Annotated in this window: 35 protein-coding genes, 15 tRNA genes, 1 rRNA gene and 1 riboswitch; of the genes, 12 read left to right on the top strand and 39 right to left on the bottom strand. The window is 43.5% G+C overall.

Translation table 11 applies throughout. The features are described from left to right. Positions 1–405: 405 nt before the first annotated feature. From J7I80_RS04400 to J7I80_RS04375, 6 genes are all read right to left on the bottom strand, one after another. Positions 406–951 carry a 2-oxoacid:ferredoxin oxidoreductase subunit gamma family protein gene (locus J7I80_RS04400; protein ID WP_251027589.1) on the bottom strand — a complete coding sequence of 182 codons (546 nt, stop codon included), beginning with the start codon at positions 949–951 and terminating at the stop codon, positions 406–408. After that, complete coding sequence (locus J7I80_RS04395) at positions 951–1,703, bottom strand: thiamine pyrophosphate-dependent enzyme (protein ID WP_214736176.1); 753 nt, start codon at positions 1,701–1,703, stop codon at positions 951–953. The genes J7I80_RS04400 and J7I80_RS04395 overlap by 1 nt, the downstream gene beginning before the upstream one ends. A gap of 2 nt (positions 1,704–1,705) precedes the next feature. Further along, positions 1,706–2,770, bottom strand: a complete 1,065-nt coding sequence (locus J7I80_RS04390; protein WP_214736175.1) for a 3-methyl-2-oxobutanoate dehydrogenase subunit VorB — start codon at positions 2,768–2,770, stop codon at positions 1,706–1,708. Between the two features lie 16 nt (positions 2,771–2,786). Further along, positions 2,787–3,017 carry a 4Fe-4S binding protein gene (locus J7I80_RS04385; RefSeq protein WP_031307999.1) on the bottom strand — a complete coding sequence of 77 codons (231 nt, stop codon included), beginning with the start codon at positions 3,015–3,017 and terminating at the stop codon, positions 2,787–2,789. 14 nt (positions 3,018–3,031) lie between these two features. Next, positions 3,032–3,709 (bottom strand): nucleotide-binding protein, encoded by a 678-nt coding sequence (locus J7I80_RS04380; RefSeq protein ID WP_214736173.1) that lies wholly within the window; start codon positions 3,707–3,709, stop codon positions 3,032–3,034. Between the two features lie 157 nt (positions 3,710–3,866). Then, positions 3,867–4,187, bottom strand: a complete 321-nt coding sequence (locus J7I80_RS04375) for a hypothetical protein (RefSeq protein ID WP_192473513.1) — start codon at positions 4,185–4,187, stop codon at positions 3,867–3,869. A 421-nt stretch (positions 4,188–4,608) separates the two neighbouring features. Continuing rightward, a riboswitch (purine riboswitch) is annotated at positions 4,609–4,710 on the top strand. A gap of 97 nt (positions 4,711–4,807) precedes the next feature. Here J7I80_RS04375 and J7I80_RS04370 point away from each other — a divergent pair. The 7 genes from J7I80_RS04370 to J7I80_RS04340 all read left to right on the top strand — a co-directional run bounded on the left by J7I80_RS04370 (position 4,808) and on the right by J7I80_RS04340 (position 13,598). After that, positions 4,808–6,100 (top strand): NCS2 family permease, encoded by a 1,293-nt coding sequence (locus tag J7I80_RS04370; protein WP_214736172.1) that lies wholly within the window; start codon positions 4,808–4,810, stop codon positions 6,098–6,100. Positions 6,101–6,448: 348 nt separating this feature from the next. Further along, complete coding sequence (locus tag J7I80_RS04365; protein WP_214736171.1) at positions 6,449–7,501, top strand: rhodanese-like domain-containing protein; 1,053 nt, start codon at positions 6,449–6,451, stop codon at positions 7,499–7,501. A 29-nt stretch (positions 7,502–7,530) separates the two neighbouring features. Beyond that, complete coding sequence (srrA, locus tag J7I80_RS04360) at positions 7,531–9,741, top strand: respiratory selenite reductase catalytic subunit SrrA (protein ID WP_214736170.1); 2,211 nt, start codon at positions 7,531–7,533, stop codon at positions 9,739–9,741. Position 9,742: 1 nt separating this feature from the next. Further along, positions 9,743–10,282, top strand: coding sequence for a respiratory selenite reductase subunit SrrB (gene srrB, locus J7I80_RS04355; protein ID WP_214736169.1), 540 nt, complete (start codon positions 9,743–9,745; stop codon positions 10,280–10,282). 15 nt (positions 10,283–10,297) lie between these two features. Continuing rightward, a complete protein-coding gene (gene nrfD, locus J7I80_RS04350; RefSeq protein ID WP_214736168.1) occupies positions 10,298–11,446 on the top strand; it encodes an NrfD/PsrC family molybdoenzyme membrane anchor subunit in 1,149 nt (382 codons plus the stop codon). A gap of 264 nt (positions 11,447–11,710) precedes the next feature. Continuing rightward, positions 11,711–12,334, top strand: coding sequence for a molecular chaperone TorD family protein (locus tag J7I80_RS04345; protein WP_251027590.1), 624 nt, complete (start codon positions 11,711–11,713; stop codon positions 12,332–12,334). Further along, positions 12,315–13,598, top strand: coding sequence for a rhodanese-like domain-containing protein (locus J7I80_RS04340; protein ID WP_353050081.1), 1,284 nt, complete (start codon positions 12,315–12,317; stop codon positions 13,596–13,598). The genes J7I80_RS04345 and J7I80_RS04340 overlap by 20 nt, the downstream gene beginning before the upstream one ends. A 166-nt stretch (positions 13,599–13,764) precedes the next feature. On the opposite strand, the gene J7I80_RS04335 is transcribed toward J7I80_RS04340, so the two are convergent. Then, complete coding sequence (locus tag J7I80_RS04335; RefSeq protein ID WP_214736165.1) at positions 13,765–14,673, bottom strand: Gfo/Idh/MocA family protein; 909 nt, start codon at positions 14,671–14,673, stop codon at positions 13,765–13,767. A 287-nt stretch (positions 14,674–14,960) separates the two neighbouring features. Continuing rightward, positions 14,961–15,806 (bottom strand): DegV family protein, encoded by an 846-nt coding sequence (locus tag J7I80_RS04330; protein WP_214736164.1) that lies wholly within the window; start codon positions 15,804–15,806, stop codon positions 14,961–14,963. A 204-nt stretch (positions 15,807–16,010) separates the two neighbouring features. On the opposite strand from J7I80_RS04330, the gene J7I80_RS04325 reads away from it, so the two are divergent. Next, entirely contained in the window at positions 16,011–16,679 is a 669-nt protein-coding gene (locus J7I80_RS04325; protein WP_214736163.1) for a hypothetical protein, read from the top strand. 12 nt (positions 16,680–16,691) lie between these two features. Here the strand turns inward: J7I80_RS04325 and J7I80_RS04320 are convergent, their stop codons facing one another. Beyond that, positions 16,692–16,919: a thioredoxin family protein gene (locus J7I80_RS04320; RefSeq protein WP_214736162.1), complete on the bottom strand. Its 228-nt coding sequence runs from the start codon at positions 16,917–16,919 to the stop codon at positions 16,692–16,694. Between the two features lie 757 nt (positions 16,920–17,676). Between J7I80_RS04320 and J7I80_RS04315 the strand changes: the two genes are divergently transcribed. Together J7I80_RS04315 and J7I80_RS04310 are read left to right on the top strand one after the other, a co-directional pair. Continuing rightward, entirely contained in the window at positions 17,677–18,507 is an 831-nt protein-coding gene (locus tag J7I80_RS04315; RefSeq protein WP_214736161.1) for an aldo/keto reductase, read from the top strand. Positions 18,508–18,673: 166 nt separating this feature from the next. Further along, complete coding sequence (locus tag J7I80_RS04310) at positions 18,674–19,639, top strand: NAD(P)H-dependent flavin oxidoreductase (protein WP_251027588.1); 966 nt, start codon at positions 18,674–18,676, stop codon at positions 19,637–19,639. Between the two features lie 41 nt (positions 19,640–19,680). Here the strand turns inward: J7I80_RS04310 and J7I80_RS04305 are convergent, their stop codons facing one another. The 7 genes from J7I80_RS04305 to J7I80_RS04275 form a co-directional block, all read right to left on the bottom strand. Continuing rightward, the gene (locus tag J7I80_RS04305; RefSeq protein ID WP_214736160.1) at positions 19,681–20,436 is read right to left on the bottom strand and encodes an NRDE family protein; all 756 of its coding nucleotides are present in this window, start codon (positions 20,434–20,436) and stop codon (positions 19,681–19,683) included. Between the two features lie 86 nt (positions 20,437–20,522). Further along, positions 20,523–21,737: a NupC/NupG family nucleoside CNT transporter gene (locus J7I80_RS04300; RefSeq protein ID WP_214736159.1), complete on the bottom strand. Its 1,215-nt coding sequence runs from the start codon at positions 21,735–21,737 to the stop codon at positions 20,523–20,525. Positions 21,738–22,015: 278 nt separating this feature from the next. After that, positions 22,016–22,954 (bottom strand): DNA-binding transcriptional repressor DeoR, encoded by a 939-nt coding sequence (locus J7I80_RS04295; protein ID WP_214736158.1) that lies wholly within the window; start codon positions 22,952–22,954, stop codon positions 22,016–22,018. Between the two features lie 201 nt (positions 22,955–23,155). After that, entirely contained in the window at positions 23,156–23,695 is a 540-nt protein-coding gene (locus tag J7I80_RS04290; protein WP_251027587.1) for a TetR/AcrR family transcriptional regulator, read from the bottom strand. Between the two features lie 34 nt (positions 23,696–23,729). After that, positions 23,730–25,127 (bottom strand): efflux RND transporter permease subunit, encoded by a 1,398-nt coding sequence (locus J7I80_RS04285; protein WP_251027586.1) that lies wholly within the window; start codon positions 25,125–25,127, stop codon positions 23,730–23,732. Then, positions 25,120–26,619, bottom strand: coding sequence for an MMPL family transporter (locus tag J7I80_RS04280; RefSeq protein ID WP_214736155.1), 1,500 nt, complete (start codon positions 26,617–26,619; stop codon positions 25,120–25,122). The genes J7I80_RS04285 and J7I80_RS04280 overlap by 8 nt, the downstream gene beginning before the upstream one ends. Before the next feature lie 130 nt (positions 26,620–26,749). Then, complete coding sequence (locus tag J7I80_RS04275; protein ID WP_214736154.1) at positions 26,750–28,264, bottom strand: glycine betaine uptake BCCT transporter; 1,515 nt, start codon at positions 28,262–28,264, stop codon at positions 26,750–26,752. 349 nt (positions 28,265–28,613) lie between these two features. Here J7I80_RS04275 and J7I80_RS04270 point away from each other — a divergent pair, with 349 nt between their 5' ends. Further along, the gene (locus J7I80_RS04270; protein ID WP_214736153.1) at positions 28,614–29,414 is read left to right on the top strand and encodes a C39 family peptidase; all 801 of its coding nucleotides are present in this window, start codon (positions 28,614–28,616) and stop codon (positions 29,412–29,414) included. Between the two features lie 91 nt (positions 29,415–29,505). Here the strand turns inward: J7I80_RS04270 and yhbH are convergent, their stop codons facing one another. The 7 genes from yhbH to queG form a co-directional block, all read right to left on the bottom strand. Next, positions 29,506–30,675 (bottom strand): sporulation protein YhbH, encoded by a 1,170-nt coding sequence (gene yhbH, locus J7I80_RS04265; protein ID WP_192473535.1) that lies wholly within the window; start codon positions 30,673–30,675, stop codon positions 29,506–29,508. Between the two features lie 357 nt (positions 30,676–31,032). Then, positions 31,033–31,215 carry a hypothetical protein gene (locus J7I80_RS04260; protein ID WP_214736152.1) on the bottom strand — a complete coding sequence of 61 codons (183 nt, stop codon included), beginning with the start codon at positions 31,213–31,215 and terminating at the stop codon, positions 31,033–31,035. Positions 31,216–31,297: 82 nt separating this feature from the next. Next, positions 31,298–33,193 carry a PrkA family serine protein kinase gene (locus J7I80_RS04255; RefSeq protein ID WP_214736151.1) on the bottom strand — a complete coding sequence of 632 codons (1,896 nt, stop codon included), beginning with the start codon at positions 33,191–33,193 and terminating at the stop codon, positions 31,298–31,300. A gap of 337 nt (positions 33,194–33,530) precedes the next feature. Beyond that, positions 33,531–34,280, bottom strand: coding sequence for an oxygen-insensitive NADPH nitroreductase (nfsA, locus tag J7I80_RS04250; RefSeq protein WP_214736150.1), 750 nt, complete (start codon positions 34,278–34,280; stop codon positions 33,531–33,533). A 131-nt stretch (positions 34,281–34,411) separates the two neighbouring features. Further along, a complete protein-coding gene (trmL, locus tag J7I80_RS04245) occupies positions 34,412–34,891 on the bottom strand; it encodes a tRNA (uridine(34)/cytosine(34)/5-carboxymethylaminomethyluridine(34)-2'-O)-methyltransferase TrmL (protein WP_214736149.1) in 480 nt (159 codons plus the stop codon). A 90-nt stretch (positions 34,892–34,981) separates the two neighbouring features. Continuing rightward, positions 34,982–35,875, bottom strand: a complete 894-nt coding sequence (locus J7I80_RS04240; protein WP_214736148.1) for an amidase domain-containing protein — start codon at positions 35,873–35,875, stop codon at positions 34,982–34,984. An 87-nt stretch (positions 35,876–35,962) separates the two neighbouring features. Beyond that, positions 35,963–37,120: a tRNA epoxyqueuosine(34) reductase QueG gene (gene queG / locus J7I80_RS04235; RefSeq protein ID WP_214736147.1), complete on the bottom strand. Its 1,158-nt coding sequence runs from the start codon at positions 37,118–37,120 to the stop codon at positions 35,963–35,965. 103 nt (positions 37,121–37,223) lie between these two features. Between queG and J7I80_RS04230 the strand changes: the two genes are divergently transcribed. Beyond that, entirely contained in the window at positions 37,224–37,892 is a 669-nt protein-coding gene (locus tag J7I80_RS04230; protein ID WP_214736146.1) for a B3/B4 domain-containing protein, read from the top strand. Positions 37,893–38,175: 283 nt separating this feature from the next. On the opposite strand, the gene J7I80_RS04225 is transcribed toward J7I80_RS04230, so the two are convergent. The 16 genes from J7I80_RS04225 to rrf form a co-directional block, all read right to left on the bottom strand. Continuing rightward, positions 38,176–38,249 (bottom strand) — tRNA-Gly (locus J7I80_RS04225). A gap of 52 nt (positions 38,250–38,301) precedes the next feature. After that, positions 38,302–38,386 (bottom strand) — tRNA-Leu (locus J7I80_RS04220). A 42-nt stretch (positions 38,387–38,428) separates the two neighbouring features. Beyond that, positions 38,429–38,503 (bottom strand) — tRNA-Cys (locus J7I80_RS04215). Positions 38,504–38,512: 9 nt separating this feature from the next. Then, a tRNA-Gly gene (locus tag J7I80_RS04210) sits at positions 38,513–38,587 on the bottom strand. Positions 38,588–38,593: 6 nt separating this feature from the next. After that, positions 38,594–38,668 (bottom strand) — tRNA-Gln (locus tag J7I80_RS04205). Positions 38,669–38,708: 40 nt separating this feature from the next. Beyond that, positions 38,709–38,784: transfer RNA gene (locus tag J7I80_RS04200), tRNA-His, on the bottom strand. Positions 38,785–38,795: 11 nt separating this feature from the next. Further along, a tRNA-Trp gene (locus J7I80_RS04195) sits at positions 38,796–38,869 on the bottom strand. An 8-nt stretch (positions 38,870–38,877) separates the two neighbouring features. Then, positions 38,878–38,962: transfer RNA gene (locus J7I80_RS04190), tRNA-Tyr, on the bottom strand. A gap of 71 nt (positions 38,963–39,033) precedes the next feature. Further along, positions 39,034–39,109 (bottom strand) — tRNA-Phe (locus J7I80_RS04185). A 145-nt stretch (positions 39,110–39,254) separates the two neighbouring features. After that, a tRNA-Asp gene (locus tag J7I80_RS04180) sits at positions 39,255–39,330 on the bottom strand. 3 nt (positions 39,331–39,333) lie between these two features. Beyond that, a tRNA-Met gene (locus J7I80_RS04175) sits at positions 39,334–39,407 on the bottom strand. Between the two features lie 181 nt (positions 39,408–39,588). Further along, positions 39,589–39,664, bottom strand: a tRNA-Val gene (locus tag J7I80_RS04170). 3 nt (positions 39,665–39,667) lie between these two features. After that, positions 39,668–39,742, bottom strand: a tRNA-Glu gene (locus J7I80_RS04165). Positions 39,743–39,758: 16 nt separating this feature from the next. After that, a tRNA-Ser gene (locus J7I80_RS04160) sits at positions 39,759–39,850 on the bottom strand. A 4-nt stretch (positions 39,851–39,854) separates the two neighbouring features. Then, positions 39,855–39,929 (bottom strand) — tRNA-Asn (locus tag J7I80_RS04155). Positions 39,930–39,996: 67 nt separating this feature from the next. Further along, positions 39,997–40,112 (bottom strand): 5S ribosomal RNA (gene rrf / locus J7I80_RS04150). Positions 40,113–40,401: the final 289 nt, after the last annotated feature.

The raw sequence follows: 40,401 nt of genomic DNA, 5'->3' as shown, positions 1-40,401 counted from the left end.
TGCGTTGATTTTAGAGCTTTTGAAATAAGGAATTTTATCCTTTAATAAGAAGAAAAAAACGCTGCCAGAAGAACTGGCAGCGCTTTTCGATTCAGGCTTGACGCTTTTTTCGGAATTAGTTACTTTTCGTGTCTCCATCACCGCTATGGATGACGCTTTTTTCGGGTTTGGCTCCTTTTCGTGTCTCCATCACCGATATGGATGACGCTTTTTTTTTATGATCGCCCCCTTTTCATGTCTCCATCATTGGAAAAGCAAAACAAAAAAACCAGCCAGCAATTCAATGCTGACTGGGTTCCAACACACATTTATTCAACCGTAACAGATTTAGCCAGGTTACGTTTACTTCGCTATACGGGCTTCTGCATACTATTAAATAATGATCCCCATATGCCCGATTCTGCCTTAGGGCGCGGTTGCCTTAGTCAACGATCGTCCAAGCTCAAGTGCCCGGCGATTAATATCCAATAGAGAATGTTTTTCCGGAGAAAGGACCTTTTTCAATGCTTCCAATATAGAGTCATCAGACAGTGTGCCCGTTTCCTCAAGGAAAGCTCCAAGCAGGATCATGTTTGCTACCTTTGGATTGCCGAGCTCATTGGCCTTGTCGGTTGCATCGATATTTAAAACTCTTATATCGGTCCTGGCTGATACTTTTGAAATCAAAGATGAGTTTACAACTAATAACCCCCCGGCCCTGACCATCGGTTCAAATTTTTCATATGAAGGGTTATTCAGCACAATCGCTGTTGTCGGTCTTGAAACTAGTGGTGAACCTACCTGTTCCCCGCTGACCACCACTGCACAGTTGGCAGTTCCGCCCCGCTGCTCAGGCCCGTAGGAAGGCAGCCATGATACAAACTTCCCTTCCTTCATACCGGCATAAGCAATCAACTGGCCCATCGACATGACTCCCTGGCCGCCAAAGCCGGCAATCAAAATTTCCTCCATCAGCGAACATCCCCCTTCTGTGAATCCTTATACACGCCAAGAGGATAGGCAGGCACCATATTGTCCTTGATCCAATCCAGCGATTCATTTGGATCAAGGCCCCAGTTCGTCGGACAGCTGGAGAGGACCTCGACCATGGAGAAACCCGTTCCCTGCTTCTGTGTTTCAAATGCTTTGCGAATCGCTTTTTTCGCTTTGATGATGTTCGGTACATCATGCGTTGATACCCGTTCAATATAGGCTGTTCCATCCAGTGTTGACAGCATTTCGCTCACTCGGATCGGCAATCCCTGGATGCTTCCATCCCGTCCGAATGGGGTCGTCGCCGTTTTCTGGCCAACCAATGTAGTAGGTGCCATTTGCCCACCTGTCATGCCATAAATCGCATTATTCACAAAAATGACGGTAATGTTTTCACCTCTTGCAGCGGCATGGACAGCCTCAGCAATCCCAATCGAAGCAAGGTCGCCATCTCCCTGGTAGGTAAAAACGAAGCGGTCAGGAAGTACTCGCTTGATTCCTGTTGCAACAGCAGGGGCCCGCCCATGGGCTGCCTGGGTCATATCACAATTGAAATATTCATAAGACAGCACAGAGCATCCGACCGAAGCGACTCCAACTGTCTCTTCAAGGATGCCCATTTCTTCGAGCACTTCGCCTACCATCCTGTGGATGATTCCGTGCGTACAGCCGGGACAATAATGGGTCTGGTTATCAGTCAATCCAGTCGTTTTCTCGAATACGGTTTTCATTGTCATACCTCCACACCCCCAGCCAGTTTGACAATTTGATCGTAAATTTCTTCCTGTGTAGGGACCACCCCGCCAGTACGGCCAAAAAATGAAACCAGTGCCCGGCCCTCTACGGCAAGTCTAACGTCCTCAACCATCTGCCCTGCGCTCATCTCGACAGAAAGGTAACCCTTCACCCCATCACGTGTTTCAATAAACGGCTGCTCAGGGAATGGCCAGAGCGTGATCGGCCGGATCATCCCGATTTTCAGCCCTTCTTTCCGCGCTTTATTAATTGCATTCATGGCAATCCTTGCTGCTGTTCCGTAAGCAGTTACAATATAATCGGCATCTTCAATCTCAAACGTTTCATATCTGACTTCATTTTGTTTAATCAAGGCAAACTTTTTCTGTAAAAGTTCATTCCGCTTTTCAAGCGCATCGGCATTCAATTCCAGCGAGGAAATAATTCTCGGTTTGCCGTCACCGCGGGTACCTGTCGTTGCCCATTCCTTCTGTTCCGGCTCCCTTTCATTCAACTCCTTGAACTCAACCGGTTCCATCATCTGTCCGAGCATGCCGTCCCCAAGCAGGATGACTGGCGTCCGATAGCGGTCAGCAATATCAAATGCCGCTTCTGTAAGGTCAATGATTTCCTGCAGCGTTGACGGAGCCAGCACAGGCGTATGATAATCACCATGGCCTCCCCCTTTTGTCACCTGGAAATAGTCCGACTGCGCCGGCTGGATATTTCCGAGCCCTGGCCCTCCGCGGACGACATTCACAATCAGGGCTGGCAGTTCTGCGCCAACCAGGTATGAGATTCCTTCCTGCTTCAAACTGAATCCGGGACTTGATGATGATGTCATTACACGCACACCGGTTCCGGCCGCTCCATACACCATATTGATTGCTGCTACTTCACTTTCCGCCTGTAAAAATAACCCGCCAACCTCGGGCAGCCTTCTGGCCATATAGGCAACGAGCTCACTCTGCGGCGTGATCGGATAGCCGAAAAAATACTTGCAGCCCGCATGGACAGCAGCTTCTGCGATAACCTCGTTACCCTTCATTAGTACTTTCCCCATTGTCAAATCTCCTTTGCTATACAGATTTCCTTACCTTTTCTGGCCTATAGACAGTGATTACCGAATCCGGACACATTTGCGCACACTTGCCACAGCTGATGCAATTTTCCTGGTCTGTCACAACCGCAGGCCGGTAGCCTTTTTCATTCAAGTAATCAGCAAGATAAATCACATTTGTCGGACAAGCATTCACGCACAGCTTGCATGATTTGCAAGTCTCCTCGTTAAAAACAACTCTCTGCTCCACCGCTTTTGCCTCCTCTACATTTCCCATGGCAATTTTAAATACCTCGAAATCACTTTTACTTGGGACTCCCTCTCAATTCCAGCACTTTCAGCTGATAAATGCTGCGGTACCACCGTGTACAACAAAGGAATCCCCAGCGAATCGGATAGCTTCTTACTTAATGTCAATCCTCTTTCCACATCCTGAAGTGTCGTCTCAGATCCTACATTTGAGTTATTGATGATTCCTGTGATCTTCAGCCGGGAGGCACCTTCGATTTTCTGCAATGTCTCAACTGCCCCCTCGAGAGTACTGACATATGGACGGTTTGCATTTAAAATAAACAGCACCTCGGGCTTCATCTCATTCCAATCGTTGTAAAATTGCCCTAATGCCGTCGCTCCATCTTTGTCTCCCCCAGCATCGACAATCAGCTTATATGCAGCGTCGTATATCACCCTGCCCATATCGCCAGGAACAATCGGTAAATCAGCGGCTGCAAGCCTTTCAGCTGGTGCGATAAGTTCTATTCCATGTTGGTCAAAAATATCCCGGGCGTCCCTCGCGCGGTAGTATGGATTAACAATGTCCAGATCTGCAACTGCCGTCCTGGCATTTGTTTTCCTTGCCTCTAAAGCCAGGTTAATGGATATCTCTGTTTTACCGCTGCCAAAATGGCCGGTAATGATGGTGATGTCCGCACCTTTCTTCACCGGTCCCCACCCCCCTCGTTGAAAGCGTTTTCATTTTATGACATCTTCATTATATAAATTTCCCCTATGCTTCTCTTTGATAAAAGTCACGTTTTTCGCAAAAAATACTGTTCATCTACTCAAAAAGGAGTTCCCCGAAAGAACTCCTTTTTAATTATTATATAGCGAAGCTAAGAATCACTTTTTGCGGCATGTCCTGTTCTTCATAAACATCTTTTCTTAATCTCTCACAAGAAGGCATCTCATATGAAAAATCTTCCACTGCTTCAGGGATCAGTCCATCTGCCTTCAGTGCATTAAAAACTTTTTGCATTGCGTCATCTGTATCCAGGCAATCTTCAGAACCTTCATATTTAAAACAATCAACGCATGTTTCCACGATATTTGCATCAATCTGTTCCTGTATAAATACTAATTTTGCGCCAGCCATCTTTTCAACTTCACGATTTTCCAATTCAATAATCGTTGTTACATTCATTATTGGCACCTCCATTTGGATTACACTATCATTATAGTAAGTTAATATCCAAACAGGGGTGTTTTATCATTTAGTTCATTTATTATTCACATATTCTCGTCAAAAAGTTGTCAAAAACTCCTTAACAAAGGGATTTTTGATACCCATACAGGGATTTTAACATTTCAGGACTATAACGCGGTGATTTCACCTAAATCCCAATACTGCTCCAAGCTTCCTGTGTATTCTAGCATGGTGATTTCCGCGAAAAATAGGGTCGATTCCGTGAAACTTGAGCTTAATTCCGCGACTTGGAAAATCGTAAACATTTATACCATCTAACTTCCAGTAACATCCCAATAATCAGAAAAAAACAAATAGATAAACTTTATGAATTGCAATTGACCTTGCCATGAATCACGTGATACTATCTCTAGTATTATTTAAATCTATAATCTTTCCTTGTATATGTTCGAGAATATGGCTCGGACGTTTCTACCATGCTACCGTAAAAGGCGTGACTACAAGGGACTTTGATATTTGCTATCTCTTTTGGCATCTATTTGTCCCTTGTGGTACTCCGGCAGCATAAAACTGCCGGAGTTTTTTTATTATAACTACCAACCAGGAGGACAGCACATATGAAAAACTTTTTCCAATTCGCAGAACGAAATACAAATTATAGGCAAGAAACCCTGGCCGGCATTACGACGTTCTTGTCGATGGCCTACATTCTTGTGGTCAATCCTTTAATCCTTAGCCAGGCAGGCATGGATAAAGGAGCTGTTTTTACAGCTACAGCACTCTCGGCGATTATCGGCTCGCTGCTGATTGGCCTGCTGGCTAATTTCCCGATTGGAATCGCTCCAAGCATGGGCTTGAATTCATTTTTCACATTTACCGTCAGCATCGGGATGGGAGTCAAATGGGAAGTCGCCCTTACAGGTGTGTTCATTGCGGGTGTCCTGTTCGTCATCCTCAGTCTTTTAAAGATCCGCGAAAAAATCATTAATGTAATCCCACAGGATCTCAAGCATGCAATCGCTGCGGGCATCGGCTTCTTCGTCGCCTTCATCGGGTTGAAAAATGCGGGAATCATCGTTGGTAGCGAAGCGACCTTTGTCTCAATCGGCAACCTGACATCGGGCCCTGTCCTGCTTGCGCTTTTCGGCTTCATCGTCAGTGTCATCATGATGGTCCGAGGGATCAGTGGCGGCATCTTTTATGGAATGGTGATTGCAACAATCGTTGGCATATTCACTGGCTTGATTGAAAAACCAACAGCAATCGTCGGTTCGATCCCAGACATCTCACCAACTTTTGGTGTCGTCTTCAATCATCTGGGAGATATATTTTCCCCAGATGTCCTTGCCGTCATTTTCACCTTCTTGTTTGTTGCTTTCTTTGATACTGCTGGAGCACTGATTGCGGTCGCCAGCCAGGCTGGTCTAATAAAGGATAATAAGATTCCCAACGCAGGACGTGCACTTCTTGCGGACGCAGGGTCGGCTGTTGCTGGAGCTGTACTTGGCACATCCACAACTGCGTCATTTGTTGAATCATCTGCAGGCATCGCGGTCGGCGGGCGCACCGGTTTCACTTCCGTGATCATTGCTGCTTGCTTCGGCGTGGCGATGCTCTTCTCTCCGATCCTTTCAGTCATCACACCGGAAGTTACCGCTCCGGCACTTATCATTGTCGGTGCGTTGATGGCAACAGAAATCAGTAAAATCAATTGGAACAATCTTGCAGTGATTATCCCTTCATTCGTAACAATCATCATGATGCCACTCACTTTCAGTGTCGCAACAGGAATCGCCCTTGGGTTCATTCTATATCCATTGATGATGCTTGGCATGGGCAAGTTTAGGGAAGTCCATCCAATTATGTATGTTTTGGGTTTCTTGTTTGTTGGTTATTTTATATATGTTTAATAAGTCTCAAGTCCGCACTTTCAGTTGCGGACTTTTTTCTTTCATCGAGAATTCTCCACGCAAAATTCATGATTGTGTTTTAAGTGTAAAATGTGCGAAAAATTCAAAATATTAATAGGTGAATCCCCTCACTTCTTCTTTCATACTCGAAAATAGTAACTGAATTTCCACAGCAATAGACTTACCCCAGATGGTAAAAATAACTTAAGCGCTTAATTTTTTTTTGCAACACATAAAACCCATAGGAGTATAGGCATCAACGTAGATGGAGGTGTACATTCTTTCAGTTTTTTTCTATTCCAAATCAATATTTTGGCGGCAGATCCCGCCAGCAGAGAGGTGAGAGCTTTGAAGCTGTTTGGAAAAAAAACATTAATTTTATTGGCCGGCACAATGCTGGCTTTCACTGGTGGCTGTGGTACTCAGGAAAGTTCAACTGCACCCCAGCCAAAAGTAAATGGACAAAGTGAGCAGCTCAATGTTTTTTCAGTCGTACAGCAAGCTGCTGATGCTTATCTGAAAAAACCAGCAGAGTCTTTTGCTGCTGAAGAAATTTTTGAAAAAATGATCTTGAATTACGACCCGTCATACTTCATTGTCGATGTCCGCGATACTGCTGCATTTGCTGCCGGACATATCGAAGGTTCTGTCAATATTCCTTATAATATGACAGCTAACCCAAACCAGATTGCTAATCTGCCAAAGGACAAAAAGATCCTTGTCATTTGCTACAGCGGCCATACTGCAAGTCAGACAGCAGCGCTGTGGAATATGCTTGGCTATGACGCAGTTCCAATGGTAAATGGAATGGGAGGCTGGACTAGCGATGCGAATTTGGGGACACCGCTTCCTCAGAAACCATTTGATTTCCCAGTAGAAACAACAGAAACAATATCCGGGAAATATGATCTCCCAGCTCCTGCAAGCAAGCAATACACTGATGAAACAGCTGCTATCTTAGGAAGTGCCGATGATTATCTGAAATCAGGTATTCCACCGATCATGAAACCCGTGGATATTCAGGATTCCATCAAGAATAAGTCGAATGGACTCTTGCTGGTTGACCTAAGGCCAGCCAAAGAATATGCTGCAGGCCATTTACCCGGGTCGATCAATATCGCCTTTGAATCACTTGCAGAACTTGAACAGTTAAAGAAATTGTCTCCGGAAAAAAAGATTGTTCTCATCGACCATGATGGCACTATATCCAGTAAAGCAGCAAGGATTCTCAATATGCTTGGATATGAAGCCTATGCCATGAAAGATGGCATGAGAGTATGGACATCTAATGAAGTTATCAATGGTATCCAACCGATTTCCAACATTAAGGTTAAGAATTATCCAGTGAAACAGCTGAACACAAAACTCGAGACAGAAACTGGAGCCGCCAGCTGCGGTTAACAGCTTATGAGAGAAAGGAGTATGAAGTGATGACAAATTTATCGCGCCGTACGTTTTTAAAAGCTTCAGCAACGGTTGTCGCAGCAGGTTCGGTTCCAGCCTATTTCAGCTTCAACGACTATAAGAAAGCTGCAACCGAAGAAAGCGTGAAGAAGATCCCGACCTTCTGCCATGGCTGCACAAGTTACTGTGGAATCATCGCCCATGTGAAAAACGACCGGGTCTGGAAGGTCGAAGGTCACCCCATCCACTTGAAATCAAGCGGCAGGATCTGCGCCCGCGGACATGGAATGGCAGCTTATCTTTACTCTAAAGACAGGGTGACAGGCCCGATGAAGCGGGTTGGTGAAGGGAAATTCGAACCAATCAGCTGGAACCAGGCATTCAAGGAAATCGGCGAAAAGCTTGATAGCATCGTTAAGCAGTATACCGGTAATTCTGTGTTATGGCTGGAACACGGCACACATCGGAAATCATATGTCGACCGCTTGTTTGACACCATCGGCTCGCCTAACTTCACGACACAGTATTCCACTTGCTTCAACGCTAAAACAAATGCATGGCTGCAAATGACCGGCACCTCCCTTAACGGTGACCATAAAAATGCTAAATACATGATTTTTGAAGGAAGGAATTTCGCCGGCGGAATCATCCCGAATGGCATGAACCACATCACCCATGCAAAGGAAAAGGGTGCCAAATTGATCGTCATCGATCCACGGTATTCAGAGATTGCGAAGATTGCAGATGAATGGATTCCCATCAGGCCGGGAACGGACCTTGCTTTCAGGCTTGCGATGGCAAATGTATTAATCTCAGAAAATCTCTACAATAAGACATTTGTCCAAAAATTCGTGGATGGCTTCAGCGAATTCAAACGCATGAACAAGGAATACTCCCCTGAATGGGCAGAACCAATTACGGGAATAAAAGCCGATAAAATCAGGGAAATTGCCAGAGACTTTGCTAAACATGCACCGCAGGCCTTTATTGAGCCAGGCTGGCATGGACTGCATTCCCATTATGTTAACAGTACGCAAACGGCCCAAATGGGAATCATCCTAAATGCACTTGTCGGCAACTTCTATGAAAAGGGCGGCTTGATGCCTTCTGCCAGCCTCCAGCTGGGACATCTCGACTTGCCAGCTATCGAAAATATGCCTGAAAAAGGCGCTCGCATTGACGGGGCTGGAGTAACTGGAAAGTACCGGACAGTCGAACCTTCAAGGGGAATCGCCCATATTACGCCACAACTTGTACAACAAGGACTTGCTAAAGCTGTATTCATTTGTAACTATAACCCTCTCAGGACTGCACCGGATCCTAAAGAACAAAAAAAGATCAAGGATGCAGAGCTGGTAGTTTCCATTAACATCGACTGGAATGAAACAAGCTACTATGCGGCTGATTATATACTGCCTGAGCATTATTATCTGGAAAGATTGGAGCATCCTCAGGCTGTATCCGGACATATTTCGCATGATAGCCCCCAGCTTGCCCTTCGCCAGCCTGTCGTCAACCCGATGTATGACACAAGGAACACGCTTGACATGCTGAAGGGAATTGCCGATGCAATGGGCCATAAGGATTTGTACCCTTTTACAATTGAAGAAGAAGTAGAAGCAGCAATTGCTCCGCTCGGCATTACATTCGGCCAGCTGAAAAAAGCAGGGACATTAGAATTCCCGGCAACCGTCAAACCAGGATTCCCAATGAAAAAAGGCAAACCGGCACTGCCTACGCTAACCGGTAAAATCCAATTTTCTGCTGACCTGTTCAAGATTGACGGAAAACTTGGAATTCCTGTCTGGGTTCCTCCGCTTGTTGAGCCGGATCCAAATAAAGACCATGAATTCCGCTTGATTCATGGAAAGCAGCCATGGCATTCTCATGCCATGACAACAAATATCGAACAACTGATGAAGCTATCAGAGAAGTATCAGGGAACCTATATGTGGCTCAATGCTTCAAGAGCCAGGAAGCTTGGCATCAAGACCGGAGATACAGTGATAGTCCAATCCAAGATCGCCAAGAAAAAGGTGCAGGTAAAAGTAACCGAGTTTCTTCATCCGGAAGCTGTATGGCTCCCTTCCACATATGGCGGATTTTCACCTAAGAACAGGACGGCGAACGGAGTCGGCGTGAACTTTAATGATTTTATCCCAATCATGGTAGACCCTCTATCAGGCTCGACAATGGCCCAAGAGGTTGTCGTGACCGTGGCAAAGGAGGGCAACTAGGATGGCAAAATACGGCCTTTTGGTATTTCCGGAACGCTGTACGGGCTGTAACGCGTGCAACATTGCCTGTGCATCGCACAATCAGCTTAGTAAGGATGTTTCCTATAACCGACTTGAATTTTTGGAGACTGGAACTTATCCGAATGTAAAAATGGAGATTTTACCAGTACAGTGCCAGCATTGCGACAATGCTCCATGTGTTTCTGTCTGCCCAACCCAGGCAACTTACAAACGCGAGGATGGAATCGTCGAAATTGACGCTGACAAATGTATCGGCTGCAAATATTGCATGGCTGCCTGCCCTTATGAAGCAAGACAGCTGAATGAAAAACGCCTGCCGGAAAAATGCAGGTGGTGTCCTGAAATGCTTGAAAAAGGCGAACAGCCTGCCTGCTCGGCGACCTGCATGAACGAGGTCCGGCTGTTCGGAGACCTGGAGGATCCAAACAGCCAGCTGAATCTGGAGCTGGCAAAACATGAAGTCTATCAATTGCTTGAAGCTAAAGGCACGAAGCCAAGCATCTTCTATGTTAAAAAATAACCGGAGGTGAATCTCGTGAAAATCAATAAATGGAGTATTCTGTCAGCAGCCTTCATTCTCTTCGGCCTGGCGGGAGCAGCCAATATTTTTATCCATGGTGAACATGCCATGGGAACCACAAATAAGATTCCATGGGGAATCCTGATCGCCGGGTATGAATACTTTGTCGGAATCAGCACTGGACTGCTGCTGGTCGCAGCATTGGGATATATTTTCCATGTAAAAGCCATTATCCCAATCGGCAAATTATTGCTGATGTTTGCCATCTTTTCCCTGGTCAGCGGTTTTGCGATTTTATTGGTGGAGTTAGGCAATCCGCTTAACTTCATCCATTATTTCCTGACACCTAACTTTACCTCGCCAATTTGGTGGATGGCACCATTATACGGGATCTATTTAATGCTGCTGGTTTCCTTAACAGTGTTTGTCGTTCGCGGCAATCAGTCTTTGATCAGGCCTTTTGCCATCATGACCGCTGCTTCTGCCTTAGTCGCTCTGGTTTGCATTGGGTTCCTGTTTGGTTTCATCATTGCACGTCCGTACTGGAACGGCCCGATATCACCGCTTTACTTCATTCTGACTTCCGTATTTTCAGGAATCGCAATGGCTTCTATCAGCGCCTATCTGCATGAAAAACAGAAAAAGAGTGAGAACCTTGAAACAGTTAAGTTCCTCAGGACACTTAGCTTGTCGATGATGGGAGTCATGGTCATCATCTACATCGGCAAGACTTTCGTCGGGCTCTACGGACAGGTGCCGGGTAAATATGAATCACTGCTCGCTTTGCTGACAGGACCTTTAAGTTTTAACTATTGGGTATTGGAAATATCGCTGGCCGTTGGCATACCTTTTGTGCTAATCGTTTCAGCCCAAAAGCTTACATCCATGAAACTAGGGCTTGCCGGTCTGCTGTCCCTGACAGGAATTTTCTTCATGCGTTTCAATATGGTAATAGCCGGACAGGTTACTCCATTGAAAGTCGTCAAAAATCCAGCTGAAAAAACCGCCTTCAATCTTTTCAGTATAACCTGGTCTGAATGGGCCCTGATAATTGGCGGAATCGGCATCATGGCATTACTGTACCTGCAGCGTGAATTATTGGAGCGAATCCTCAACCACAAACCAGCAACAGAGCTGAAAAGGCACGGGGATGTAACCTCGTAGAAAAAGGCTGTTTTTGTAAAGATTGTTGTTAAAATCCTAAAGCCGATTTTAACGTGATAAAAATCCATTTTGTAGTTCGGTATTAAGTGTGCAAGCTCTTTTCTCATAATAAGCTTTAATTTTGTGAAGAAACATAAGTCATTCACTCCTATTTTGTAGTCAATAGCAACAAAGTTTGAGAAAAGAGCCTAGAAAAGAAAAGCGCAAGCGCCTTGTCCAGCGCTGGAGCTGGACAAACGGAAAGGGGCTGATCACTTGTTCACCATGACTGAAGAAAAGCGGCGACTGTCCAATGCGCTTTTGCTGCTGGCAGAATTTTATAAGCCGCCGACCACTGAACTCTATCAAGCTTTGAAGAGTGGAGTAGCTTTGGAAGAGCTGACACCATTTGTAAAAACGGAAGAAACCTATGAAAATGCTTTTTCTTCCATTGAAAATATGAAACAAACCTATATTCATTGTTTTCTAGGTCCTTCCGAGCCTTTCGCACCGCCGATTGAATCACTCTACAAACAATGGACCGATGATCCCACTGCGGCTGTTTCATTTGCAAGACAGACAGGATTTTTCTACGGAGACCCTGCACTGCATATCCAGTACCTGTTCCGGCAATTCAAGCTTGAGTTTCCTGAAGAATATCGGGCAATGCCAGACCATTTAACCCTACTGCTTGAGTTTCTCGCTTTCTTGCTCGAACATGGGACATCGGATCAGATTCAATCATTTATCTCGGACCATTTCGATTGGCTTGACGATTTCATCCTGGAATTGAAAAAGTCGGATACAAGCTTGTTCTATATATCTATTACACAAATAGTGAACCAGCTTGTCCACTCCTCTGCACTTGGATACAGGAGTGAACAACTTGGTGAAGAAAGGAGTGAATAGTTTCATGGTAAAGAAAACTATACTGGCAGGTTTGATATTTACCGTCGGAATAGCCATTGCCGGTTGCGGTACTGGCGGAGATTCAGCCAAAACGGTCTCGAATGCAGCTGCAGATTTTAACCAGAAGGCAGACCTTTCAATCTATAAGGTTGGCGATGAAGCTGTACCCGAAAAAAAATCCGTGCCACTGAAGGAGAACCTATCTTACGTTGGAACTGAATATATGATGAGATTAAAAGCTTCCGCCGGAGAGGTAAGCGCCGCGAGGAAAGCTTACGAGCAATATCCATCGGAATGGGACTTTGTCATCGTCGATTCCCGTCCTGAAGCCGTTTTCCATGAAGGACATATCAATGGAGCAATCAATATTCCAGATTCACAGTTTGACCAATTTGCCTCCCTGCTTCCAGAAGATAAAAATAAGCTTCTTATATTTTACTGCGGCGGAGTCACCTGTGAATTGAGCAGCAGTTCAGCTCAAAAAGCAATGAAGCTAGGCTATAAAAATATTAAAGTTTACCAGGAAGGACTGCCAGAATGGAAAAAAGCAGGCAATTACCTGGCTGTTACCGCTCCGTATATTAAGGGGCTGATCATGGATGCCAATGTATCAAGGGATGATAAGCCGCCTTTCGTCATCCTTGACGCCAGGCCGTATAAGGTGTATTTCGAGTCACATATCCCCAATGCGGTCTTTGCAGATGATACACTGTTCGCGCAGAAGTATCTGGGAACAGCACCTGCAGATAAAGCAACTGAAGTGATCGTCTATTGCGGCGGATTCGGCTGCCATAAAAGCCATGCTGTCGCTGAAGAACTTCTGAAAAATGGCTATTCGAATGTCAAAGTCTATTCGGGAGGACTTCCTGACTGGTCTGCCCAATCCTTGCCAACATTCGGCACTGCCAATTCTGGCGGAAGCTTTGACGTAGCCGAAGGCCAGGTTAACCGCGGAATCAATCCAGAGGAATTCATGAACAAAATCAATGCCGGGGCCTTCATCCTTGACGTCCGTTCGAAGGATGAAACCAAGGTCGGTGTTCTCAAGGGATCTCTGAATATCCCTGACAGTGTGATCCTGGCCGACCCGGCCGCTATCGCAAGCCAGCTTCCGAAAGATAAGAATGCCGTCATCGTCATTCACTGTGCATCTGGCGCCAGGGCAGCTGGTGTTATAAATAAGATTGCTGATCTGGGATATGCCAATACCTTCTATTTGAATAACGCTATCCAAATATCTGCAGACGGCAAACCATCCTTTTAAAAGCGCACGGCCTCTAGCTGATCAAAGCTGATGCTTATCGCAAAATACTCAAGGAGGAAAACTTGCTAGCCGCTGGAGCTGGACATTAATCTAACTACAAACAAGTTTATACTTTCTTAACTGGAACCTAAACCCCGGTACAATTCGTGCACCGGGGTTTTTAGCATTAAAGTATCTCTAATTCTTTCACAATTTTTTCGCAGATTTGATGCGTTTCCAGGGAATCCTTTGCCGTTATTAAAGGTGATTGATTGCTGCTGACCGCCTGCAGGAAATCAAATACAATTTGCTCAAAGCCGCGCTTGTGGAGTGTCGGCTCCCAATCACTTCCACCCAGCCTTGTTTCAATCCTGTTTTCCTGGACTAAAAGGTCAGAGACATTCAAGGCAGTCCGTTTCTCATTTGATTGGAATATCTCCACCTTTTCTTCAACAACGCCGCTGTCACGGTTCATGATCCCGATTGCGATTCCCTCTTCCGCCTGGAGCTGGATTACAACATGATGCAAGAACGCACCACTTTTCTTTCCGGTCACGTTGACCTGCTTGATTTGATAGGGAAATAAGAATCTTAGTGTATCGACAACATGAATGAAATCATCGAGAATGAAGTGACGTATTTCTCCGGGCAATGCCTTCCGGTTTTTCTGCATGATCACCATATTTGGTTCTTTCAACTCAGTCAGCTTTTTATACACCGGAGCATATCTCCGGTTAAATCCAGTCATCAATATCAAGCCTTTTTCCTCAGCCAGCTCTGTCAGTTCCATTGCTTTTTCATACTCATAGGCAATAGGCTTATCGACATACACATGTATACCAGCCAGCAGCAATTGTTTCACAATTTCATGATGTGATTCCGTGGCACTATGTACAAAAGCACCTTTTATACCACTTTCAATGAGTTCATCCAGACTTTGATGAATCTTTGAAAACCTATACTTAGCACCAATGGTTTTCAGCTTGGCAAGATCTCGCGTATAAAGATGGAACTCAATATCTCCCTTTTCTGCAAAAACAGGCAGATAGGCTTTTTGGGCAATATCCCCTAACCCAATGACACCAATTTTCACCATGATGATCCCCCCACCAATTTTTAGTTCAAGTGTACACATGATTCTGGGCAATAAAAAGAAATCAGCCCTGAACCGGCTGATTTCCTTGATTTTTTTATCAGGCTCTTTTCGTAAGCTTTGTTTCTTTCACAACTAAAAATAAAACCGGCACCTGGGTTTTTACGAGTATTAAAGAAAACTTAATTCAGAAGTCTCCTCGAAAAGAGCCCCGGCACCTTTTTTTAGCGACATTCTAGAACAAGTACGAAAAGCAAAGATCATGTGAAACAGCCTTTTATTTTGCCCGACTATTCATTAATCCAGGCAAGCCCGATTGTTCCCTGCCCTGTATGTGTACCGGCCACTGGACTGAAAGTGGTTGTTGTAAATGATATTTCTGGGAAACGTTGTTGAAGTTCGGCACGCCAAGTCTCAGCCAAGTCCTTTACATTTCCATGAATGACACTGGCTTCCTTAATATTGCTTGATGCTTCTTCAAGAATTTGAAACAGGCGCTCTTTGACCTTTTTTTCAGTCCTGATTTTATCAAAAAGAACTACCTTGCCATCATCAAACCTGACAATCAGCTTTAATTTAATCAAGCTGCCGATGATCACCTGAGTGGTCGATAAACGACCGCCCTTATGCAGCTGCTCCAAACTTCCCGGTGCCATGTATAAATTGGCCTTATCAGGAAGCGTTTTTAAATAGGAAACAATTTCTGTATACGACTTGCCTTGCTTTTGAAGTTCAACCCCTTTTTCAACCATGCGCCCTAGTGGGTAGGAACCTATTTTAGAGTCTATGACATCGACTTTGAAATCGACCATGCTTGAAGCTGCGACGGACGATTGAAAAGTACCTGTCAGAGCGCTCGAAGCGTGAATCGCAATCGCATGCTTATACTGCTCTTTAAGCTTCTGGTACAGTTCCACAAACTCCCCGATCGCAGGCTGGGATGTTTTCGGAAGGACCTTTGATGCGGCCAGCTTTGGATAGAAATCCTCGGCAGTGATATCTACCCCTTCCAAATAAGACTCCTCACCAAAAATAATACTTAAAGGCACAACGTATATATGGTTATTTTTTATGAATTCTTCAGTAAGTCCAGATGTACTGTCGGTTACCCATGCAATGTCATTTAATGTAGTCATGATTTCTCCTGTTCTTGTCAAAAATATCGATGAATATGCTTACATTTCCCATGATATATGAAGAAGCCTTATAAGACTATTAGTAATTTTTAAGAATACGATTTATTTGTTAAAAACAATGTAAAAGTTAATAACATGGACACATGTTTCTCATCCAGTTTTGAGGGAACAATGGTAACACACCTGAAGGGAGGAAAGTGGCTCATGGACCCTTATATCTACGGTTTATATTCCCTCGTATACTTGTTTTTATTCCTATGGGGATTAAAATTGTCCATCAAGTATGGATTTTTTTCATGGTTGAATGTTCTTTTGCTCGTTACATTTGGCCTGGTATATGACAATCTCGTGCTCGCAATGGGGAGCACAATTGGAAAAGGCTCCTTTTTAGAAGGCTTGAATGTTATGCGCTACTGGTTTCACGCATTCTTTACTCCATTGTTGATTTTATTTTCCTGGGAAGCGGTCAGAGAGACAGGAATCCGTTGGCTGAAGGGACGTACAGGACTTATCATGGCAGGTATCTTTACTTTGTCCATGATGATTGCAGAACTTGTCCAAAATACCATCGGACTTAATCTTGAGCCCGCCAGGAAGTATGGAGTACTAAGCTATGAATCCGCCGGATCACATGGCCCCCCAATTATGATTATTGGTGTTACCCTTGCGTTACTGCTTGCCGGGATTATCCTCTGGAAAAAGCTGAAGTGGAAATGGATGGCTGTCGGTGTCATTTTGATGGGTATAGGCAGTGCCGTGAAGATTCAAATTGAGAGTGATGCGGTCACGAACGGCTTCGAACTAATTTTACTGATATCATTATGGGCAACTAAAGCTTTCCTTGAAAAAAATACAGACCAGGCCACAAGATAAGGCCTGATCTGTTTAAAATAAGCTCTTCACTTCCTGTGCCGATAACTGCTTTCCCGCAGAAACAACTTTTTCATCAATGACCAAAGCCGGAGTACCTTTCACCTTATACTTTTCGATTTCCCTATTATCTTCCACCCTTTCAACTACCGCCGCGACCCCCGCTTCATTCACAGCAACATTGATGCTGTCCATAAGACTTTTGCACTTATCGCAGCCAGGACTCAACACTTTAATGATCATTTCCTTCGTCTCCTTTTCCATTTTCGCATTTTTAATTACCTTTATATCTTAAATGTACCCTCATTTTGAATATAAAAGTCATTTTTCCTATCGCTTTTTTTACTCTTAACTGATTGGGTTACCGACAGAGCTGGAAATCCTGATTACTGCTTTCTACATTAGACAGGATTGAAGATAGTAGGCTCAAAGCTGTCATGATTCTCTCGGTATTCTGACAGCCTTGCTGGTCACTGGGACAAACCTGTCATGATTCCCCCGTTTTTTTGACAGCTTTGCTGGTCACTGAACTAAAGCTGTCATGATTCCTTCGTTTTTTTGACAGCTTTGCTGGTCACTGAACTAAAGTTGTCATGATTCCTTCGTTTTTTTGACAGCTTTGCTGGTGAATGGCCCAAACCTGTCACGATTCTCTCGTTATTCTGACAGCTTTGCTGGTCACTGAACCAAACCTGTCACGATTCTCTCGTTATTCTGACAGCTTTGCTGGTCACTGAACTAAACCTGTCATGATTCCTCCGTTTTTCTGACAGCTTTGCTGATGAATAGCCCCAACCTGTCACGATTCTCTCGTTATTCTGACAGCTTTTCTGGTGAATGGCCCAAACCTGTCATGATTCCTTTTTTTCAGACACCTTTTCGAGAGCATGGTCAAAGCTGTCTTAAAAAAAACTTTTACCTCATGAAAGCCAATTGCTTTTTAGCAATTAAAAAATATGAGAAAATAACTGTGATTTGAATTGATAAGGAGGCGCACGATATGCCACAAAATCTCCAGGATACAACAACATTACATAATGGTGTCAAGATGCCATGGTTTGGCCTTGGTGTGTTCAAGGTCCAGGAAGGGTCTGAAGTTGTAGAATCTGTTAAAGCAGCGCTTAGAAATGGCTACAAGAGTATTGATACTGCTGCAGTCTACAGGAATGAGGAGGGCGTCGGACAGGCAATCAAGGAAGCTGGTGTCCCGCGTGAAGAGTTGTTTATCACGACGAAGGTCTGGAATTCGGACCAGGGTTATGAGTCAACGCTCCAGGCTTTCGAGACGAGCATGGAAAAACTCGGGCTCGATTATCTGGACCTTTACCTGATTCACTGGCCGGTTGCCGGCAAATATAAAGAAACATGGAAAGCACTAGAGCAGCTTTATAAGGATGGCCGGGTCCGCGCCATTGGCGTAAGCAACTTCCATGTTCACCATCTTAAAGATTTGATGGCTGATTCTGAAATCAAACCAATGGTCAACCAGGTTGAATACCATCCACACTTAGCGCAGACGGAGCTGCTTGAATTCTGTAAAGCCGAGGGTATCCAAATGGAAGCCTGGTCTCCTTTAAAGCAGGGAGAGCTTTTGTCAGATCCTACTATCGTCGAAATTGCAGAAAAGCATCAAAAGTCACCTGCACAAGTGATCTTGCGCTGGGACTTGCAGAACGAAGTAGTTACGATTCCGAAATCGATTAAGGAAAACCGTATTATCGAAAATGCAGATATCTTTGATTTTGAGCTTTCGGCCCAAGATATGGACCGCCTGAATAGCTTAAATAAGAATGAGCGTGTAGGACCAGATCCGGATAATTTCGATTTTTAATTAAATATCGCATTAGACGCAGATTAAGATTCTGCGTCTTTTTTTCGCCCCAAAACTAATACCAAATATTTATACCTAAATATAGTATCAGGTGCTAAAAATCACATCTTTTTATAATCGTTCATGTTAAACTGCAAAAGAATAAATTCAGAAAGGGGTTTTTAGCATGGATTTCCCGAAGCTTAAAATTGGCCATATGGCTCCAAGAGTCCCGATTATGCAAGGTGGAATGGGGGTAGGTATCTCGCTTAGCGGATTGGCCTCTGCAGTTGCAAACGCTGGAGGGATTGGCATCATATCCGGAACAGGGATTGCGGTAGAAGAGATGGTGCTGCATATCCGAAAAGCCAGGGAGCTAACTCAGGGCAATGGGTACATTGGTGTAAACGTCCTGTTTGCGATGAACGATTTTGCTGAGAAAATGAAAGCCGCGTTGGATGAAAAAGTTGATTTCATTATTTCTGGAGCAGGGATCTCAAGAGATATGTATTCCTGGGGAAAGCAAGCAGGCATTCCGGTCATTTCTATTGTATCTTCTGCAAAGTTAGCAAAAATCTCGGAACGCCTGGGTGCTGCAGCTGTGGTAGTTGAAGGATTTGAAGCAGGCGGCCATCTTGGGACTGACAAGCCTCTTTTTGATATACTCCCTGATATTGTTGAGTCTGTGTCCATCCCGGTAATCGCTGCAGGAGGAATCATGACTGGTGCTGATATCGCGAAGGCTTTGTCCCTAGGAGCTTCGGGCGTCCAAATGGGTACAAGGTTTGTAGCCAGTGATGAATGTGACGCTCCGCAAAGTTTCAAGGAAAAATACGTTTCAGCCACTGAAAAAGACACATTGCTTGTAAAAACAACAGTTGGGCTGCACGGTCGTGCCATTGCCAATCATTTCACCAAGCTCATCACCACCTCAGATAAACTCAGGATCAAAAAATGCCGTGATTGCCTGAAAAATTGCTCCTACCAATTTTGCACACTGGACTCCCTGCTCACCTCCGTTTCCGGCGATGTAGAAAATGGCCTGGTTTTCGCTGGCGCAAGGGTAAGTGAAATTAAAGACATATTACCAGTCCGTAAAATCATAGAAAACTTAAGAATAGAATACAACGCAGTTGCTCATAACCTTGCTTAACTAAAAACCAGACAACCGAATCCACGGTTGTCTGGTTTTCTTCACAGCCTTATTATAAATTCCTTGTCCGACACCTGATCTTTTGTATGCACCCGTTCATAAAATTGGATTTCTTTTTCATTCATTAAAATGACGGTGGAACTTCTCGTACCGTATCCTTCACTTTTGATGAACATAGGGGACAATAATCGCTCCCATTCCAGCGACACCCCCGTCGATGGCAGCATATGGTCCGGCGCGGGGTCGGCATTTTTCAAATGCGCAAATAACCGGTCAACCAGATCAGGTTGCCCTTCTGAAATAATGCTGGCAAGTCCCGCCTTCCCCCGTTCTACCTTCGGCCAGTCGCTGTTAAGCAAATGGTTGCTGACCCCATGGACGCCAGCTTCCACTTTTTGCAGCGGGCCTCCACGGTTGGAAAAGTAGTAGAGCTCATCCAAATCCCCTGCTAGAAGATTATAACCAGGATATTCTTCACGGCGATTAGCCAACTCCAGAAAATACGACTGGGTATTGACTGGCCCTTTCAGAAAGTCAGCAACAAGTTCACCTCTTGTTCTTTTCCCGACGGTCGTTTCACTTGGGTCTCGATAATTGGTGAGAGCTGCAAACTTGCCTGATGTTGTAACCCCCATCCAGGTTCCCATTTTTTCAAGATCCCTGCCGGCTAGCACTTCTGGCGCATCTTCCCAAAAATAAGCCGTTGCAGTTTCCCGGGCATATGCTTCATCCCTATTAGCAGCGATAATAAGCTTATACTTCGGATGCACTTTGTAGGCAAATAAAATCAAACACATAAATCATCACAGCTTTCCGTTCTTTTTCCACTATTATAACTCAATGCAAAAAAAGAGAAGGACCAAGTCCCTCTCTTTTCTCATTTTTATAAAAGCATACCTGCCATTGCTGCACTCAATAATGATGCAAGCATACCTGCGATAACAGCTCGTACACCCATGCGAGCGATGTCTCCGCGACGATTTGGAGCAAGGCTTCCAAGACCGCCAAGCAAGATTCCCATTGAAGATACATTTGCGAATCCACAAAGAGCAAAGCTGATGATTGCAACTGTTTTTGCAGATAATTGATCAATTTGCGGTGCAAATGAAGAGTAAGCAACGAATTCATTCAAGATTAACTTTTGGCCAATGAACCCGCCGGCTTTTACAGCTTCATCCCAAGGTACGCCTATAGCGAAAGCGAGTGGCGCGAAAACAAAGCCAAGGATTGTTTCAAGAGTTAAGTTCCCAGCTCCGAAGAATCCACCAACGAATCCAAGAAGCCCATTGATCAAGGCAATCAATGCAATGAAGGCCAGCAACATGGCACCGATATTCAATGCCAACTGAAGACCTGTGCTAGCACCCTTTGCCGCAGCATCGATCACGTTAACTGAATCCGTATCTTTTTCCATCTTCAGTTCATCAGATGACTCAGATTTTTCTGTTTCCGGGATCATGATTTTAGCCATTATCAAACCTGCTGGAGCAGCCATGAAGCTTGCTGCAAGCAAGTATTCTAGCGGAACACCCAATAATGAGTAACCAATCAATACGGAACCTGCAACAGAAGCCAGACCACCAACCATGATTGCAAATAACTCTGACTGAGTCATTTTAGCGATATATGGCTTAACAACAAGCGGTGCTTCTGTCTGGCCTACGAAAATGTTAGCAGCTGCTGAAAGTGATTCAGCCTTGCTCGTGCCCAGCAATTTAGAAAGCGCGCCGCCCAGGATCTTGATAACTACCTGCATGATTCCCAGGTAGTAAAGCACAGATATTAAAGAAGAGAAGAAAATAACAACTGTTAATACTTGGAAAGCAAATACAAAGCCAATATTTTCAGCCTGGAATAATCCTCCGAACAGGAATTGCACACCAGCGTCCGTATAGTTGACGATCTCATTGACACCAAGTGAAAGCTTTTTCAGTAAGAGCTTACCTGTTTCCCATTTCAATACTAAGAACGCGAAAATGAATTGGATTGCCAACCCGCCAAGGATTGTCCTTAAATTGATGGATTTTTTGTTATTCGAGAAAATAAAAGCAATTCCCAAAACGACAGCAATCCCTATCAAACCCCATAAGATATTCATTGTTGACCCACCTCTTGTTGTGATATTTGCTGAAATGTTGTTAACGTTTACAAATGATATGAAAAAAATTTCAATAAAACGTTTACATTTGTTTATCTCAAACTTTCTATAGCAAATATATCAGAAGTTAAGAACTTTTGTAAATAAGTTTTTGAACAAATGTAAAATGAAATTTATCCCTTTTCATCTTTTCGACAAAAATACCCGCAAGGCTTCCTACCTATCGGGTATTTGTTTGTATCTTATGGCTTTCTTATGGCTTTCTTTTTCCTTATCCCTTACTTATCCAACAAAAATTTGGCAGTAAATTGGTCCGTTACAAGCACATTTGTATACTTCCCTTTTAAAGCTCCATAAATACCATCAATTTTATGAGCTCCGCCTGCAACTAATATTGAATACTTCTTCTTCTTTAACTCTTCAAGTTCAATACCTAAAGTTCTAGCATCAAGGTTCTCGTTGCAAACCTTTCCATCTTTATCAAAAAATCGTGAACAAATATCCCCGACAGCTTTTGAATAAATGACTTGCAAATCTTCTTCTGTAAAGTATCCTAACTGGAACAATAAGGATTCAGACTTGATCGGACCGATTGTATAGACCGCAATGTTCGATTGTTTCCCCATTTCCAGGATCTTTTTTATATGCCTGTCCGCCTCCATCGCCTGTTTGACCACGACATGGTCTACAATTGCAGGCAGAGGGAGATGATGCGGTGCGCTGTTGAAGGCCTTGCCGAATAAATATAATATTTCATTCGCGTACGTATTCGTTTCGGAGTGGCTGACTCCTCCCTTCAACTGGACGACCTTTACATTCTTGCACGGTTTCTGCTTCAATTCCAAGGCAACATGATAAAGCGTCGTTCCCCAGGTGACACCGATAATATCATCATGATCAACTACTTCATTTAAAAAGGCTGCTGCTTTCTCACCGAGATATGTTTTTATCACACTGTCTTCATATTGCGGAATATGAGTGACAATTGCCTTTTTTAACCCAAACTTTTGTTCAAGCTGTGCTGACAAATTTTCTACATCCTCAGTAGGGTCCATGATTCTGATATCGACGATACCCTCCTGCTTCGCGATCTGCAGGAACCTTGACACTGTAGGCCTGGAAACTCCCAACTCCCTGGCAATATCATTCTGGTTATAATCAAGTAAATAATAAAGCTTTGCTGCCTCAATTATTTTTAATAATTTTTCTTTTTCCATTCGTTATCACCCTTGGAAATGACTTAAATTCAATACCTTTATTCTAGCAAAAAATCCGAATGAAAACATTTACATTTTCAAAAAGAACAAAATGTTCATAAATAACCAAACCTTTACATATGTTCAGTTCCCTCAGAACACTTAGAAGTTCATTTTATAAAAAGAAAAGGATTGGAGCTAACCCAATCCCTTCCAGAGAAATTATTTAATAATAGCTATCACTGATTGAGCATACTTCCGAACCAGGGCAATCTTTTCTTCCTCGTTTAATAAATGAAAGGGGGTATCATTTTTGAAGATAACCTGGCTGACGAAAATCCCCCCAAGGTGCCTTGCAACAAGACCTGTATCAACTTTTTGACCCATATTCTCAAAATGCAGTGCCAAACCCTTTTCAAGACTTGAAAATATCATGTCAGGTAAATCAACTTCATCATCCAAATTCCCCATCAAGCTTTCGGATATAAGCATTTTAACCATAGGTGCATTTCTGGACAATGTGCCTAATCTATTTTCTATAATCTTTATCAAAAAGGCTTCAGTATCCTCAGTTTTTGCCATTCTGTTAATTTGCGAATCAAATTGTCTTTCCAGAACATTCTTGATAACTGTAATAAACAGGTTTTGCTTATTGGTGAATTTCCGGAACAATGTTACCTCAGCCACTTCTGCTTCCTTTGCAATCTCTTGTGTTGTAGCCTGTAGTCCTTTTTTTATAAAAACCTTCATTGCTGCATTCAAGATTTGTTCCGTTTTGTCCCTCATACTGCCACCCCTAGCTTACTGGTAATTCCTTCTCCCCTACATGTCTTATTTTCACAAAACGGTCGAGAATAATCAAGATGGCAGGCATGACTACAATTGTACTGAACAGTGCCAGGGATATATTTATTAATGTCATCAAGCCGAAGTTGCTCAAGATGACAAAATCGGAAACCAGCAGTGCGCTGAACCCGCCGATTGTGGTAAAGGCAGATGCGAGGATTGCCTTCCCTGTTTTTCGATTCGTGACCATGATGGCTTCCTTGCTGTTTCTGCCTTTTTTCCGTTCTTCATAAAAACGCTCCATGATCAGTATGGTGAACTCTGTGCCAATTCCGATAATCAATGCTCCCAATGTGGCAGTCAACGGGGTATATTTGATATCAAGTAAAAACATGGCTCCGCCTGACCATCCGACAATCAGGGCGATTGGCAGCAATGGTATAAATGCTTTGACAGGATGGCGGTATACTAACAGCAAGCCAAAGAAAACAAGCCCCATCCCGAGCAATGTCATTTTATACCTGCCAGTAGTCAATGCGGTAACCATCTCAACATCCAGCACTGCTTTTCCGGTAACCGTTGTATCAACTCCTTTTAATTCTTCCGCCTTAAAATAGTCGGCTAAGTCATCAATGAAACCTTTAAGCTCCTCTGCCTCTAGGTGCTCTATACTCAAGGTGATGACACCTTTTGTTCCTTCTTCATTAATTAACAGCTTTTTCTGTGCTTCTGGCATATCAGCCAAATATTCCTCTATCTCATGATTTACAGGAAATTCCCCATCATTCATCTGTCGAAGGGCAGTTGTGACTGAACGTGCATCTGTAATGGTTTCTGGAAATTCACTTTTAACTGTTCCGGTAATCCCATCTACCCACTCCAATATCTCAGCAGATGACACATCGTCAGCTTCATAGACAACCGAAATTTCATCGGTACTGCCGATAATTTCTCTTAACTTATGAATATCCTTTAACTCCTGTGTATCCTGCGGCATAAACTTTTCAACATCCGTTTCGACCCCTGCTTGTAAATCAACCCAGATACCAAGCCCTGCTGATAGGAAGGCAGCAAAAAGGATGAGCCACTTCAGCAAAATCAGTTTATTTGTAAACCAATTAAAGAACCTGTCTCCCTTCTTATTTCTAAATTTTACTTGTTTCTTTTTATTCCTTTCTTTTTTGAAGAAATGATCTCTAGTGAATAAAATCGGAATTAATATAAACACTCCTGCTATAAAACTGATGATCATTCCTACTGTCAGCATCTTGCCAAAGTCCTGGATCATCGGCACAGGAGATGTGTATAAAGCAATAAACCCCAGCCCGGCAGCAATTAAGGCTGTCAAAACTGCCGGCACCATTTGCGTTAATGTTTGATATAGGGCCTTCTCTGGTTTGTTATTCATGGTCATCCTCCTCATCTGCCATTTCTTCTGAATACCTGTTTTGGAACTGGATTGCGTAATCAATCCCAAGACCTATAAGAATCGGGAAAACGGCCATAGAGACCATGGTTATTGGTATCTGAATCCAGCCCATCAAACCAACCGTACCAATGACAGCTATTAAAATGATACCTAATGGAAGTAAGCGCCAACTTACATTGAAGGTGAAAAATAAAATGATGACCATGAACAATATAGATAGCATCATCATTTTCTTCATGCTTTCCTTCATGGATGAGCGGATTGCATCATCCAAAACTGGCTTCCCGGAAACCATTGTATCTGTTGACTCTATTTGATTTTCATTCAAATATGACTTAACCGTTTTTGAAATGTCACTTTTTGAGTCATCCGAAACATTTCCGCCAAATTTCACAATCATGATCATGGTATGATCGTTTATAATGACTTCATTAAAAATATCTTTCCTCTTGCCATTATTATCATAAACAATGTATTCCAGAGTTTCCTGCTTTACAGGCAATCCTGGTTTCAATGTATCGGAGTAATCATTCATCGCGGTTAATTTTTCACTGATTTCGACCAGGTTTGTGCCCATTTCACTCAGACCTTTGCTGAGCTGCTTTAAATCTTCAGTCTGCTTTGCCTTTCCTGCCTGGAAGTCTTCAAATTGTCCTTGCTGTTTTGATAATCCACTTTCCATTCCTTTTAAACTCTTGATTGTTTGATCTGGAACATTTGGGAGAGCCTCAGATTTCTCAGCTCCCTGCAGCATTTTTTCAGAAAGCTGGATCAAGTGGATGCTCATTTTATTAACCTGTTCTGCTTGATGTTTCTGTTGCGGGTCATTTGCGTTGTATTTTGAAGCCAATTCTTTCAGTTTCATCCCTGCATCTCTTGTCTGGGCTCCAAACTGAGAATAGCCACTAACAAGATTTGTCGTTCCTGCCTTTAGTTTCTCCTGTCCTTGAATCATGTTATCTATTCCCTGATTAAGTTCCGGCATTTGGCTAGCCATGTTTGGAAGCTGTCCTTCTGCAGAAGCATTGGCTTCCATCTGATCTCCAATCTCTATTAATTTTCCACCCATATCTTTCAGGCCATCCGAAACTTCTTCTATTCCTTCTTTATATTTCTCAGCTTGCTTAGACGATATTTCTTCTACCAGAACAACAGGACTCATGACGCTATAAACCTGTTTTTGTGTATTAAGGATTGCTTCAAGACCTTTCATATGTTCCAGCCTGTCAACCGTTAGCACATCTTTATCATCAGTTGCTTCATAAACGATGATGATCGATTCTCCCCCGAATTCTTCTTCAAGCTGCTGGTTGCTTTTATAAACCATTGATTCAGTGCTTACCAGTGTCTCATTCCCCGTAGCCATTTGGACGTTACTTGCCCCTGCAGCTAAAAGCACAACAGCCATTATCGTTAATAAAACTATTTTTACCGGGTGTTTTGACATCCATGACCCAAGTATTTTCAGCATCTTCCTTCCCCCCTGAAACTAATGAATGTAAGTAATTACTTACATAAAGTATAAACAGCCTCGCCAATTATGTAAAGACCAAATTAAAAAAGGAGCCATCCCATAAACTGGAATGACTCCTCACTAATTATTAAGGCTTGCGTTTAGGAATTTTTCCAATTCCGAGTTCTTTTGCTTCTTGATTCAGGGCTTTAATTAGACTTAATCCCATTAATGCCATAATGATGGAGAAGGGCAATGCAGCTACGATCATTGTATTTTGCAATGCCTGCAGTCCGCCAGAGTACAGCAATACTAAAGAAATTGCCGCCAGCATGATTCCCCATGTGAATTTAATCCTGTTTCCTGGTGTCAGAGATCCATTGGTGGTCATCATCCCTAAAACAAATGTACCTGAATCTGCTGAAGTGATAAAGAATGTACCGATAAGGATCATTGCCAGGATGGACAATAAAGAACTTAATGGATAATTGGCAAACACGCCAAAGAGCGCTTCTTCGGTCGCGAGTTCTGAAATATTCGCAATCCCTTCGTGCTCAAGCATGATCGCTGAACCTCCAAAAGCAGAAAACCATAGGAAGCCAATCAAAGAAGGTACAAGGAGTACACCAAATACAAACTCTCTGATCGTACGGCCTTTAGAAACTCGAGCTATAAAAATCCCTACAAATGGCGCCCAGGCAATCCACCATGCCCAGTAGAAAATAGTCCAGCCGTTGATCCACGAACGGACATCTTCATTTAAAGGCGCAATCCGGAAACTCATTGCCGGCAAATTTTGAAGGTATGTACCAATTGTGTTGGTAAAAAGGTTCAGGATAAATTGGGTGGGTCCTAAAAATAGCATCGCAACGAGCAATACCGCAGCTAGTATCATGTTTACATTGCTTAAAATCTTGATACCTTTTCCAAGTCCTGTCCATGCAGAGATCATGAACAATACTGTTACAATCAGGACAATAAACAATTGAGTGACGAAACCAGTAGGTATTCCAAATAGGTAAGAAAGTCCACCGTTAATTTGTACAGCTCCAAATCCCAAAGTTGTTGCCACACCCACTACAGTCGCGACAACCGAAATCACGTCAATTACTTTTCCAACTGCACCATTCGTCCTGTCGCCTAAAATAGGGCTGAGGGTAGCACTAATCAATCCTGGCTTTCCATGTCTGAAATTGAAATAAGCAAGAACTAATGCAACAATTCCATAAATGGCCCAGGCATGGATACCCCAGTGGAAGAACGTGAATCTCATTGAATCACGGATTGCCTGGTCAGACCCCGCCTCCACTCCAGTTGGTGTAGAGACCATATAATGGCTTATCGGTTCAGCAGTACCCCAGAAAACCAGCCCGATCCCCATACCGGCGCTAAAAAGCATCGCATACCAAGTCAGGGTAGTAAACTCTGGGCGGTCATCCTGCTTGCCAAGTCTGATTTTGCCGAGAGGACTGATTAAGAAATACAGACAAACAATGACAATAGCAGAAACAAGAATTAAATAATACCAGCCAAAAGAATCAGTAATGAATGCCTGGATACTGGCTGTAACTGATTCAAGCTTATCTGGAACAAACACACCGAAAAGAACCATTAATAACAAAATTCCTGTCGATATGAAAAAAACAGATGAATCCTTTTTCATCAAAAAACTCCCTTCGTCAACTTTGCACTTTAATACCCTAACACAAATTGTGTTTTTTTTAAAAAGATTGTACTCATAACAGAGATAGTATTACCGATTAGATTCAAAAAGATGAATGTCAGAAATTCTTTTTTTACTGGAGCTCACTTCAGGTTCAACTACTAAATTCCCCAATATTCTTCCCAAAAACTCAAACTTAAGGACTTTTTATTTTAATTACGCTATGATAGTTACCTTTTTACCAGCCGGTTTCCAATATCATTCTATTAGTCTATTGAATCATTGTCGAACTTTGGTTAAAATTGTAAGAGATGCCCAGCCTGAAGGAGAAATGTTAGGAGACGATATTTTGAATAGAAAGTTGCTTATTAGAACACTATCCATTGGAGGCATTTTCCTGGCGACCTATCTGGGAGCGGAAAATTTACGATCGATTGAAAATCCAACGGCAGAAACACAAGCATCAGTTGCTCCAAAAATCAACCGAACTGAAGCTTATTCCATAACAAAGTCCATTGAAGATAAAGAATTTCTCAAGGATTTCTTCAATACAGAGAAGAGAGAGATGATTGAAGGGGTTCCGCACATCAGTCAGCTCCCCGAATTACAACGAGGCTGTGAGGTAACCAGCCTAACAATGCTTTTGCAGTATGAGGGAATCGCAGCCGATAAAATGACCTTGGCTGAGCAGATACATAAAATACCATTCCGCGACGCAAATTATGTTCGCAGCAATCCATATGATGGCTTCGTAGGCGATATCTATACTTTCAGTAAATCGGGATATGGCGTTTACCATGGTCCTGTAGCAAAGCTTGCAGAGAATTATATCCCTGGAAAAATCAAGGACATTACTGGCCAATCCATTGATTCAGTTTACGAACTGATCGATACTGGATCGCCAGTTTGGGTCATCATCAATTCCACCTTCGCTCCGCTTCCTGAATCGGAATTTACCGTTTGGGAGACAAATACCGGAAATGTGAAGATTACTTACAAGGAACACAGTGTTTTGATTGTCGGCTATGACGAGGAGTCTATTTACATAAACGATCCGCTTGCCAGCGATGGTTATAAGACCGTGCCACGGACACCATTCGAGAATGCCTGGATCCAGATGGGCAGCCAGGCGATTGGAATTGAAAAATAATAGATTGTTAATATTGGAGTTCCTATCCAGCGTGAGAACAACGATGATGAAATAGAAAAATCGGCAGGAGCTCTATCCTGCCGATTTTTTATTAAGCATACATCTTGTTTTCTTCCTGTTTGAAAAAACTTTTCATCGCGTGGAATACATCAGCTTTCTGCTTGAGGATATAGTAACGGAAGTTATCGTCTTTAATGTTTTTATACGCGGACATTAGGGTCGAGTGGCGATTGTACTGATTGACTTCTCCATAACCAAACATATTGGAGACCTTCATCAGCTCTTCTACTAATTTTACACAGCGGGCATTGTCGGAGGTCAGGTTATCACCATCTGAAAAATGGAATGGGTAGATGTTAAACTTGCTTGGATTGTATTTCAGGTCTATAAGTTCCAATGCTTTCCGGTAGGCGGATGAACAAATGGTACCTCCGCTTTCTCCTTTTGAGAAAAAATCTTCCTCGGAGACTACCTTTGCTTCTGTATGGTGAGCGATAAATTCGATTTCGACTGTTTCATACTTGGAGCGAAGGAAGCGTGTCATCCAGAAGAAGAAGCTCCTCGCCATATATTTTTCCCACAGTCCCATACTGCCGCTCGTATCCATCATGGCTAGAACAACAGCCTTTGAATCGGGCTTCACGACCTCATTCCACGTCTTGAATTTAAGATCTTCCTTGTAGATTGGGTGGAACGATGGTTTGCCTGTCATCGCATTCCGCTTGTAAGCTGACATCATGGTCCGCTTTTTATCAATATTGCCCATCAAGCCAGTCTTCCTGATGTCGTTGAATTCAATATTTTCAACGAGGTGCTCCTGTTCTTCCTTCTTCTTGAGGTTAGGAAGCTCCAGCTCTTTAAATAACGCTTCTTCGATTTCCATCATTGATACTTCTGCTTCGTAATAATCTTCACCGGCCTGGTCTCCTGCGCCTTGCCCCTTTCCGGGACCTTGCTGCTGCCCGGAGCCATCACGCGCGACGACATCACCTACTTTACTGTCGCCGTTCCCCTGGCCGACATGTTTGTTCTTATCATAGTTATAACGGATTTTGTACTCATCCAGTGACCTTATTGGAATCTTTACGACATCCCTGCCGTTGGACATGATAATATTCTCTTCGGTGATCAAATCAGGCAGATTGCTCTTTATTGCTTCCTGCACCTTTTCCTGATGGCGCTGTTGGTCATCATGTCCTTTGCGGTGGAGGGACCAATCTTCCTGGGAAATCACAAACTGGTGACTGCTTTCATCGGTCATTTTCAACCCCTCCTTTGAAATTTTCATTTTGACAGTAACATAATTCAACATACCTTCATACAATATCCCGATGGACTTTTCCCTTGTGGGAATTGTAATTACTCTATCTTATGCAGGAAGACAAAATAATTTACAAATAATTTTGACAATTAACCTTTTCTCCTATGGATGGACAAGCCCATTTTATCTTGAAACCCTTTTGAGCATTATTGTCCTTTTTCCTGATAAGTTCTTTTCCAAGACAGCATTTACTACTGTCCTGGACGCAGGCATCAACTTCTGGGCAAATGATTATAATCAGCAATATGCAGAGTGTCATGGCCATAAAAAAAATAACCTTTGCGTTATCAGCAAAGGTTATTCCTTTTCATTCGCTTTATCAAACTGGATTGGATCCGGTACTTTATCATAGTCTTCTTTCAATACTTCACCTGTGCGACGGTGTTCCATTTGCTTACCTAGATTTTCGATTTCTTCCTCATTGCGTGCCATGGAACTATTTTTAGGGACATAGTCTTTTGGCAATTCTTTTTCACTCATGTTTATCACCTCTTGCCTGTACTATTCCCGCTATCAGGATTTCATAAACTAAAAGGACCCGCAATCTGCAGGTCCTCAAAATCTATCTATTCAACAGGCTTCCGACATACCGCAGCAATTCATTCGCTGAGGTAGAGTTGTATCCATGCTCATCGATCAATCTGGCGACGACATTATTGATTTTCTTCAGCTGCGTCTCATCAGGAGTCTTCGTGGAAGTCGTAATCTTAACGACATCCTTCAGATCAGCAAACAGCTTTTTCTGGATTGCTTCCCGCAGGCGGTCATGCGAATTGTAATCAAACCTCTTGCCTTTGCGCGCATAGGCAGAAATCCTGATTAAAATCTCTTCGCGGAAAGCTTTCTTGGCATTTTCGGAAATGCCAATCTGTTCCTCGATAGAGCGCATCAGCTTTTCGTCCGGATTGATTTCCTCGCCAGTCAGCTGATCACGCATCTTCGCCTTATTACAATAAGCTTCAACATTATCAAGGTAATTATCCATAAGGGTTTTAGCTGACTCTTCATACGAGTACACGAATGCCTTTTGAACTTCTTTCTTGGCGATATCGTCATACTCCTTCCGGGCAAGAGAAATATAGTTCAGGTAGCGCTCCCTTGTCTCGGCGGTAATCGACGGATGCTGGTCAAGGCCTTCCTTAAGTGATCTCAGGACGTCCAAAGCATTAATTGTTTTAACTTCTTTCCTGATAATTGTAGAAGAAATTCGGTTGATGACGTAACGAGGGTCAATTCCGCTCATTCCCTCATCCTGATGCTCTTTTTTCAATTCCTCAACATCAGCTCTGTTATACCCTTCGACACTTTCACCATCATAAAGCCTCATCTTCTTGATCAGGTCGATGTCGCCCTTTTTAGGATCCTTCAGACGCGTAAGAATCGTGAACATCGCAGCCACCCTCAGAGTATGCGGCGCAATATGGACATCATTTACATCACTTTCCCTGATCATCTTGTCATAAATCTTCTCTTCTTCAGTCACTTTTAGGTTATATGGAATCGGCATCACAATGATACGTGAATGCAAGGCTTCATTCTTCTTGTTGGAAATGAAAGAACGGTATTCAGTTTCATTCGTATGCGCGACAATCAACTCATCCGCACTAATCAATGCGAATCTTCCCGCTTTAAAATTGCCTTCCTGCGTCAGGCTCAGCAAGTGCCAGAGGAATTTCTCATCACACTTGAGCATTTCTTGGAACTCCATCATCCCTCGGTTCGCCTTATTCAATTCCCCATCAAAACGATAGGCCCGCGGATCGGACTCAGATCCATATTCCGCGATGGTCGAGAAGTCAATGCTGCCAGTCAAATCCGCAATATCCTGGGATTTAGGATCAGATGGACTGAATGTGCCGATACCCGTCCGCTTATCCTCGGAGAAGAAGATTCGCTCCACGATGACATCTTCAATCCTGCCGCCATACTCTTGTTCAAGCCTCATCATATTAAGCGGAGACAGATTGCCTTCAATTCTGATGCCATATTCATCATAAAAATCCTTGCGCAAATGATGCGGAATCATATGCAGTGGGTCTTCATGCATTGGGCAGCCTTTGATCGCATATATTGCTCCTCTGTCTGTATGTGAATACGCCTCAAGCCCTCTTTTCAGCATTGTGACGAGTGTTGATTTACCTCCACTTACCGGTCCCATCAACAACAAAATCCGCTTTCTGACATCAAGCCTTTTCGCAGCTGGATGAAAATATTCCTCAACAAGCCTTTCCAGCGCCTCTTCAAGGCCGAATAACTGTGAATTGAAGAAGGAATAGCGCTTCTTGCCTTTTTCTTTTTCAATTCCTGCGTCCTTGATCATATTATATACACGCGAATGTGCCGATTGAGCTACCCATGGCTGTTCCTTCACAATTTCAAGATATTCCCTGAACGTCCCTTCCCATTTAAGCTTCTCTTCTCCTTGGCGATACATCTCAATCTTTTTTAAAATATCCATATGGACCTCCCCATCTAGCGTTATCAAGAGACGATTAATAAATTCTATGCAGCAAACAATTTGAACATGCGTAAACGTTCTGCAAGGATGATTGTCCTTTTTTACCTCCTAAAGGAAAAAATAAGCCCATCCTTCACAGTTGCAGCATAATAGGATATAATGATTTCTATATGAACAAAACGATAAAAAGGGAGGCTTACATACATGAAACTAATCCTAATTATAGGCGTAAGTATTGCATTTCTAGCTGCTATTTTCACAGGCGGTTACGATGATAAGCCGGGAGTCAACAAAAAATAAAAAGCTGCCGATTGGCAGCTTTTTTACTTTTCTATGATTATTTTTTATTCAAATTCTGTTTTTCCACAAACTCCTTCATGTACATCCTTGATTTTCGCCCAAGCATTTTTGCCATCTGTTCCGTCCAGGTATCCTCACGTTTTCCTCCGGTTCTTTCCCGGTAGTATTCTGAAGTAGTGGTATTATAGTCGCGGAGCTGCTTTTCAAGCACACCCCTGTCCTGTTGGTACTCATTTTCCATATACACATGCTCGAGAGGCAGACGCGGCTTTACGTCCGTGTCCTGGTCAGGATATCCTACTGCCATGCCAAACAGCGGAATAACATGTTCTGGTGTCTTCAGAACCTCCTTTACCGCCTCGAGGTCGTTCCGTATTCCGCCTATATAGCAAATCCCCAATCCCATGGATTCGGCCGCAATAGCGGCGTTCTGGGCTGCCAGAGCAGCATCGATCAAGGCAACCATGAATTTCTCTGTACTCTCAATCGAGTCATCCAGATCTGACACTTCCATCTCTGCTATGACCTTATGGCGGTGAAGATCCGCACAGAAAATGAAGAAATGTCCATTTGCCGCAACATAAGCTTGATTCCCTGCAATTTCAGCGAGCTTGTCCTTCTTTTTTTGATCCGTAACACCAATGATTGTATACGCCTGGATAAAGCTCGAAGTAGATGCCGCCTGGGCACTTTTTACAATTGCTTCAATTTGTTCTCGATCCAGCGGTGTATCCGTAAAACGCCTGATCGAACGATGCTGTAAGAGAGTCTCGATTACCTGGTTCATTTAAATAACAACTCCTTCTGGAATATGTATAACCTGAAAAGTAACATTTTCATTCACGGCAAAGTACTCATTCGTCTTCAAAATACCAGCTGGCACATAGGCATGCCAAAAAGGAGACCTGAAAAGGCCTCCTAGTATTTACGCAAATCGCGATAGTCCTGCTGCCTAAGCGCTTCATAAATCAAAATCGCGGCCGTATTAGACAGATTTAAAGAACGGATATTTTCATTCATAGGCAGCCTCAGGCATGTCTCCATATTGTTTTCGATCACTTCTTTAGGAAGTCCTGTCGTCTCTCTGCCAAAAATAAAAAAGAAATCCTTTTCAGCTGCACTATAATCAAAATCGGAATGCGCCTTCTTGCCAAATTTGGTCACATAAAAGAATTCTCCGCCCTCGTTCTGTTGATAAAAATCCTCAAGCGAATCATAATAGTGAATCTTAACATGATCCCAGTAATCCAAACCCGCCCTCTTCAACATCTTGTCATCCGTTGAAAATCCCAACGGCCTGATCAAGTGAAGCTCGGTATCGGTACCAGCACATGTGCGGGCAATATTGCCAGTGTTTGCCGGTATGAGCGGCTGGTATAATACAACATGCAATGCCATGACTTTCACCTCTGTTAAAAACTAAAGCTATTATACCACTACACTCCTTCTCAGCAAAAGAAATGGCGCCGTATGAGTGTCATTTAGTCATCAAATATCGTCGTAATCATCCGTAATCGTAAAGAACTTGTATTTAATATTCGGGGTATAAGCAGTCGAATCCTCATAAGCCCAATATCGCATCCGGCTGTTATACGTATGAGCATTGACTAGCGGCATGCCATCAGCATCATGTCCCGTAACAATTGTAGTATGGTCGAAACGGCCATCTCCCTCAAAATCATAGCAGATGACATCACCAAGCTTTAGTTTTTCAGCACCGTTTACTTCTCTCCCCCTTAAGCCCAGCTTGGACCCTGGGATGTACCAGCGCATCGCATTGGCTACTGACCAGCTGAAGCTCCAGTTATCATTCTGCATCCACCAGCCATTGCTGCGGTTTGGATACCCGCGCATCGGCCCTCCACCCTGATGCAGGCATTGTGAGATATAGTTTGTACAATCAACCTCGAACTTCTTATATGCAGGGTTGTAGTCATTCCACCATCTTTCTGCATACTGGACGGCCTTCAGCCTGTCGTATCTGAAGCCCTTCCTCTCCCGGTCTCCCTCCTGCTGCGCAAAAGCAGGCAACGCTTCATCGCTGCCGTAGGACTCTCTGATCTCATTTAGCTTTTCATCCTTTACCAGTACCCCCTTGTAAAATTCCGCCTGCCTCTTCTCCACTTCCTCCTCCATGTAAAATAGACCCCGCTGCTTGATCAAATACTGAAAATGAACCTCATATAAAATCGAGGCATTCTCTTTATCTTCAAATTTTTCTTCAACCCTGCCATTTGCCTTTGCTTTTACAATTTCAGCAGATCTGTTGGCAAAACTCTGCTTTTTCTGCTCTATACTTGGACACTCGTGCAATTGATTCCTCGGCATGGAAACACATTGAAGGACACGCTGTTCCAACAGTTCCTGCAGTTGCTCACGCATATTCATCTCTCCCTTCACCATTCATATTTATGAAGCGTTCCAGGATTTCACGCATAAAAAAAGATGGATTTATAAAATCCATCCTTCCTACACAGTTATATTCGTCTCTGAGCTATCCATGAAAAAATCCATGCCCTTCTGAATCTCATTTAGTACTTCCTCATCGTTCTCGACACCAGAAGCAAGCTTCAAAGCCTCCAACGCCTCAGCACCGCCAATCTTCCCAAGTGCCCATGCTGCCGTCCCTCTGAGTACTGGTCTCAGATCATTCTTCATTACCATGATCAATTCAGGTATTGCTGTATCATCCTTATAATGCGCAAGGGCAATGATTGCGTTACGCTGGATAGGCTTTTTCCCCCGCCATGAACCAGATACATGTCCGAACTTTTCTTTGAACTCCCGATTGCTTATGCTTAGTAAAGGTTTAAGAAGGGGCTTCGCAATCTCAGGGTCAGGTTCCATTTCTTCATGGAAATGAAAATCCTTTCCTTTATTCTCAGGACAAACTGTCTGGCAAGTATCACAGCCATATAAACGGTTGCCAAGCTTTTCACGGAACTCGTCTGCTAAAAAGCCCTTTGTTTGTGTCACGAAGGCAATACATTTTTGCGCATCCAGCTGCCCTCCCTGTACAAGGGCTCCAGTCGGACAGACATCCACACATTTATTGCAGCTGCCACAGCGATCCTCCATTGGCGTATCCGGTTCAAATGGAATATTCGTGATCATCTCACCCAAATAAACATATGAACCGAACTCCGGTGTGATGATCGAACAGTTCTTGCCGCTCCAGCCTATCCCTGCCCGTTCGGCAACAGCCCTGTCCACAAGTTCACCCGTATCGACCATCGACTTGAACCTCGCATCAGGTACCTTCGATACAATGTATTCCTCCAGTTTTTTCAGCCTATCCCTTAAGACCGCGTGGTAATCCGTCCCCCAGGATGCACGGCAGAAGATTCCACGCCGTTCTCCCTTCTTGCTGACAACTTTCGTCTTCATCTTTGAAGGATAAGCTAGTGCAATCGAGATGATTGATTTAGGACGGTCAAAAATCAGCGAAGGCTCCGTTCTCTTCTCAATATCCTTTTCCTCGAACCCGGATTGATATTGAAGTTCCTGCTGCCTGTATAACCTGACTTTCATCTCTTCGAAGGCAGATGGAGCAGCAAAACCAATTTTATCGATACCAATCGTTTTGCTGTAAGCAATAATATCCTTCTTTAAGGTTGCCGTATCCATAGGTGTCCTCCTTCCTGCTTGATATCTATATTTCAATCCATAAATTTAAAAGCAAATTACTTTTATGATAAACTATTTTAAAGCAGATTTGGAGGTGGAATCAATGGAAATTCAAGTTTCCAAGGCGATTTGTGATCTAATTCCCGGATTTTCAGTCGGAATCATCCAGTATAAAGACATCCAGGTTGGCGAGTCCCCGCAAATGTTAAAAGGCAGGCTCCAGCTTTTCCAGGAATCTATTTACTTCGAACTTCTAGAAAAAAATGTAACCGATCTCGAAGGCATCAAAGAATGGCGGGCAATATTCAAAACAACTGGAAAGGATCCTAACCGCTACAGACACTCAGCGGAAGCCCTTTACCGCCGTGTGGCAAAGCAGAATTATCTCCAACCCCTACATAGCGCGATAGATTTAAATAATTTCTTCTCACTTGAATATCAAATTCCAATAGGCGTTTATGACAGTGATAAGCTAGTGGGGAATGTAACGATTAAAATAGGAGAAGAAAACGAAGAATACACAGGTTTAAATGGAAGAACTAATAACCTGGCGAACCTGATTATCTCTGCTGATGAACAAGGACCATTCGGAAGTCCATTTGTTGATTCAGAAAGGACAGCAGTTACTGAAAAAACAACAAACGCCCTGCAGATCGTCTATTTAAGACCTTCATCTTCTCCAGAAAGCATGCAAAAAATGACTGAGTCACTAATGAACATGTTTATCCAAATCCATGGCGGATCAGGCACATATAGAATTTCGGGATGCTGATGCATCCTTTTTCTTTTGGGATGATGATCATTCATTGGTGATTATCATGCAGGTATGAGTATTCATAAGCGGAGACTTTCCGGTTAACTGCAAAAAATAAGACACATATTCAACGATTTAGATTAAATAAACGGAAAAATCCCTCTTATTCTTAAAGAATTCAGGGTCGTTTTCAATTTAAGCAGAATTTTTACGTTTATCTCAAACACTGTGAAATCAAAGAAAAGAAAAAACGCAGCATATCGTTTTCTGGAAACGACATACTGCGTTAGTCACGTATGTATGGAGCGGGTGAAGGGAATCGAACCCTCATCATCAGCTTGGAAGGCTGAGGTTTTACCACTAAACTACACCCGCATACATATCTTTATGAAATAAAGAAAACAGGAAATCCTGTTTATAATAAAAGTGGTACCGGTGGTCGGGGTCGAACCGACACTCCAGAAGGAACACGATTTTGAGTCGTGCGCGTCTGCCAATTCCGCCACACCGGCATATTAAAATGTCTTGCTTTCTTGCTGCCACTAATGAGTTAGTGGAGGCGGCAACCGGATTTGAACCGGTGAATAAAGGTTTTGCAGACCTTTGCCTTACCACTTGGCTATGCCGCCATATATTTTTGGAGCGGAAGACGGGATTCGAACCCGCGACCCCAACCTTGGCAAGGTTGTATTCTACCACTGAACTACTTCCGCAAAAAATGGCTGGGCTAGCTGGATTCGAACCAACGCATGTCGCAGTCAAAGTGCGATGCCTTACCGCTTGGCTATAGCCCAATATATTATATGCTCTTATTATTACATTTGTGAATTATAATGGGGCGACTGATGGGAATCGAACCCACGAATGCCTGAACCACAATCAGGTGCGTTAACCACTTCGCCACAATCGCCATTATAAAATTGGCAGGGGTAGTAGGAATCGAACCCACACCAAAGGTTTTGGAGACCTTCGTTCTACCTTTAAACTATACCCCTATATTAAGTGGTGGAGGGGGACGGATTCGAACCGCCGAACCCTGAGGGAGCGGATTTACAGTCCGCCGCGTTTAGCCACTTCGCTACCCCTCCACTATAACATCTTTTTTGATGTTAAAAAACCCATTTTCTCAAATTCCCTGAATAGCCAGGTATTGTATATATGGTGGCTCAGGACGGAATCGAACCGCCGACACAAGGATTTTCAGTCCTTTGCTCTACCGACTGAGCTACTGAGCCACTATAATATTGCATCCTAAACCTTTACTTGTTTAGGTCCTTTGCTCGAATGACCTTCGGTCTTTCTCGCAAGTTGCCGCAGAAGCTTACTCGGAGATGTGAGCAACTTGCTCTACCAACTGAGCTACTGAGCACTTAATGAAAATGGCGGTCCCGACCGGGATCGAACCGGCGATCTCCTGCGTGACAGGCAGGCATGTTAACCGCTACACCACGGGACCAGATTGCGGGGGCAGGATTTGAACCTGCGACCTTCGGGTTATGAGCCCGACGAGCTACCGGACTGCTCCACCCCGCGACGGTAATAAAGATATTGTTTTGTGCATGCTCCTTGAGAGCAATGACTGTCCCGATCTCAGGAAGCTTATTCAAGCTGCTGCTCGATCGGTACAACTCGCAGTTCATACAGTGAAGTAACGCTCGTTGCTCCACCCCGCGACGGTAATAATTGAAGATTATTTTCACTTCGTGAAAAATCATGGTGGAGGATGACGGGATCGAACCGCCGACCCTCTGCTTGTAAGGCAGATGCTCTCCCAGCTGAGCTAATCCTCCATTTGGTGACCCCTACGGGATTCGAACCCGTGTTACCGCCGTGAAAGGGCGGTGTCTTAACCGCTTGACCAAGGGGCCAGATATAAAGTTTCTATGGCGGAGAGCAAGGGATTCGAACCCTTGAGACAGCGTTGACCGTCTACACGATTTCCAATCGTGCTCCTTCGACCTCTCGGACAGCTCTCCAAATTGGCTCCGCAGGTAGGATTCGAACCTACGACCGCTCGGTTAACAGCCGAGTGCTCTACCACTGAGCTACTGCGGAATAATGATTATTTCTCCGACTTGGATACGCGATCCACATCTTTGAAGATTGGATGAAAATGCATCCTGCCCGGCGGCGTCCTACTCTCACAGGGGGAAACCCCCAACTACCATCGGCGCTGAGAAGCTTAACTTCCGTGTTCGGTATGGGAACGGGTGTGACCTTCTCGCCATCGCCACCAGACATTTTTTTAAAGACAATATCTATTATACTGTCTTTTATGCATTTTGCAAGAGAAAATTTAAGAAAGTTTTTCACTTAATGAAAAGCTTTTATTCCCTCAAAACTAGATAATGTGTAAGAAGAATTCAAGAGAAACGAGTAATTATTGTCCAGTTTCGGCTCCTAGCCTCTCGAGATTGCTTCGGTCCATCCGCTGAAGTCAAAGAACGACTTCAACTGCTGGCCCTCCAGCACTTGTCGAGGCTGAACAGTCGCCTACACTTTTCGTTTTTGGTTAAGTCCTCGAACG

Source organism: Bacillus sp. ISL-41 (assembly GCF_018613235.1).
Classification (GTDB): domain Bacteria; phylum Bacillota; class Bacilli; order Bacillales; family Cytobacillaceae; genus Mesobacillus.
The sequence above is the reverse complement of the archived record's forward strand: the minus strand, read 5'-3'. Positions and strand labels throughout refer to the sequence as shown.

Bases quoted from the DNA above. Each gene is read 5' to 3' on its own strand.
- J7I80_RS04400 (WP_251027589.1), bottom strand. From the start codon at position 951: ATGGAGGAAATTTTGATTGCCGGCTTTGGCGGCCAGGGAGTCATGTCG.
- J7I80_RS04395 (WP_214736176.1), bottom strand. From the start codon at position 1,703: ATGAAAACCGTATTCGAGAAAACGACTGGATTGACTGATAACCAGACC.
- J7I80_RS04390 (WP_214736175.1), bottom strand. From the start codon at position 2,770: ATGGGGAAAGTACTAATGAAGGGTAACGAGGTTATCGCAGAAGCTGCT.
- J7I80_RS04375 (WP_192473513.1), bottom strand. From the start codon at position 4,187: ATGAATGTAACAACGATTATTGAATTGGAAAATCGTGAAGTTGAAAAG.
- J7I80_RS04370 (WP_214736172.1), top strand. From the start codon at position 4,808: ATGAAAAACTTTTTCCAATTCGCAGAACGAAATACAAATTATAGGCAA.
- srrA (WP_214736170.1), top strand. From the start codon at position 7,531: ATGACAAATTTATCGCGCCGTACGTTTTTAAAAGCTTCAGCAACGGTT.
- srrB (WP_214736169.1), top strand. From the start codon at position 9,743: ATGGCAAAATACGGCCTTTTGGTATTTCCGGAACGCTGTACGGGCTGT.
- J7I80_RS04345 (WP_251027590.1), top strand. From the start codon at position 11,711: ATGACTGAAGAAAAGCGGCGACTGTCCAATGCGCTTTTGCTGCTGGCA.
- J7I80_RS04335 (WP_214736165.1), bottom strand. From the start codon at position 14,673: ATGGTGAAAATTGGTGTCATTGGGTTAGGGGATATTGCCCAAAAAGCC.
- J7I80_RS04330 (WP_214736164.1), bottom strand. From the start codon at position 15,806: ATGACTACATTAAATGACATTGCATGGGTAACCGACAGTACATCTGGA.
- J7I80_RS04325 (WP_214736163.1), top strand. From the start codon at position 16,011: ATGGACCCTTATATCTACGGTTTATATTCCCTCGTATACTTGTTTTTA.
- J7I80_RS04320 (WP_214736162.1), bottom strand. From the start codon at position 16,919: ATGATCATTAAAGTGTTGAGTCCTGGCTGCGATAAGTGCAAAAGTCTT.
- J7I80_RS04315 (WP_214736161.1), top strand. From the start codon at position 17,677: ATGCCACAAAATCTCCAGGATACAACAACATTACATAATGGTGTCAAG.
- J7I80_RS04310 (WP_251027588.1), top strand. From the start codon at position 18,674: ATGGATTTCCCGAAGCTTAAAATTGGCCATATGGCTCCAAGAGTCCCG.
- J7I80_RS04305 (WP_214736160.1), bottom strand. From the start codon at position 20,436: ATGTGTTTGATTTTATTTGCCTACAAAGTGCATCCGAAGTATAAGCTT.
- J7I80_RS04300 (WP_214736159.1), bottom strand. From the start codon at position 21,737: ATGAATATCTTATGGGGTTTGATAGGGATTGCTGTCGTTTTGGGAATT.
- J7I80_RS04295 (WP_214736158.1), bottom strand. From the start codon at position 22,954: ATGGAAAAAGAAAAATTATTAAAAATAATTGAGGCAGCAAAGCTTTAT.
- J7I80_RS04285 (WP_251027586.1), bottom strand. From the start codon at position 25,127: ATGAATAACAAACCAGAGAAGGCCCTATATCAAACATTAACGCAAATG.
- J7I80_RS04280 (WP_214736155.1), bottom strand. From the start codon at position 26,619: ATGCTGAAAATACTTGGGTCATGGATGTCAAAACACCCGGTAAAAATA.
- J7I80_RS04275 (WP_214736154.1), bottom strand. From the start codon at position 28,264: ATGAAAAAGGATTCATCTGTTTTTTTCATATCGACAGGAATTTTGTTA.
- yhbH (WP_192473535.1), bottom strand. From the start codon at position 30,675: ATGACCGATGAAAGCAGTCACCAGTTTGTGATTTCCCAGGAAGATTGG.
- J7I80_RS04260 (WP_214736152.1), bottom strand. From the start codon at position 31,215: ATGAGTGAAAAAGAATTGCCAAAAGACTATGTCCCTAAAAATAGTTCC.
- J7I80_RS04255 (WP_214736151.1), bottom strand. From the start codon at position 33,193: ATGGATATTTTAAAAAAGATTGAGATGTATCGCCAAGGAGAAGAGAAG.
- nfsA (WP_214736150.1), bottom strand. From the start codon at position 34,280: ATGAACCAGGTAATCGAGACTCTCTTACAGCATCGTTCGATCAGGCGT.
- trmL (WP_214736149.1), bottom strand. From the start codon at position 34,891: ATGGCATTGCATGTTGTATTATACCAGCCGCTCATACCGGCAAACACT.
- J7I80_RS04240 (WP_214736148.1), bottom strand. From the start codon at position 35,875: ATGCGTGAGCAACTGCAGGAACTGTTGGAACAGCGTGTCCTTCAATGT.
- queG (WP_214736147.1), bottom strand. From the start codon at position 37,120: ATGGATACGGCAACCTTAAAGAAGGATATTATTGCTTACAGCAAAACG.
- J7I80_RS04230 (WP_214736146.1), top strand. From the start codon at position 37,224: ATGGAAATTCAAGTTTCCAAGGCGATTTGTGATCTAATTCCCGGATTT.